At 63.5% G+C, this 57,671-nt stretch carries 50 protein-coding genes (1 of these 50 running past the window's edge); 27 read left to right on the top strand and 23 right to left on the bottom strand.

Annotation, left to right across the window (positions count from 1 at the left end):
• From NKH04_RS22540 to NKH04_RS22530, 3 genes are all read right to left on the bottom strand, one after another.
• Positions 1-775 carry the 5' portion of an ABC transporter substrate-binding protein gene (locus tag NKH04_RS22540; RefSeq protein ID WP_352473524.1) on the bottom strand. The gene continues 878 nt to the left of window position 1, outside the view, so the window shows 775 of its 1,653 coding nt (coding positions 1-775); it begins with the start codon at positions 773-775; its stop codon lies beyond the left edge, outside the window.
• A 260-nt stretch (positions 776-1,035) separates the two neighbouring features.
• Positions 1,036-7,086, bottom strand: a complete 6,051-nt coding sequence (locus NKH04_RS22535) for a translocation/assembly module TamB domain-containing protein (protein ID WP_353044995.1) — start codon at positions 7,084-7,086, stop codon at positions 1,036-1,038.
• On the bottom strand, positions 7,086-9,011 hold the full coding sequence (locus NKH04_RS22530; protein ID WP_352473521.1) for an autotransporter assembly complex protein TamA: 1,926 nt from the start codon (positions 9,009-9,011) through the stop codon (positions 7,086-7,088). Before NKH04_RS22530 ends, NKH04_RS22535 begins: the two co-directional genes overlap by 1 nt.
• 273 nt (positions 9,012-9,284) lie before the next feature.
• On the opposite strand from NKH04_RS22530, the gene NKH04_RS22525 reads away from it, so the two are divergent.
• From NKH04_RS22525 to NKH04_RS22490, 8 genes are all read left to right on the top strand, one after another.
• Positions 9,285-14,765, top strand: coding sequence for an alpha-2-macroglobulin family protein (locus tag NKH04_RS22525; RefSeq protein ID WP_353044994.1), 5,481 nt, complete (start codon positions 9,285-9,287; stop codon positions 14,763-14,765).
• A gap of 10 nt (positions 14,766-14,775) precedes the next feature.
• Complete coding sequence (locus tag NKH04_RS22520) at positions 14,776-14,955, top strand: hypothetical protein (protein ID WP_352542439.1); 180 nt, start codon at positions 14,776-14,778, stop codon at positions 14,953-14,955.
• Positions 14,956-14,966: 11 nt separating this feature from the next.
• Positions 14,967-17,057, top strand: coding sequence for a penicillin-binding protein 1C (pbpC, locus tag NKH04_RS22515; RefSeq protein WP_352542440.1), 2,091 nt, complete (start codon positions 14,967-14,969; stop codon positions 17,055-17,057).
• A 27-nt stretch (positions 17,058-17,084) separates the two neighbouring features.
• Positions 17,085-17,798: a M15 family metallopeptidase gene (locus tag NKH04_RS22510; protein ID WP_353044993.1), complete on the top strand. Its 714-nt coding sequence runs from the start codon at positions 17,085-17,087 to the stop codon at positions 17,796-17,798.
• A gap of 218 nt (positions 17,799-18,016) precedes the next feature.
• The gene (locus NKH04_RS22505; protein WP_353044992.1) at positions 18,017-19,045 is read left to right on the top strand and encodes a sulfate ABC transporter substrate-binding protein; all 1,029 of its coding nucleotides are present in this window, start codon (positions 18,017-18,019) and stop codon (positions 19,043-19,045) included.
• A gap of 18 nt (positions 19,046-19,063) precedes the next feature.
• A complete protein-coding gene (cysT, locus tag NKH04_RS22500; protein WP_352771332.1) occupies positions 19,064-19,915 on the top strand; it encodes a sulfate ABC transporter permease subunit CysT in 852 nt (283 codons plus the stop codon).
• Entirely contained in the window at positions 19,908-20,792 is an 885-nt protein-coding gene (gene cysW, locus NKH04_RS22495) for a sulfate ABC transporter permease subunit CysW (RefSeq protein WP_352473513.1), read from the top strand. Before cysT ends, cysW begins: the two co-directional genes overlap by 8 nt.
• 131 nt (positions 20,793-20,923) lie before the next feature.
• Positions 20,924-21,964, top strand: a complete 1,041-nt coding sequence (locus NKH04_RS22490; protein ID WP_352465240.1) for a sulfate/molybdate ABC transporter ATP-binding protein — start codon at positions 20,924-20,926, stop codon at positions 21,962-21,964.
• A gap of 14 nt (positions 21,965-21,978) precedes the next feature.
• On the opposite strand, the gene NKH04_RS22485 is transcribed toward NKH04_RS22490, so the two are convergent.
• Both NKH04_RS22485 and NKH04_RS22480 read right to left on the bottom strand, forming a co-directional pair.
• Positions 21,979-22,377 carry a type II toxin-antitoxin system VapC family toxin gene (locus NKH04_RS22485; protein WP_502913445.1) on the bottom strand — a complete coding sequence of 133 codons (399 nt, stop codon included), beginning with the start codon at positions 22,375-22,377 and terminating at the stop codon, positions 21,979-21,981.
• On the bottom strand, positions 22,377-22,649 hold the full coding sequence (locus NKH04_RS22480; protein ID WP_352997196.1) for an antitoxin: 273 nt from the start codon (positions 22,647-22,649) through the stop codon (positions 22,377-22,379). The genes NKH04_RS22485 and NKH04_RS22480 overlap by 1 nt, the downstream gene beginning before the upstream one ends.
• 284 nt (positions 22,650-22,933) lie before the next feature.
• On the opposite strand from NKH04_RS22480, the gene NKH04_RS22475 reads away from it, so the two are divergent.
• Positions 22,934-23,920, top strand: a complete 987-nt coding sequence (locus NKH04_RS22475; protein ID WP_353044990.1) for a sulfate ABC transporter substrate-binding protein — start codon at positions 22,934-22,936, stop codon at positions 23,918-23,920.
• Between the two features lie 247 nt (positions 23,921-24,167).
• Positions 24,168-24,617, top strand: a complete 450-nt coding sequence (locus tag NKH04_RS22470) for an RrF2 family transcriptional regulator (protein WP_006202816.1) — start codon at positions 24,168-24,170, stop codon at positions 24,615-24,617.
• On the opposite strand, the gene NKH04_RS22465 is transcribed toward NKH04_RS22470, so the two are convergent.
• From NKH04_RS22465 to NKH04_RS22435, 7 genes are all read right to left on the bottom strand, one after another.
• Positions 24,614-25,093, bottom strand: coding sequence for a gluconokinase (locus tag NKH04_RS22465; RefSeq protein WP_353045000.1), 480 nt, complete (start codon positions 25,091-25,093; stop codon positions 24,614-24,616). The genes NKH04_RS22470 and NKH04_RS22465 overlap by 4 nt on opposite strands.
• A gap of 71 nt (positions 25,094-25,164) precedes the next feature.
• A complete protein-coding gene (locus NKH04_RS22460; protein WP_352465244.1) occupies positions 25,165-26,151 on the bottom strand; it encodes an ABC transporter permease in 987 nt (328 codons plus the stop codon).
• Positions 26,148-27,128: an ABC transporter permease gene (locus NKH04_RS22455; RefSeq protein ID WP_352465245.1), complete on the bottom strand. Its 981-nt coding sequence runs from the start codon at positions 27,126-27,128 to the stop codon at positions 26,148-26,150. The genes NKH04_RS22460 and NKH04_RS22455 overlap by 4 nt, the downstream gene beginning before the upstream one ends.
• Positions 27,125-28,666, bottom strand: coding sequence for a sugar ABC transporter ATP-binding protein (locus tag NKH04_RS22450; RefSeq protein ID WP_353044989.1), 1,542 nt, complete (start codon positions 28,664-28,666; stop codon positions 27,125-27,127). The genes NKH04_RS22455 and NKH04_RS22450 overlap by 4 nt, the downstream gene beginning before the upstream one ends.
• An 80-nt stretch (positions 28,667-28,746) precedes the next feature.
• Positions 28,747-29,871 carry a sugar ABC transporter substrate-binding protein gene (locus tag NKH04_RS22445; RefSeq protein WP_352473506.1) on the bottom strand — a complete coding sequence of 375 codons (1,125 nt, stop codon included), beginning with the start codon at positions 29,869-29,871 and terminating at the stop codon, positions 28,747-28,749.
• A gap of 295 nt (positions 29,872-30,166) precedes the next feature.
• Complete coding sequence (gene gntR / locus NKH04_RS22440; protein ID WP_352683578.1) at positions 30,167-31,195, bottom strand: HTH-type transcriptional regulator GntR; 1,029 nt, start codon at positions 31,193-31,195, stop codon at positions 30,167-30,169.
• A 173-nt stretch (positions 31,196-31,368) separates the two neighbouring features.
• Positions 31,369-32,601: an MFS transporter gene (locus NKH04_RS22435; RefSeq protein WP_352997162.1), complete on the bottom strand. Its 1,233-nt coding sequence runs from the start codon at positions 32,599-32,601 to the stop codon at positions 31,369-31,371.
• 174 nt (positions 32,602-32,775) lie between these two features.
• Here NKH04_RS22435 and NKH04_RS22430 point away from each other — a divergent pair, with 174 nt between their 5' ends.
• From NKH04_RS22430 to NKH04_RS22405, 6 genes are all read left to right on the top strand, one after another.
• Complete coding sequence (locus NKH04_RS22430; RefSeq protein WP_023675825.1) at positions 32,776-33,063, top strand: DUF3175 domain-containing protein; 288 nt, start codon at positions 32,776-32,778, stop codon at positions 33,061-33,063.
• A 119-nt stretch (positions 33,064-33,182) separates the two neighbouring features.
• Positions 33,183-34,094, top strand: coding sequence for a myo-inosose-2 dehydratase (gene iolE, locus NKH04_RS22425; RefSeq protein WP_353044988.1), 912 nt, complete (start codon positions 33,183-33,185; stop codon positions 34,092-34,094).
• A 30-nt stretch (positions 34,095-34,124) separates the two neighbouring features.
• Positions 34,125-34,250 (top strand): hypothetical protein, encoded by a 126-nt coding sequence (locus NKH04_RS22420; protein WP_353044987.1) that lies wholly within the window; start codon positions 34,125-34,127, stop codon positions 34,248-34,250.
• A 44-nt stretch (positions 34,251-34,294) separates the two neighbouring features.
• On the top strand, positions 34,295-34,501 hold the full coding sequence (locus NKH04_RS22415; protein ID WP_353044986.1) for a LacI family DNA-binding transcriptional regulator: 207 nt from the start codon (positions 34,295-34,297) through the stop codon (positions 34,499-34,501).
• A gap of 4 nt (positions 34,502-34,505) precedes the next feature.
• Positions 34,506-35,972, top strand: coding sequence for a rhizopine catabolism transcriptional regulator MocR (mocR, locus tag NKH04_RS22410; RefSeq protein WP_352980725.1), 1,467 nt, complete (start codon positions 34,506-34,508; stop codon positions 35,970-35,972).
• A gap of 193 nt (positions 35,973-36,165) precedes the next feature.
• Positions 36,166-36,531 (top strand): GFA family protein, encoded by a 366-nt coding sequence (locus NKH04_RS22405; RefSeq protein WP_352850449.1) that lies wholly within the window; start codon positions 36,166-36,168, stop codon positions 36,529-36,531.
• A gap of 31 nt (positions 36,532-36,562) precedes the next feature.
• Here NKH04_RS22405 and NKH04_RS22400 read toward each other — a convergent pair whose 3' ends face one another.
• Together NKH04_RS22400 and NKH04_RS22395 are read right to left on the bottom strand one after the other, a co-directional pair.
• On the bottom strand, positions 36,563-37,006 hold the full coding sequence (locus NKH04_RS22400; protein WP_352542451.1) for an SRPBCC family protein: 444 nt from the start codon (positions 37,004-37,006) through the stop codon (positions 36,563-36,565).
• A 169-nt stretch (positions 37,007-37,175) separates the two neighbouring features.
• Positions 37,176-38,420, bottom strand: a complete 1,245-nt coding sequence (locus NKH04_RS22395; protein ID WP_353044985.1) for a DegT/DnrJ/EryC1/StrS family aminotransferase — start codon at positions 38,418-38,420, stop codon at positions 37,176-37,178.
• 362 nt (positions 38,421-38,782) lie between these two features.
• On the opposite strand from NKH04_RS22395, the gene NKH04_RS22390 reads away from it, so the two are divergent.
• From NKH04_RS22390 to NKH04_RS22370, 5 genes are all read left to right on the top strand, one after another.
• Complete coding sequence (locus tag NKH04_RS22390; protein WP_353044984.1) at positions 38,783-39,757, top strand: polysaccharide deacetylase family protein; 975 nt, start codon at positions 38,783-38,785, stop codon at positions 39,755-39,757.
• Between the two features lie 67 nt (positions 39,758-39,824).
• On the top strand, positions 39,825-40,793 hold the full coding sequence (locus tag NKH04_RS22385) for a rhizopine catabolism ABC transporter substrate-binding protein (protein WP_352684769.1): 969 nt from the start codon (positions 39,825-39,827) through the stop codon (positions 40,791-40,793).
• 148 nt (positions 40,794-40,941) lie between these two features.
• Complete coding sequence (locus NKH04_RS22380; RefSeq protein ID WP_352456268.1) at positions 40,942-42,057, top strand: ABC transporter permease; 1,116 nt, start codon at positions 40,942-40,944, stop codon at positions 42,055-42,057.
• 32 nt (positions 42,058-42,089) lie between these two features.
• A complete protein-coding gene (locus NKH04_RS22375) occupies positions 42,090-42,902 on the top strand; it encodes an ATP-binding cassette domain-containing protein (RefSeq protein ID WP_023675815.1) in 813 nt (270 codons plus the stop codon).
• 32 nt (positions 42,903-42,934) lie between these two features.
• Complete coding sequence (locus NKH04_RS22370) at positions 42,935-44,029, top strand: Gfo/Idh/MocA family protein (protein WP_353044983.1); 1,095 nt, start codon at positions 42,935-42,937, stop codon at positions 44,027-44,029.
• Between the two features lie 12 nt (positions 44,030-44,041).
• Here the strand turns inward: NKH04_RS22370 and NKH04_RS22365 are convergent, their stop codons facing one another.
• The 6 genes from NKH04_RS22365 to NKH04_RS22340 all read right to left on the bottom strand — a co-directional run bounded on the left by NKH04_RS22365 (position 44,042) and on the right by NKH04_RS22340 (position 50,054).
• Positions 44,042-44,911, bottom strand: a complete 870-nt coding sequence (locus NKH04_RS22365; protein WP_353044982.1) for a polysaccharide deacetylase family protein — start codon at positions 44,909-44,911, stop codon at positions 44,042-44,044.
• Between the two features lie 30 nt (positions 44,912-44,941).
• The gene (locus NKH04_RS22360) at positions 44,942-45,793 is read right to left on the bottom strand and encodes an ATP-binding cassette domain-containing protein (RefSeq protein WP_352542457.1); all 852 of its coding nucleotides are present in this window, start codon (positions 45,791-45,793) and stop codon (positions 44,942-44,944) included.
• Positions 45,790-46,923, bottom strand: coding sequence for an ABC transporter permease (locus tag NKH04_RS22355; protein WP_353044981.1), 1,134 nt, complete (start codon positions 46,921-46,923; stop codon positions 45,790-45,792). The genes NKH04_RS22360 and NKH04_RS22355 overlap by 4 nt, the downstream gene beginning before the upstream one ends.
• Positions 46,924-47,048: 125 nt before the next feature.
• Positions 47,049-48,041 (bottom strand): substrate-binding domain-containing protein, encoded by a 993-nt coding sequence (locus NKH04_RS22350; RefSeq protein WP_353044980.1) that lies wholly within the window; start codon positions 48,039-48,041, stop codon positions 47,049-47,051.
• 207 nt (positions 48,042-48,248) lie between these two features.
• The gene (locus tag NKH04_RS22345; protein ID WP_352475451.1) at positions 48,249-49,022 is read right to left on the bottom strand and encodes a FadR/GntR family transcriptional regulator; all 774 of its coding nucleotides are present in this window, start codon (positions 49,020-49,022) and stop codon (positions 48,249-48,251) included.
• Between the two features lie 30 nt (positions 49,023-49,052).
• The gene (locus NKH04_RS22340) at positions 49,053-50,054 is read right to left on the bottom strand and encodes a LysR family transcriptional regulator (RefSeq protein ID WP_353044979.1); all 1,002 of its coding nucleotides are present in this window, start codon (positions 50,052-50,054) and stop codon (positions 49,053-49,055) included.
• A 110-nt stretch (positions 50,055-50,164) separates the two neighbouring features.
• On the opposite strand from NKH04_RS22340, the gene NKH04_RS22335 reads away from it, so the two are divergent.
• Both NKH04_RS22335 and NKH04_RS22330 read left to right on the top strand, forming a co-directional pair.
• Complete coding sequence (locus NKH04_RS22335) at positions 50,165-50,779, top strand: nitroreductase family protein (protein WP_353044978.1); 615 nt, start codon at positions 50,165-50,167, stop codon at positions 50,777-50,779.
• Positions 50,776-51,633, top strand: a complete 858-nt coding sequence (locus tag NKH04_RS22330; RefSeq protein WP_353044977.1) for an EamA family transporter — start codon at positions 50,776-50,778, stop codon at positions 51,631-51,633. The genes NKH04_RS22335 and NKH04_RS22330 overlap by 4 nt, the downstream gene beginning before the upstream one ends.
• A gap of 34 nt (positions 51,634-51,667) precedes the next feature.
• Here the strand turns inward: NKH04_RS22330 and NKH04_RS22325 are convergent, their stop codons facing one another.
• A complete protein-coding gene (locus NKH04_RS22325) occupies positions 51,668-51,985 on the bottom strand; it encodes a hypothetical protein (protein WP_353044976.1) in 318 nt (105 codons plus the stop codon).
• Between the two features lie 536 nt (positions 51,986-52,521).
• On the opposite strand from NKH04_RS22325, the gene NKH04_RS22320 reads away from it, so the two are divergent.
• The gene (locus tag NKH04_RS22320; protein ID WP_353044975.1) at positions 52,522-53,010 is read left to right on the top strand and encodes a nucleoside deaminase; all 489 of its coding nucleotides are present in this window, start codon (positions 52,522-52,524) and stop codon (positions 53,008-53,010) included.
• 94 nt (positions 53,011-53,104) lie between these two features.
• Here the strand turns inward: NKH04_RS22320 and NKH04_RS22315 are convergent, their stop codons facing one another.
• Positions 53,105-54,001 (bottom strand): NAD-dependent epimerase/dehydratase family protein, encoded by an 897-nt coding sequence (locus NKH04_RS22315; RefSeq protein WP_353044974.1) that lies wholly within the window; start codon positions 53,999-54,001, stop codon positions 53,105-53,107.
• 144 nt (positions 54,002-54,145) lie between these two features.
• Between NKH04_RS22315 and NKH04_RS22310 the strand changes: the two genes are divergently transcribed.
• The gene (locus tag NKH04_RS22310) at positions 54,146-55,084 is read left to right on the top strand and encodes an NAD(P)-dependent oxidoreductase (RefSeq protein WP_353044973.1); all 939 of its coding nucleotides are present in this window, start codon (positions 54,146-54,148) and stop codon (positions 55,082-55,084) included.
• Between the two features lie 249 nt (positions 55,085-55,333).
• On the opposite strand, the gene NKH04_RS22305 is transcribed toward NKH04_RS22310, so the two are convergent.
• Positions 55,334-55,570, bottom strand: a complete 237-nt coding sequence (locus tag NKH04_RS22305) for a hypothetical protein (protein WP_353044972.1) — start codon at positions 55,568-55,570, stop codon at positions 55,334-55,336.
• 237 nt (positions 55,571-55,807) lie between these two features.
• Between NKH04_RS22305 and NKH04_RS22300 the strand changes: the two genes are divergently transcribed.
• A complete protein-coding gene (locus NKH04_RS22300; RefSeq protein WP_352500826.1) occupies positions 55,808-56,830 on the top strand; it encodes an IS110 family RNA-guided transposase in 1,023 nt (340 codons plus the stop codon).
• A gap of 383 nt (positions 56,831-57,213) precedes the next feature.
• Positions 57,214-57,671: transposase (locus NKH04_RS22295; protein WP_352717981.1), on the top strand; the 458-nt coding region annotated here is incomplete at its 3' end.

The raw sequence follows: 57,671 nt of genomic DNA, 5'->3' as shown, positions 1-57,671 counted from the left end.
CCCACCATTTGTTGTCTTCGCGGCGCTTGTAGACCACTTTCTGGCCGACATCGTAGGAGACCAACTCGAACGGGCCGGTTCCGATCGGGCAGGACTTGAAGTCGCCGCCCTTCTCGTCGAAGGTCTTGTGGACGATAAGGCCGGGATAGTCGCACACGTTGGGAATGAGGGCGATATCCGGCTTGCTGAGCGTCAGCTTGACCGTGTGATCGTCGACCTTGGTAACCGCGCTCTCATCCAGCTTGTCATCCTTGACCAGCGAACCGAGGCGACCGGGCATGGAATTGCCTTCGGCTTTCTTGTCGGCCCAACGCTTGAGGTTGAAGATGACGTCGTCTGCGGAGAACGGATCGCCGTTGTTCCAGGTGACGCCCTTGCGCACATGCAGCGTGTATTCGGTAGCGTCGTCATTCACGTCCCAGCTCTCCAGCAGATAGGGGCGGAACGTGTATTCGGTGGTGTATTTGACCAGCGGCTCGAGCGCCTGGCGCTCGGCATTGGCGATTTCCGACCAGTCGGCCTTGCGCGGATCCTTCGGATCCTTGATCCATTGCGCGACCTTCAATACGCCGCCTTTCTTGCCCTGGACCTCTTCCGCCTTGGCCGGCGTCGGGTCTGCAAGGCCAAGCATGCCATAGGCCATCGCCGTCGACGCGCCGAAGACGCTGGCGAGAGCTAGAAATTCGCGACGATCCATCTTGCCTGCCTTGGCGTCTTCGGCCATGGCCAGGATGTGATCGGGAACGCGGTCGCCGTTACTCTTGTAGATCGTCATGACTTACTCCCATTGTTGGCTTTCTGCCTTTTAACATTCCGCATCCTCGCCATGATGTCAAAGACGGCAGGGATTGGGAACATGCCAAGGAATGTGCAACTTTGAAAGCAGGGCGGTTCGCGCGATAACGACAGTCTTGGCGCAAATTTGCTACTGCGCCAGGGATTTCGTCCGAAATCCCCACAGGCAATTAAACTGGGACATTCGCCGCTGCGCCACTCGTTCTCAGGCAACCAGCTGTTCTGCGCGAACGGCCGGTTTCAATATTCCCGTTCGTAGAAAACACCGCCTTTTGCTTCGCCGGCGTCGGTTGCCTCGCCACGCAGCTTGACGCCGCGCCCAACGTCGAGATCGACGGTTGCCTTGCCCGAGCCCGGCCTGTCGCCCTTCTGGATCGTCACATAGGTACGGTCGTTGAGATACTTGCCCGCCGAGACGGCGGTGCCACCCTGTTCATCGGTGATTACGTCGAGATCGTCGACGCCGATTGCGCTGCGCAGGTTCTGCAGTAGTGAGGTCGAGCCGCCGACGCCGGCCAGTTGTCCGGCAGCCTCGGCAAGCTGCGCGATCTGCAGCGGCGACAGGTTCGACATCGAACGGCCGAAGATCAGCTGCGCCAGCACCTCATCCTCCGGCAACGCGGGTACCGAGGAGAAGGTGAATTTCGGGTTGTTCGCCTCGCCTGATACCACGATAGTCACGGTGGCGCTGGTCGTCTTCGATTGCGCCGTGAGATTGAGGTAGGGCACCAGAGAGCCGGAAAAGCCGACGGTGCCTTCCGTGAAGGTCAGCCGCTTGGCAAGGATCGTCAACCGTCCGCGCCGCAAGGTGAAGGTGCCGACCGCCTGGGGTGACGATGCCGGGCCGGTCAGCCGCAGCGAACCGCCGAGCTCGGCGTCGACACCCCTGCCCTGGATGAAGATCTGGCTCGGCGCGTTGACCGTGACGTCGAGATTGAGGCCGCTGCCGCCGCCACCACTGCTTGCAGCGGCCGGGCGCAACGCCTTGTCCTGCGCACGCACGGCGGCCGGCGCATTCTTGTGCTTGACGTTGAGCTCGGCCAGCGAGCCGGGCAGCTTTTCGGGTACGGTGATGACGGTCTTGGCCAGGTTGACGGTACCGGAAATCACCGGCGCGGAGGTGAGCGGTCCCTTGACGGTCAGGTCGCCGCCAAGATTGGCAGTGACCACCTTGCCGTCGGTATAGCGGCCGTCGACGAGCGTGATCGACAGATCGGCCGGAAAACCCTTAGCCGGATCGATGCCGACGGTGCCGCTAGCCGAAAGGCTACCGCGCGTCGACAGCGTGCCGGTCAGGCGATTGATCCTTGCCACGCCGCCACCGACGGCGACATCGGCAGTGATGTCGTTGATCGCAAGCCCCGAGCGCGCGTCGAGCAGGCGGGCGCCTGACGTGCGGACCGTGCCTGAGATCACCGGCGACGTCGCCGGGCCGCGCACCTGCACATCGACGTCGGCCGTGCCGCTCAGGGACAGGCCTTGCGCGGCGAGTGTCCTGGTGAGGAAGGCGAACGGCACCTTGCCGGAAAAGTTGAGATCAAGGGTGGGCGCGCCTGATGTCGTCATCGTGCCGCCGCCCTTGAGGCCGAGGCCGGCGGCATCGCTCATGTTGGCGTCGAAGGTCAGTCTGTTGCCCGAATACGTACCTGAGGATGAAACGCCCATGCCGCCGAAACCTGCACCACGGGTCTGCGACGTCTGAACGCCTGCGGCGTCGATCTTGAAGGCAACGGCCGGATTGGCCGGCGCGCCCGTCACCTTCACCGTGCCCGAGATGGAACCGGCGGCATCGAGGCCCGGCGAAAAACTGTTGGCTATCGAGATCGGGACGCGGGCCAGCGTCGCGTTGAGGTCGAACGCCTGCCCAGCCTTGCCCGTGACCGTCGCCGTGCCGCCGCCGAGGTTGAGCACCAGCCTGTCGAGGCTGGTCACTCCATTGGCGATGTTGATGGTCGAGGCCTGGGCGATGGCCGCCTTGATGCCGCGGATGGTCGCCTCGCCGGAGGCAAGTTCGACCGTCGTCGTGCCCTTGACCGCCTTGACCCGGCCGGCCGCCCTCAGCGGAATATCCTTGACGGTGGCGCCACCGGAAAAGCCGGTCCATTCGCCGTCGCGCTTGAGATCGACGTTGACGCCCCGAATAGCCGTGCCGCCGGAAGTTACGCTGTCGGCACGGATTTTGCCCGAGATCACCGGTGCCGCCAGATAGTTGGCGATCAGCGCATCGATGCTCACGGCCTTGGCCGAGACATCGCCGCGCGAGATCGAGGCCGTCGTCGCCTTGACGGCGACTTGCGGCACGGTACCCGCCTTGGAGAAGGCGATCGTGCCGCGCACATCGCCATCGGCCTTTTCCAGTGCCAGGGCCGCAAGCGGACCGATATCGGGCAGGTCGAGCGCCACGGTGCCGGCCGGAACGAAGGCATCGTCGAGCGCCAGGTCGCCGGAGATACGGTTCTTGCCGAGCGACAGCAAAAGCCCGTTGATGGCGCGTTTGCCGTCCGATGTCGCCAGCACGGCGCTGCCCTGCAGCGGTTGGCCGCCGACATTTCCGGTGAGTCGCACATTCGCAGCCGGGTTGGCGGCATCAGCCTTGCCGGTGGCAGTAAGCTTCAGACCGGTGATCTCGCGCGCCGCGACCGAAAGCCTGTCGCTGTTGACAGTCAGCGACAGATCCGGCGCGATGCTGGCGCCTTGCGCATTCAGCGCGAAAGAGATGGCGCCTTTGGCGTCCTTGGATAGCAGCGAGACGTCGCCTAGCGCGCCTTTGACGTCGGCGCTGAGCTTGTTGTCGGCAAGGCTCGCCTGGCCGCCTGCCGTCAGCGAACCGGACGACAGCCTGACGGTATTGGCGGTGACACTGCCATTGGCGTCCCGCTTCAGCGCGGCACTGAATTGCGTTCGCTCGGCGAGCACGCCACGCACCGCCGCCGGCAGCGCCGCCGAGGCGGCGTCCGCCTTGACATTGAGGTCGATGGCGCCGTCGGCCAGCGAGACCCGCCCGTTGAAGCCGCTGTTCAATGCGTCGCTGGTCACCGTGCCGCTATCGATGACGATGGCATCGGCGGCAAGGCTGCCGGCGAGTTTGGCGGTGACCTTGCCGGCGATCAGCGGCGCGATAGTCGGATTGTCGATGCCGATTTTTTCGGCAGTCACGGTGCCGGAGATCGGCCCGCTCCGGGCTTTCACGTCAAAGCGATCGGAGTGCAGCGCAAGCGTGATGCCCTCGATCATAGCTAGATTGGTGGCGGCCGATGGCAGCGTCGCGGAAATGTCGAGCTTCGGCTGGGCGCCCTGCCCGGCCGCCGTTAGCGATATCGCCTGTAGCTCGAGCTTGATCGGGCTCTCCTTGCTGCCAAGCGACAACGGCAGGCTCGGACCGGTAGAGGCCAGGTGGAGCGAAAAATCGCTGGCACCGTTCGGATTGATGGTGCCGGCTGCCTTGCCGGAGATCTTCTCGCCGGCAAGCGTCGCCTGCTCGATGGCCAGGCCGCTGGCCGACGAGAAACGGCCTGCTGCGTCGAGATCCAGCGGCCCGAGCCCAGCCTGCCGGGTCTGGCTGGTTTCGGCGCCGTTGAGCCGGGCGGTGAAGCGAATATCTGGGGCAGCCGACGATCCGGTGACCTGCGCGGTGCCGCTGAGCACGCCCACGGCATCGAGACCCGGTGAAAAATCATTGGCAAGCGCTGCCGGCACCGCCGACAAGGTGGCAGCGAGATCAAGCGTCTGGCCGGCCGTACCCGACACGGCAACCGAACCACCGCCGACACCGAGCGCCAATTTCTCTATGCTCACCCTGCCATTGGCGATTGTCAGCGCTGATGGCTGCGCGACAGCTGCCTTGATGCCGCGGATGGTCGCCTCGCCCGAGGCAAGCTCGATGCTGGTGGTGCCGTTCGCAACCCTGACCCGCCCGGACGCGCTGGCCGGAATGCCGGCGACCGTGGCGCCGCCGCTAAAGCCGGTCCAGTCGCCATCGCGCTTCAGGTCGACATCGATGCCGCTGATCACCGTGGGTCCAGAGGTGATCGTGTCGGCCTTGATCTTGCCGGCGATTGCCGGTGCTTTGAGATAATTGGCGACCAGCGCGTTGACGGCGATTGTCTTCGCCGCCAGTTCGCCGCGCGAAATCACGGTGCTCGTCGCATCGATCGCGACCGTCGGCGCTCCGTTGTCGTTCGCAAAGCGGATGGTGCCGCGCACGTCGCCGGCTACCGACTGGCCTGTGAGTGCGGCCAGCGGAGCAATATCGGCGGCATCGAGGGTCAACGTGCCGAGCGGCAGCAGGTTGTCGTCGAGCCCGAGGTCGCCGGAGACCTTGTTGTCGGCTAACGAGACGGCAAGTCCATTGATGGAGCGCTTGCCGTCGGTTGTGACCAGCGATGCCTTGAGGTCGAGCGGCTGGTCGTCGACCGAGCCGGTCAGCGAGACATCGGCGGCGGGACTGGCGATATCGGCCTTGCCGCTCGCGCTCAGCCTGATCTGCTTCACCGTATGGCCGGACGCCGTCAGGCTGTCGCTGTTGGCCGAAACCGAGAAATCCGGTGCGCTGCGCGCGCCGCTTGCGGTAAGCCCGAAACCGACGGCGCCGCCGACGTTGGCGCCGACCAGCGGCGACAGCACCGACACGTCGCCCAGCGTACCCTTGATATCGGCTCGGATATCGGTGCCTTGCACACTGGCGGTGCCGCTGGCGCTAAGCGTACCGGAGGTGAGTTGCAATGCGTTGGCGGCGAACGCACCGTCCGGGTCGCGTGTCGCGGTTGCGGAAAACTGCACGCGCTCGCCGAGAACCGAGCTGATTTGCGGCGGCAGCGCCGTCGAAGCCGCGTCGGCATTCATCTTGAGCGTCATCGACAGATCGGCAAGCGCCACTGTGGCTGTTACGGACGCATTGAGCGCGTCGCTGCGTAGCGTCCCTTCGTCGACGACAATCTGTTCCTTGCTGACGGAGCCGGCGAGACCGGCGCTGACCCTGCCCGTTATCAGCGGCGCCAAAGTCGCGACGTCGGTGTTCAGGTCGGCCGCCGTCAGCTTGATGGTGACCGGCCCGCTACGGCTCTGGATGTCGAAACCATCGGAATGCACTTGCCCGATCAGGTCGTCCACCCGCGTGCCGCCCGCCACCACCGAGACCAGCGACGCGCCGATATCCATCATCGGCGCCTTGCCATCGCCGAAAGCGCGGGCCGTGGCATCCTTGATTGCCACGGTTATCGGTTGCGCCTCGCTGCCGAGGCTGAGCACGATCGGCGGCCCCTTTGCGGCGAGCTTCACCGAAAGGTCGCTGGCGCCGTTCGGATCGACAATGCCGGCGGCGGTCGCGTGCAAGGCGCCGCTGTCGATATTGGCGCGCTCGACATCGACGCCGCCGGCCGCGGTCGCCGTGCCGGCGAGGTCGAAGGTGGTCTTGCCGGCAAACAGCGGTTTCAGGGTTTCGGGCAGGAAGCGCTCGAATTCGCCATCGCCGTTGGCCTCGACATAATGACCGTTGTCGGTGAGCTGATGGCGACCGGTAAGCTGGGTGACGATCCGGCCGTCGACAACGAAGGTCCCGATGCCATTCCAGTTGGCGAGCGGTCCGGTGCCGGAAACGACAATGTTGACCGGCGGCGCGCCCGGCAGGTTGAGCAGGTTGGCGATGATGCCGCCGGCCGGCTCGGATGCCTTAAGGTCGAGGTCGAGCTTGTTGTCGGCCGGCGCGAAATGGGCTTTGGCGTCGACCGTGCCTTGCTTGCCGTCGTGGCGAACGATGTTGAGGTTGGTCTCGATCGCCAATGGAGAGGCGTCCGCCTTGAGCGCTCCCTTGGCTGCAAGTTCGGCGACACCGCTGCCGGCCAGAGCCTGCCCGAGCGCGATTTCGGGAAGGTCGAGTTGCCTGACGTCGATGGAAACCGGCAGCGTCGTCGCTCCGCTTTGGCTCGGCTGTGTATTGGCCACCGGCAGCCTTGCCAACTCGATACGCTCGGCCCCAATGCGATCGGCGCTGAAGCTCTTCGACAGGAGTGCCAGCGGCGACCAGTCGACGGCCACGTTGCGCGCCACCATCCAGGCGCCTTCGCGATCCTCCAGAACGACATGATCGACCCTCAGCGCGCCCGACCAGATGCCGTCGATGCCGACGACAGTCACCTTGCGGTCGCCGGTCGAGGCCATGGTCGAGATGATGCCGGCAAGGTTTTCGCGGCCGCGCTCGGTTTTGGTCAGCACGACGAGCGCCCCCACCGCCGCTGCCACGACGATGAGCAGCGTGTAGAAAAGAATACGGAGGATGCGCCTGAATATTGCCATCAGAATGCCTGGCCGATGCCGGCATAAATGCCGAAATGAGGATCGTCAGGACCGCGGTTGAGAGGCACCGCCGCGTCGACGCGCAGCGGCCCGAACGCCGTCAGATAGCGCAAGCCTACACCCGCGCCGACCTTCATGTCCGAAAAATCGGGGACCTGCCTGGTCGACACCGTGCCGGCATCGACGAACGGCACGACGCCGATCTTGTCGGTGACGGCGATGCGCATCTCGACCGAGGTCTCAAAGAAGGAAAGCCCGCCGATCGGTTCTCCATTGCTGTCCTTCGGGCCGATGCCTTGATAGGCATAGCCGCGCACCGAACCGCCGCCGCCTGAGTAGAAGCGTCGATCTGCCGGAACATCTTGAAGACTGGCGCCGATGATGGAGCCGATGGCGACACGTTCGGCGAAAACGAATTTCGAGGCCGAATCGAGTGACTGGTAGGCCGACCCCTCGCCCTTCAGCTTGACAAACGCAGCCCCGCTCAAAATGTCGTAGCTCGGCTCACCATAGGCCAGCACCCTGAAGCCCCGGGTCGGATTGAGCTTGCTGTCGCGATTGTCGTAGACATATTGCAGTGGAATGCTGGCGATCAGATAGGTGTGCTTGCCGAAAGCGTCGTGGATCCTCGAATAATCCAGCGCGACTTGCGCGGAAACCGTCTGCTTCTTGTCCAATTCGTAGGATAGGCCGGTGCTGCCCTTGACCGAGAAATGGTCGTAGGCGTCGGGGTGTTCCAGCACGGTATTGACGCTGGCAATGAATTTCGACGCCGGCCCGACCACGCCCGGCTTTTCGAACATGACGCCGGCATTGTAATTGAGCTGGGTCAAGTCGTTGCTGCCGATGCCGCTGATCTTGCCGTCGATGCGCAGCTTTTCGGCGCGGCCAAACAGATTGCGATGCCCCCAATAGCCTTCGAGGCCCAGCCCTTCGGTGTTTGAGAAGCTGCCGCCAATGCCGAAATAGCGCGGCTTGCGTTCGCTTACCTGGACACCGATCGGGATGTTGCCCTCGGCGTCGAGTGCGTCGGCTTCCTTCACCGTCACGCTGTTGAAGACCTCGAGCCCGAGCAGCCGGTCGCGCGCATCGTCGATCTCATCGGGCGAATATTGGCGGCCGCGCTTAAGGCCGGTCATATATTCGGTGAAGTCGCGGTCGACCTTTTCCGTGCCCTCGACAGTGGTGTCGCCATAGCCGGCGACCGGGCCAGCCGCGACGGCAAGCGTCACGTCGAGCGTCGAACCGGCGTGCTCGGCGACGATCTCGCGGCCCGTCACCTTGGCCAGCGGCCTGCCTTCTTGCTTGAGTGCCCGCACGATCGCCGCCTCGGCCTTGAGCACGGCGCCCGAACTGGCGTCACCGCCGGCGATCAGACCGAAATCGGCACTTGCCAGCCCCGCCGCATCGCCTTCCAGCCTGATGTTGCCAAGCGTGAATTTCGGCCCGGCTGCTATGCTTATCACCACCGGTATCGGCTGCGGACCCGAAAACTCGGCATCGGGCGGCAGATCGTCGAGCGGCTTGCCCTGAATAGTGATGGTGACGACACCCTCGTAGCGGGCGTCAGTGTAGAGTGCGGCAACAAGTTGTTCACGGTCGCTGCGCGCCTTGGCCAGCAGGCCGAGAGAACCGGATACCGGGTGTTCCTCGTCGGCCTTCAACGCCGAGGCGTTTTCGAGCTTCTCGGCGAGATCCTTGTCGGCGTCCGGCGCCTCGATCGTCACCGCATAGCGCAGCGGGTCGACGATATCGGCATCTTCGTCTTTGGATCCCCACAGCTTGATGCCGAAAATCTCGAAGGCTGCCGCACTTCCGGTTTCGGCAACAAGTGCCGTAGAGCACAACAATGCGAAAAGCAGGGCGCGCGAAAGCGCGCGCCGTGGCGCGGTTCCTCCCGACATCTGCCTTTCATACGCCGGCATTACGCTCCTAGCCTAGCTCGCAAACCTAAAATTGGAATGAAGTTCTGAAGCACTCGTAAAGGGGCCACAATCCAATTGCTGAAATAGACAGGGCTTGGAACTCACACCTTCTGCGTCGCCGCAAGAAAGCGTGATCCCCTGTCCTATGGAGCTACTACCGGTCACCGGCCGGAAAGCAAACCGTTGGCAGGCGGATCCTGCCGCGTCCCGATGTTGACAAGCGCGACTGAAGCTTGAAGATTTCTGGACGTAAGCACTTGTCTGGAGGGGTTTATGGCAATGCGCGCGGCTCGTGGTCTATCGATTCTTTTCCTTCTCTTTTTTGCCTGGAGCGGTGTCGCGCAAGCGGCCGAAGCCCGGCGGGTGGTGACATCGGACAATTCCGACTATTTCGGTTTCGATCTCAGATCCGACCAGAATGTCAGCCTCGACCAGTGCAAGACCACCTGCCTCGGCGACCCGGCCTGCCGCGCCTTCACCTACAACCTCAAGGCCAAATGGTGCTTCCTTAAATCCGATTACAATTCGTTGAAACCCTTCGGCGGCGCCGTCGCCGGCAAGATCGTCAACATCGATGGCGATCCCGACATCGGCGCGCCACCCGAACTCGCCTTCTTCCCCAACTGGATGGCCGACCAGGCCCAGCAATACCGCAACAAGCTCACTGGCCCGACCTACACCAAGCCGACAGAGGGGCTGACGGCGCTGAGGGCCGCCGCCGAACAGTCGGCGCTGACGGGCGACCATCGCTCGGCCATGCACAAATACGAAGCGGCGGTTTCGGTGTTGCCTTATGATGGCCAGCTCTGGCTCGAGCTGGCGCGCGAAACGCTTGCCGTCCATCCGACCGCCAACAGCTCGGAGCCGTCGACCCTACCGGCGAACGCCACTTCCGCCGCCTTCAACGCCTACAAATTGCTGCGCACCACCAAGACGCGCGCCGACGTGCTGGCGCTGCTCGGGGACGGCCTTGATCGCCGCGATCTCTACAGGCCGGCCCTGCAGGCCTACGAGGCGAGCCTCGCTCTCGTCAATTCGCCGGCAGTCAGGGCCGCCTATCAGGATCTCAAGGCCCGCAAGGGCTTCCGCGTCATCGATCATACCGTCGATGCCGACACCAGCGCGCCACGCATCTGCGCGCAGTTCTCCGAGGAACTGGTCAAGACCGGCGTCGACTACTCGCAGTTCGTTACTGTCGACAACGCCGCTCCCAAGGGCGTCGAAGCCAAGGACAAGCAGATCTGCGTCGAAGGACTCGAGCACGGCCAACATTATGACGTGACCTTCCGCGCCGGCTTGCCGGCCGCCATTGGCGAGGTCACCGCGGCACCGGTGGTTCTGTCGATCTACGTGCAGGACCGCGCGCCTTCGGCCCGCTTCACCGGCGATAGCTTCGTGCTGCCCGCCGGCGCACGCCGCGGTATACCGGTCGTCACCGTCAACATGAATGCCGCCCAAATGAAGCTCTTCCGCATCGGCGACCGCTCGCTGGCCCAGCTTCTGTCGGGATATCAGTTCCTGCGCCAGCTTGACGGCTACGACATTTCGAACATCTCCGAACAGATGGGCGAGCCGGTCTGGCAAGGCCAGCTCGACATCGCCAACGACCTCAACAAGGAAGTCACCACCTCCTTCCCAATCGACGAGGCTTTGCCGAAGCGCAAGCCCGGCGTCTATGTGCTGACCGCACAAGCCGTCAACGATCGCAGCGACGACTATGATTCGCACGCCACGCAATGGTTCGTCGTCTCCGATATCGGCCTGTCGACCTATACCGGACAGGATGGGCTGAACGTCTTTGCCCGTTCGCTCGCAACCGCCAAGCCGATCGCCGGCGCCGAGCTGACGCTGCTGGCCAGGAACAATGAAATCCTCGGCACCGCGACCACCGACGCGGAAGGGCGGGCGGTGTTCAATCCCGGCCTGACGCGCGGCGACAGCGGCATGGCCCCGGCCGTGCTGATGGCCAAACAGGGCGACGACGATTTCGTCTTCCTCGATATGGGCCGCGCCGGCTTCGACCTGTCCGACCGTGGCGTCGCCGGACGGCCGGCACCTGGCGCGCTCGACGTCTATGCCTGGACCGAGCGCGGCATCTACCGCGCCGGCGAAGATGTCCATGTCGCGGCCCTTGCCCGCGACAGTGCCGCCAAGGCGGTCGAGAACCTGCCGCTGACCTTCATCTTCTCGCGGCCCGACGGCGTCGAGGACCGCCGCATCGTCAGCGACGGCGCATCGGCCGGCGGTCACGCTGTCGACCTGCCGCTGGAACCCAACGCCATGCGCGGCACCTGGACGGTGGCGATCCATACCGATCCCAAGCAGGCGGCGGTCGCCAGCCAGATGTTCCTGGTCGAGGACTTCGTGCCGGACCGCATCGAGTTCGACCTGTCCTCCGACAAGCAGGAGATCGCCCAGGGCGAGACCGCCAACATTACCGTCGACGGCCGCTTTCTCTACGGCGCGCCGGCCGCGGGCCTCGCGCTCGAAGGCGAATTGACGCTGTCGACCGCCCGCGATTGGGACCGCTTCAAAGGCTATTCTTTCGGTCTGGCCGACGAACAGTCGGCTGAACCGACGGTGACGCCCTTCACCGGCCTGCCGGTGGTCGGCGAGGACGGCAAGGCGACTTTCCCGGTCTCCGTCGATCAATTGCCATCCACCACCAAGCTGGTCGATGCAAAGGTCACTGTCAGGATGCGTGAAACCGGCGGCCGTGCCGTCGAGCGCTCGCTGAATATCGGCATCCGCCCGCAGGGCCACATGATCGGCATCCGCCCGGATTTCGACGACGACGAGGTGCCGCAAGGCGGCACGGCCAAGTTCAGCCTGATCGCTGTCGACCCAGACGGCAAGCGTGAGGCGCTGAAGGGCGCGCAGTGGTCGCTGGTCAAGGTCGAGCGCAGCTACCAGTGGTACCGCTCGAGCAACTCCTGGAACTATGAGCCGGTCACCTTCACCAAGGCGGTGGCCAACGGCCAGGTCGACCTGAGCGCCGATGGCGAGGCGACGGTGTCGCTGCCGGTCGACTGGGGCCGCTACCGGCTCGAGATCGAGACAGCGGATCCGGAAGGCCCGGCCACCAGCTACGAGTTCGACGCCGGCTGGTATGTCAGTTCCACCACCACCGAAACGCCCGACGGCCTAGAGATCGCCCTCGACAAGGATACCTATGCGGCGGGTGAAGTGGCCAAGCTCAAAGTGTCGCCGCACTTTGCCGGCGAGCTGCTCGTCACCATCGGCGCCGACAAGCTCCTGAAGACCGTCACCGCCAGCGTGCCGGCCGGCGGCAGCACCGTCGACATCCCGGTCGGCGACGACTGGGGTGCCGGCGCCTACGTCACGGCAACGCTGTTCAGGCCGGGCGATGCGCAAGAGACGCGTATGCCGGCGCGCGCCATCGGCGTCAAATGGCTGAAGCTCGATCCCGGCTCGCGGAAGCTTGCCGTCAGCTTGGCGCCGCCGGACAAGACCATGCCGCGCCAGCAGCTGTCGATCCCGGTGGCCGTAGCCGGCGTGCAGCCCGGCACCAACGCCTATGTCATGGTCGCGGCCGTCGACGTCGGCATCCTCAACCTGACCAACTACAAGGTACCGGATCCGGAGAACTGGTTCTTTGGCCAGCGCATGCTCGGTCTCGAGGTTCGCGACATCTATGGCCGGCTGATCGACGGCTCGCTGGGCACAACCGGTAAGCTGCGCACCGGCGGCGACGGCGCCAACATGCAATCGCAAGGCAGTCCGCCGACCGAAAAGCTGGTCGCCTTCTTCTCCGGCCCGGTCCAGCTCGACTCCGACGGCAAGGCGCGGATCGACTTCGACATACCGCAGTTCAACGGCACCGTGCGCGTCATGGCCGTCGCCTGGACAAAGGAAGCAGTCGGCCATGCCCAGTCCGACGTCATCGTTCGCGATCCGGTGGTGATCACCGCCGGCCTGCCGCGATTCCTGGCGCCCGGCGATTCCGCCGTCATGCGGCTCGATGTCGCCGACACCGACGGCCCTGCTGGCGACTACAAGCTGACCATCGACACGACGGGCGACCTGTCTACCGGCAGTGCCGCCTTGCCTGAAAAGCTGACGCTGGCCAAAGGCAAGCGGCAGACGCTGACCGTGCCGTTGATTGCGCGGACCGCGGGCAACGCCTCGATCACCATCAAGCTTGCGCATGCCGACGGCACCGCTGTCGAGCAGACGCTCTATGTGCCGGTGCGCCCAGCGCAACTGCCGGTGACCACCCGCATGGTCGTCGACCTCAAGGGCAATGGCGGCGCGCTGCGCGTCAACAAGGAACTGCTGGCGGCAAGCCTGCTCGATGGCGCTTCGATCAGCGTCGGCGTTTCGCAGGCGGCTGCCTTCGATGTACCGTCGCTGCTGATGACGCTCGACCGCTATCCCTATGGTTGCGCCGAACAGACCACCAGCCGCGCCATGCCGCTTCTCTACGTCAACGAGATGGCTTCCGGCATCGGCATGGCCAGCGACCCCGATCTGCATGGCCGCGTCCAGGACGCTATCTACAAGGTGCTGAGCTACCAGGCATCGGCCGGCAGCTTCGGCCTGTGGGGTCCGGGTTCCGGCGATCTGTGGCTCGACGCCTATGTCACCGATTTCCTGACCCGGGCGCGCGAGCAGAAATACGACGTGCCGGCTTTGGCGATGAACCAGGCGCTGAGCAATCTGCAGAACGCGATCGGCTACGATCAGGACGTCCAGGATCGCGGCAGCGAGATCGCCTATGCGCTCTATGTGCTTGCCCGCAACAAGAAGGCCTCGGTCGGCGATCTGCGTTATTATGCCGACACCCAGCTCGAAGCCTTTACCAGCCCGATGGCCGTCGCCCAGTTGGCGGCGTCTCTCGCGCTCTACGGTGACACCCAGCGCTCGGAGGCAACCTTCCAGGCCGCGCTGCAACTGGCCAAGTCGACGCCCGAATATGACTATTACCGGTCCGACTATGGCTCGCCGCTTCGCGACGGCGCGGCGATCCTGGCGCTTGCCGCGGAAAGCAAGCCGGTGCCGACCATCGTGCCGGCGCTGATCCAGCTGGTGACCAGGGAACGCGCCGACGCCAGATGGACCAGCACACAGGACGAGTCCTGGATGCTGCTGGCCGCCCGCGCGCTGAAGGCCGGCAATGATTCGATCGCGCTGACCGTCAATGGCGCACCGCATGCCGGCGGCTATTCGGACCAGATCGCCGGTGGCGACCTGGCCGACAGTCCGCTGACCATCGTCAACACCGGCAGAAATCCGCTGCAGGCGGTCGTCACCACCGTGGCCTCGCCGATCCAGCCTCTGCCGGCCGGCGGCAACGGCTTTACCATCAGCCGTACCTACTACAAGCTAGACGGCACAGAGGCCAACGTGACGGAGGTCAAGCAGAACGAACGCTATGTCGTCGTGCTCAAGGTTTACGAGCAGAACACCTGGCCTTCGCGACTGCTGATCACCGACCTGTTGCCGGCCGGCTTCGAGATCGACAATCCGGGCCTGGTCTCCAGCGCCCAATTGACGAACTTCTCCTGGCTGGCGCAGACCGATGCCGCTCATCTCGAATTCCGCGACGACCGTTTCGTCGCGGCTTTCAATCCCAACGACGGCGACGGCGACCGCAACATCACGCTCGCCTACGTCGTGCGCGCGGTGACGCCGGGCACCTACGCCCACCCGGCGGCAACGATCGAGGACATGTACCGGCCGCAATATTCGGCCCGCACCGCCACCGGCATGATGGAGGTCAAGGCGCCGTAAGGATAGGAATATGGCGATGGCGCTGCCCCTCATTGCCCTGCCGGGCATTTCTCCCCGTATAGAGACGGGGAGAAAGAGCCATGCGCCGAAGTTTTCGCCGAACTTTAACGTCGCAGAAAAGGCGCCAAGGGTCGCGACAGCCCCCTTCTCCCCGTCACTAAACGGGGAGAAGGTGCCGGCAGGCGGATGAGGGGCGGCGCCATGCTCTCCAGAAAATTCCTGCGCCGAGCGGCCATCACGGGCATTTCCTTGGCCGGTCTCGCGGCAATCACCGCCTTCGGCCTCTGGCAGCTCGACCGCGCATTTCCGCCGCCGCTGCCGGCTGCTTTGACGGTCTCGACCGAGGTGCAGGACCGAGACGGCCAGCTGCTGCGCGCCTTCGCTACGCCGGATGGCTACTGGCGGCTCGCCACCAGCCTGGACCAGGTCGACAAGCAGTTCGTCGACATGCTGGTCACCTATGAGGACAAGCGTTTCTGGGATCATCAAGGCGTCGACGTGCTGGCACTGGCGCGTGCCGCCGGCCAGTTCGCGACCAGCGGCCATATCGTCTCCGGTGGTTCGACGCTGCCGATGCAACTCGCCCGGCTGATCGAACCGCGCGACAGCCGCAGCCTCGGCTCGAAGATCAAGCAGATGCTGCGCGCCCTCCAGATCGAACGGCGGCTTTCCAAGCGCGAGATCCTCGAACGCTATCTGACGCTGGCGCCCTATGGCGGCAATCTCGAAGGTGTGCGCGCCGCTTCGCTTGCCTATTTCGGCAAGGAGCCGAAACGGCTGACGGTCTCGGAGGCGGCCCTGCTCGTCGCTTTGCCGCAATTGCCGGAAAAGCGGCGCCCTGACCGCAACCTCGACGTCGCCCATGCTGCCCGCGACCGCGTGCTGACCCGCATGGTCTCGGCAGGCCTGCTCGGCGAACGTGAGGCCGCGCGTGCCGCGCTCGACGATGTGTCGGGGCTGCGGCGGACCTTGCCGGCGCTCGCTGCCCATGCGGCCTATACGATGCTGTCCAAGGCCATTCCCGGCCAGAAGCTGCAACTGACGATCCGCAAGAGTGTCCAGGAAGGGCTGGAGCAGGTGGCCAAGGATGCGGCCGCCAGGCTCGGCCCTCGCCTCTCGGTGGCCATGGTACTGGCCGATGCCCGTACCGGCGATATTCTTGGTGAGGTCGGCTCTGCCGATTTCTTCGATGCCAGCCGTTCGGGCTGGATCGACATGACCAAGGTCGTTCGCTCGCCTGGCTCGACGCTGAAGCCGTTCATCTACGGCCTCGCCTTCGAACAAGGCCTGGTGGCGCAGGAGATGCTGATCGAGGACAGCCCAGCCGATTTCTCCGGGTATCGGCCGAAGAACTTCGACATGGGCTATCAGGGCGATGTCAGCATCAGGCAGGCGCTGCAATTGTCGCTCAACGTGCCGGCGATCCGCGTGCTCGACGCGGTCGGCCCGGCCCGGCTGATGGCACGCTTTCGCCAGGCCGATGTGACCCCTATCCTGCCCGTCAACGAAGCGCCCGGCCTGGCGATCGGCCTCGGCGGCGTCGGGGTGACCCTGCGCGACCTGGTCCAACTCTATGCCGGCCTTGCCAATGGCGGCAAGGCACACACGCTGCATGACGGCACCGAGCCGGCGAATGCCGAACGCTCGACCACCACCATCCTCGACGGGCAGGCGGCCTGGCAGATCACCGACATCCTGTCAGGCGTCAAGCCTCCCCAGGGTGCCGCCCAACGCGGCATCGCCTACAAGACCGGCACCTCCTACGGCTATCGCGACGCCTGGTCGGTCGGCTTCGACGGCCGCTACGTGCTCGGCGTCTGGGTCGGCCGCCCCGACGCCGGTGCGGTGCCCGGCCTGTCCGGCTATGTCTCGGCTGCGCCCATCCTGTTCGAAGGCTTTGTCCGTTCCGGCCTGGCCGCCGTACCACTGCCGAGCCAGCCGTCCGGCGTCCGGCGTCCGAAACGCGAGGAACTGCCGGTGACGCTGACGCGCTTCGGCGCCGGCACCGATGGGCTGGTGCAGGCGACGCCGACCGAACCTGCGCCAACCATCATCTTTCCGCCCGACGGCGCTCGCGTCGATCTCGGCACTTCCTCGGCCGACGCCTCGCCGCTGGTGCTCAAGCTGCAAGGCGGCCGCGCACCATTCCGCTGGCTGGCCAACGGCAAGCCGCTGGTCGGCATCGACCGGCGGCGCACCGCGACCTGGCAGCCGGACGGCGCCGGCTATTCGACCCTGACCGTGATCGACGCGGCGGGACGCGCGGCCAGTGTGAAGGTTTTCGTCGAGTGAAAGTTTCCCTTGAATAATTTCCGGCAGGTGATTCAGGGGATTGGGTTTTACGTCTTGCTTTCGGCCGCCGGTATTTCCTCGGCCTTTGCTGACACCCTCCCCGCCACCTTTGTTCGGCTAGCCGACATCGATCCCAAAATCCGGCAGGATATCCGCTATGCCGGCCTCGAAAATTTCCTGCATCGCAAGGTAAGCGGCTACGATGCGCCGGTGTGCGTCCTCACCAGGCAAGCGGCGCAAGCGCTTTCGGCAGTGCAGAAAGCGATTGCCGCCGAAGGACTGACGCTGGTCGTGTTCGACTGCTATCGCCCTGCGCGGGCTGTCTCCGACATGCGTGACTGGACAAAAAAGAGTGGACCACCGGACCCGCAATGGTACCCAAAGGTCAAGCGCAAGGATCTCATCGCCAAGGGCTATATCGGCGAACTGTCCACCCATTCGCGCGGATCGACGGTCGATGCCGCGATCGCGCGAGCCGACCGCAAGAGCGCTCCGAAACCGGCCTGCGGCGCGACCGACGCCGACACGCTCGATTTCGGCACGGGTTTCGACTGCTTCGATCCAGCGAGCGAAACGGCTCACGGACCGATAGCCAGTGAAGCGGCGGCTAACCGCAAAAGACTTGTCGAGGCGATGCGTGCCCGCGGCTTCAAGAATTACGCCCGCGAATGGTGGCACTTCACGCTGGAGAACGAGCCGTTTCCAAAAGAGCGCTTCAACTTTCCCGTTACCGCCGAATAGCCGGCCGCAACCTTCGGGCGCGACGCAGCCATTGCCGAAGAGCTAGCCGTCTCTAGATAATCGCGTCGGGAGCGCAATCATGGTCCATGCGGGGAAAATAGTTTCTCGCATCGCCGAAACTAGGCGAAAAATTGCTTCAATAGGCCAAAAAAGGCAACATTGAATGCATCTAAATTCTATCAATTCGGTAGATTGGCGCGAGTTCAACGGAGGCGGAAATGACCAAACCTCATTTCAGGAAACTGCTCGGCGCACTGGTCGCCACATCTGTCCAGTTCGGCACGCTCGGTTTCGCGTTTGCCGACACCACCATTCTCAACGTGTCCTATGATCCGACGCGTGAGCTCTACAAGCAATTCGATGAGGCCTTTGTCGCCCACTGGAAGGCCGAGACAGGCGAGACCGTCACCGTCCAGCAGTCGCATGGCGGATCCGGCGCCCAGGCGCGCGCCGTGATCGACGGGCTCGACGCCGACGTGGTGACGCTGGCGCTCGAAGGCGACATCAACGCCATTGTCTCGAAAACGAAGAAGATCAATCCCGACTGGCGAACGAAATTCGAAAACAATTCGGCGCCCTACACCTCGACGATCATCTTCCTCGTCCGCAAGGGAAACCCCAAGGGCATTCATGATTGGGGCGATCTGGTCAAGGACGATGTCCAGGTGATCACGCCCAATCCGAAAACCTCCGGCGGCGCGCGCTGGAACTATCTTGCCGCCTGGGCCTATGCCAGCGCCAAGGATGGCGGCGACGAGGCCAAGACCAAGGAATTCGTCGGCAATCTCTATGCGCATGTCCCGGTTCTCGACACCGGTGCGCGCGGCGCCACCGTGACCTTCGCGCAAAAGGGGCTGGGCGACGTGCTGCTCGCCTGGGAAAACGAGGCCTATCTGGCGCTCGACGAGTTCGGCGCCGACAATTTCGATATCGTCTACCCGCCGACCTCGATCCTGGCCGAGCCGCCGGTCGCCGTGGTCGACGCCAATGTCGACACCAAAGGCACGCGCAAAGTTGCCGAAGCCTATCTGAGCTACCTCTATTCCAAGGAAGGCCAGACGCTCATCGCCAAAAACCATTATCGCCCTTCGAAGCCCGAACTGGTGCCGGCGGAGGACTTGGCCAAGCTGCCTGAGATCAAGCTGGTCACCATCGACGACCCGCTTTTTGGCGGCTGGAAGAAAGCACAGCCTTATCATTTCGGCGATGGTGGTATATTCGACCAGATCTACAAGCCGGCCCAGTAGCATTTAGATCAGGACGACATGACCACAGCACCCGCCAAGGCGGGGTGGCGATTCAGGCAGCCGAGCGTCATTCCGGGTTTCGGATTGACGCTCGGCTTCTCGCTTGCCTACCTCACCCTCATCATCCTCATTCCCCTGTCCGGGCTGATCTGGCGCTCGGCGGCGCTCGGCTGGACCGACTTCTGGGCGATCGTCACCGACCGCCGCACCATCAACGCGCTTGAAATCAGCTTCGGCACCGCCTTCATTGCCGCCGCCGTCAACGTCGTCTTCGGCACGATCGTCGCGTGGGTGCTGGTGCGCTACAGCTTTCCAGGCCGCCGCATCGCCGATGCCATGGTCGACCTGCCCTTCGCGCTGCCGACGGCGGTTGCCGGCATCGCTTTGACCACGCTTTACGCACCGAATGGCTGGATCGGAAGCCTGCTGACGCCGCTCGGCATCAAGGTCGCGTATACGCCGCTCGGCATCGTCATCGCGCTGATCTTCATCGGGCTGCCCTTCGTCGTGCGCACTGTGCAGCCGATCATGGAGGAAATCGACAAAGAGGTAGAGGAAGTGGCCGCCACGCTCGGCGCCAATCGCTTCCAGATCATCAGCCGTGTTCTGCTTCCCGGACTGGCACCGGCCATCGTCACCGGTTTCGCGCTGGCCTTCGCGCGCGGCGTCGGCGAGTACGGCTCGGTTATCTTCATCGCCGGCAACCTGCCCTATAAATCCGAGATCGCACCGCTTCTGATCGTCATCCGGCTCGAGGAATATAATTATGCCGCGGCGACCGCGATCGCGGCGATCATGCTGGCGCTGTCCTTCGTGATGCTGCTGGTCATCAACCTGGTGCAGACCTGGAGCCGCAAGCGCTATGGCTGACCCGGAGATCAAATCCTACGCGCCGCACCACGAAAGCCGCTCGGCGGCGGTAACCGAAAGCCGCCCTGCGCAAGCCGTGCTGATGGCGGTAACGTTTGCGTTCCTCGCCATCTTCCTGCTCTTGCCGCTGATCATCGTCTTCAAGGAAGCTTTCGCCAAGGGCATCGAGGCCTACACACAGGCGCTAGGCGAACCGGATACGCGCTCAGCGATCCGCCTGACGCTTCTGGTCGCGGCGATCTCGGTGCCGCTCAACATCGTCTTCGGCATTTCCGCCGCCTGGGCGATCGCCAAGTTCGAGTTCAAGGGCAAGGCGTTCCTGACCACACTCATCGACCTGCCCTTTTCCGTCTCGCCGGTCATTTCGGGGCTTGTCTACGTGCTCTTGTTCGGCGCGCAAGGCCTGCTCGGCGCCTGGCTGAAAGCACATGGCATCGTCATCCTGTTTGCCGTGCCGGGCATCGTGCTGGCCACCGTCTTCGTCACCTTCCCCTTCGTCGCCCGCGAATTGATCCCGCTGATGCAGGAACAGGGCAATGGCGACGAGGAGGCTGCCCTGTCGCTTGGAGCCAATGGCTGGCAGGCGTTCTGGTACGTGACGTTGCCCAACGTCAAATGGGGATTGCTCTACGGCGTGCTGTTGTGCAATGCCCGCGCGATGGGTGAGTTCGGCGCCGTCTCGGTCGTGTCGGGCCACATACGCGGGCTGACCAACACCATGCCGCTGCATGTCGAAATCCTTTATAACGAGTACAATGCCGCCGCCGCCTTTGCCGTCGCTTCGCTGCTTGCCGGCCTGGCGCTCGTCACGCTGGTCTTGAAAACACTTCTCGAGATGCGCTACGGCGCCGAGATCGCCGCGACGCGCGGACACTGACAAATGCATGTCGCCCAAAAGTGTGTAGCGGTTTTTGGACAACGACATGCATAAAACAAAGATTTGATGTCGCCCAAAAGTGGGAACCGGTTTTGGGATAACGGCATGCATCAACTACAAAAGGGATTTGCATGGAAGTTCGCGTTGCCAACGTGCGCAAGGAGTTTGAGCGGTTTCCGGCCCTCCACGACGTTTCGCTCGACATCAAGTCGGGAGAACTGATCGCCCTGCTGGGACCGTCCGGTTCCGGCAAGACGACGCTGCTCAGGCTGATTGCCGGATTGGAGCGGCCGACCCGCGGAAAGATCTTCTTCGGCGAAGAGGATGCCTCCCAAAAGTCGATTCAGGAGCGCAATGTCGGCTTCGTCTTCCAGCACTACGCGCTGTTTCGCCATATGACGGTCGCCGACAATATCGGCTTCGGACTCAAGGTCCGGCACGGGCCGTCACGCCCGTCGGCGAAGGAAATCCGACGCCGCGCCTCGGAACTCCTCAACCTCGTTCAGCTTTCCGGTCTGGAAAAACGCTATCCGGCACAGCTTTCGGGCGGCCAGCGCCAGCGCGTGGCGCTGGCCCGCGCCATGGCGATCGAACCGGCCGTGCTTTTGCTCGACGAGCCGTTCGGCGCGCTCGATGCGCAGGTGCGCCGCGAACTGCGCCGCTGGCTGCGCGACATCCACGACGCCACCGGTCACACCACGGTCTTCGTCACCCATGACCAGGAAGAGGCGCTGGAGCTTGCCGACCGTGTCGTGGTGATGAGCCAGGGCCGCATCGAGCAGGTCGGCACCGCCGACGAGATCTACGACACGCCGAACTCTCCCTTCGTCTACGGCTTCATCGGCGAATCGAGTTCGCTTCCGGTCAAGGTCGAGGACGGCCAGGTCTGGATCGCCGACCGGCCGATCGGGCTTTCCGCGCCGCACGCACCGCAAGGCGAAGCGACGCTGTTCTTTCGCCCGCACGACGTCGATCTGGTGGAAGAATGCAACGGCTGCATCGCCGGCACGGTCGCCGCCAGCCGCCGCGTCGCCGGCACCAGGCGGGTCGAGCTCGAAATCGGCGGCGAACGTCAGCGGGTCGAGATCGAATTGCCCGTCGATCATCCGGCGGCGCAGAAAAGTCGCGTGGCTTTCAGGCCGCGGCGCTGGAAGCTTTTTCCGGCTGCTTGATCCTCTATCAGGCGCTACACCAGCCAGTTCTCGATCTTCAGGCCTTTGATCCGGTTGAACTCCCCGGTGTTGGCGGTCACCAGGGTAGTTCCAAGCGCACGGGCGTGGGTAGCAATAAAAAGGTCATTCTGGCCGATGGTCTGGCCCCTGCCTTCCAGTTCTGCGCGAATCGCGCCGTACTCGGCATCCACCGGCACATCGAGCGGCAAGACGGGAATCTCAGCCAGCAATTCCTCGACCTTCTTGTGCAACTTGGCTGATCTTTTCTTGACGCAGCCATATCGCAGTTCCGACGCGACCACGATGCTGGTACACACGGCGGCGTCTCCCACGCGCAGGACAGCGCTTGCGGCTTTCCCGGCCGGATTTCGGATCATGTCGCTGACAATGTTCGTGTCCAGCATGAACCGCATCAAAAAAATTCCTCGGATTTGACAGGTATATCCTCGACTTCGGGAAAGTCTTCCTCGGCACCGGGCGGCGGCTCTTTCGCCCATTGCGCGAGCAGTGCGGTGAGGCCAGGTTTGCGGACCGGCTCGATGATCAGGCGGTCGCCTTCACGGCTGATCAAGACCTTTTCGCCGGGAAGTTCGAACTCGACGGGAATGCGCACCGCCTGGCTGCGATTGTTACGAAACAGCTTCGCCTCCTTCGGCGGGGTTGTTGAATGGCGGTGTTGAGACATGACAACAGCTCCCTTGTATATACTATTTGTATATGCCAGACAGGGCGGCGATGCAATCGCCTTGCACCGCGTTGGCCGGCCGGGAACCATCGTGCACGCCGACGGCATCGGCGCCGCTGCCAAGCTGTCCTGAGACTCTGCCTGAAAGAAAAAACCAGAAATCGCCCACAGCGGGAATATTTCTTCTATCGACAACGTGGAGCGGCCGCTCTGCGTGCCTCGTCGCGCACGATGCCTTGCCGCTATGGTCCGGCATTAAGCTCATGGCATTGGAGCCTGTTTTCATGAAGCGATTTTTGCTTGGCGTCGCCACGTTGGCCGGCCTCTTCCTCGCATCCTCCCAAGCCTGGTCGGCCGACAAATTGCTCAATGCTTCCTATGATGTCGGGCGCGAACTGTTTGCGCAGGTCAACAAGGCGTTCGTCGCCGGCCACCCCGGCGTCACCATCGATCAGTCGCATGCCGGAACCTCGGCACAAGCACGCGCCATCGCCGAAGGCCTCGGCGCCGACGTGGTCACGTTCAACCAGGTCATCGACATCGACTTCCTGGTCAAGAAGGGCCTCATCTCCGCCGACTGGCAGAAGGACTTTCCGGACAACGCCTCGCCTTTCTATTCGCTGCCCTCCTTCCTGGTGCGCGCCGGCAATCCGAAGCACATCAAGGATTGGAACGATCTCGTGCGCGACGACGTCCAGGTGATCTTCCCTAATCCGAAAACATCGGGCAATGCGCGCTACACCTATCTCGCGGCCACCGCCTACGCCAAGGAAGCCTTCAAGGGCGACGATGCCAAGGTGAAGGAGTTCGTGACAAAGCTGTTCAACAACGTGCCGGTGTTCGACAGCGGCGGGCGCGCCGCGACCACCACTTTCGTGCAGCGCGAAATCGGCGACGTACTCATCACCTTCGAGTCGGAAACGCGCGGCGTCCGCAAGGAGTATGGCGAGGACAAGTTCGAGCAGGTAACGCCTTCGGTCAGCCTGTTGGCGGAATTTCCGGTGGCGATCGTCGACACCGTTGCAGACGAGCATGGCACGCGCGATCTCGCCAAGACCTATCTCGACTTCCTCTATACACCGGAGGGCCAGGACATCGCCGCCCGCAACGGCCTGCGGGCCCGGGACGCGGCGGTCGCTGCCAAATATAAGGCTGAGTTTCCCGATGTCCGCCTGCTGACGGTGGAGGAGGTCTTCGGCGGCTGGGCCAAGGTCCAGGCCGAGCACTTTGCAGCGGGCGGCCTGCTCGACCAGACTTATGGCAGCCGCTGAGGCGAAATTCCAACTTTGACAGAAGCCGGCTTTGCCGGCTTCTTTGCTTTCGCGCTGCGAAAGGTGATTTCTGGCACTTTCCAGGCGCATTCCGTCCAAAACGTTACAAAGAATCAACGCGTTTGTGCCTACCGTGAGAACGGACGGCTTGTTTTCGCGAACGGCTTCGCGTGATCAAACCGTCATGATTTGCACACAAACAGCCGCCAGACGCAGGTGGTTGGGGCTTCATGGGTTGACTCGGGGCATGCTTACCAAAAAAGGCAAATACGGCCTCAAGGCCCTCGTGCATCTGTCGGGCCTGCCGGTCGGCCAGCTCGCATTCGTCAACGACATTGCGGTCGCCAATAACATCCCCAAGAAATTCCTGGATGCCATCCTGGGCGAGTTGCGTAACGCCGGCTTCGTCCAGAGCCGCAAGGGCAAGGAAGGCGGTTACCGCCTTGCCCGGCCGGCTTCCGAGATCAAGATCGGCCATGTCGTGCGTGTCCTCGACGGGCCGCTGGCGCCGATCCCCTGCGCCAGCCGCACGCAATACCAGCGCTGCGAGGATTGCGACGAGGCGACCTGCCAGGTCCGGCACATGATGCTGGAGGTCCGGCAGGCGATCGCCGAGGTGCTGGACAACCGCAGCCTCGCGGCCATGCGCGACGCCGACAATGACGATTTCCCGGTCGAACTGACGTCGCAAATCTAGCGCGCGAGCAGGCTCAAGGCGGTCGCGACGGTGTCGGCGACCGGACGCGTGCCATCCAGGGTCATTGCCGCCTCGTCCGCCGCTGGCGCCTCAAGCGTGGCGAACTGGCTGTCGACCAGGCTTGCCGGCATGAAATGACCCTTGCGATTGCCGACGCGCTGTTTTGCTGTTGCCGGGTCGATCTCCAGGTGAACGAAAACGATATCCGCGCAAAAGCCGCGCAGGCGATCACGATAGCTGCGTTTCAGCGCTGAGCAGGCGGCGACCACACGTTGTCCGCTTGCGACCGACGCGGCCATCCGCTGGCCGATCGCGTCGAGCCAGCCTTCGCGCAACGCGTCGGTGAGCGGCTGGCCGCTCGCCATGCGCGCGACGTTTTCGGGCGGATGCAGCCTGTCGCCTTCGATAAAGACGGCGCCCAATGCCGCTGCAAGCGCTTCGCCGACAACCGACTTGCCGCAGCCGGCAACCCCCATCACCACGATGGCGGGTATCGTTCGAACAGTGCTCGGCGGCTTATATGCCACGTCTTTGCCGGTCATGCAGGTCAGCGGCTTGCCGGCGCGCGGCCATAGAGCAGCAGCATGGCGACGATGACGACGCCGTAGATAATCTGCCGTCCCGCCTCCGGCATCTGCATGACAGAGAGAATGGACTGCAGAAGCGTGATCAGGATTACCCCGGCGACTGTGCCGAGATAGGAGCCGCGCCCACCGAGGATCGACGTGCCGCCGAGCACAACCGCGGCGATCGACGGCAGCAGATAGGCGTCGCCCATCGACTGTGCCGCCTTGGAGGCATAGCCGGCCAACAGCACGCCGCCGAAGGCGGAGAGCCCGCCCGAAACCGCAAAGGCGATCATCACCACGCGCCTTGTATCGATGCCGGAAAGATAGGCTGCGCGCTCGCGATTGCCGATGCCATAGACGGTGCGGCCGAAGCCGGTGCGGGTCAGCACGAACACCATTGCGGCGCCGATCAGCGCCCAGATGAGGACGGCGTTGGGCACGGCAGGAACGGCAAAGCCGGTCGCCAGATAGCGCATCGCACCGGTCGCCGAATCCTGCGGCGAGAAACCGCCCGTGTAGACCACCATCAGCCCCTGCGCGACGGCGTTGGTGGCAAGCGTGATGATCATCGAGGGAATGCGCAGATAGGCGACGCCGATGCCGTTGACGATGCCGATCAGAACACCGCAGAAGATGCCGAACGGAATGGCAAGCGCCACGCCGACCGGGCCGTATGCGGCCGCGGCACAGGCCATCATCGCGCCGGCCGCCACCGACCAGGGCACCGACAGGTCGATCTGGCCGAGCAGGATGACCAGCATCATGCCGGTCGCGATGACGCCGAGAAACGACGCCACCTTGAGCTGCTGCAAAAGGTATTCAGGCGACAGGAAGCTGCGCGAATAGAGGCTGCCGAGGAACAGCAGCAGCACGATACAGGCGAATGCCGTCAGCACCGCCGGGTCGGCGCGGCGGAGGAATTTCGGCATGCGGCCGGCGAGACCACTCACAGTCGTTTCGCTCACAGGAACCACTCCAGCCGGTTGCGGACCCGAAACAGGGCGAAGGCGCCGAGGCTGACCGCGATCAGCAGAATGACGCCCTGGAACAGGGGCTGCCAGAGCGGATCGAAATCGAAGACGAACAGCAGGTCGCCGATGGTGCGGAAGGCAAGCGCGCCGAAGATCGCGCCGATGGCGCTGCCCTTGCCGCCGAACAGCGACACGCCGCCAAGCACGACCGCGGCAATCGAAAACAGCGTATAGGCGTTGCCGCTGGCATAGGCCGCATCACCGGTATAGGTGAAGAACGTCAGGAACAGCCCGCCGATCGCGGCAAGCAGACCGGCAAGCGCATAGGCGGCGAACTTTCCACGCCGGATCGGCACGCCGGACATGTAGGCCGCCATCTCCGAGGAGCCGGCCGCATAGGCGGCGCGGCCGAGCACCGACCGGCTGAACGGCACCCAGACGACAAGCACGACCGCCAGCAGCGCCACCAGGCTCGCCGGCACAATACCAAACAGGCGCCCGGTCAGCGCATCGGCGAGCCCTTCATTGACCGAGCCGCCCGGAAACGGCCGAAGCAGCAGCGCAATGCCGAAATAGACCGCACCGGTGGCGATAGTGGCGACGATCGGCTGCAGGCGTCCATAGATGACGATGGCGCCGTTGATTGCCCCGCACAGCAGCCCGGTGCCGAGCACGGCGATGACGCCGACGGCGGTCTCGATGCCGGTGCCGACGACCAGCCACGACGCCAGGCAGTTGGTCAGGGTGAAGATCATCCCGACCGAAAGATCGATGCCGGCGGTGATCACCACCAGCGTCTGCGCCATGGCGACGAAGGCGAGCAGCACGCCCTTGTTCGAGGCCGTCTGCACGACATTGGCGGTGAAGCCCGCCGGATGGTTCGAGGTGTAGATGACGAACATGACGACGAAGATGCCGAACGCCAGCAGCGTTCCGCGCTGTTCGGCAAGCCAGTAGCGCCAATCCTTCACGCGTCCGCTCCTTGCTTTGGCATCTCTTCGTGAATGTTGAGCGCGCTGGCGATCAGCGCCCGCTCGGTGATTTCGGCGCCGACCAGTTCACGCTTGACCGCGCCGTCATAGAGCACCAGCACCCGGTCGCAGCAGCCGATCAGCTCGTCATAGTCGGTCGAATAGAAGAGGATCGCCGCACCCTGGTCGGCAAGCTTGCGCATCAACTGGTAAAGCTCCTGCTTGGTGCCGACGTCGATGCCGCGCGTCGGATCGTTGAGCAGGATGATGCGCGGCTGCCGCATCAGCCATTTGGCGATGACGACCTTCTGCTGGTTGCCACCGGATAGCGCGCCGACCGGAATGTCGAGGCCGGCGGTCTTGATCGCCAGGAGACCCACCATATCGTCGATCAGCCGCTGCTCGGCGGCGCGATCGATGATGCCGGCCCTGGACAGCCGGTCGAGGGCAGCGAATGAGAGGTTTTCGCGCACCGTCATCGGCAGCATCAGCCCCTCGGTCTTGCGGTCCTCCGGGATCAGCGCCATGCCGATCCGGTCATCGCGCGCCGCGGCCGGGCTGGCGATCGCCACCGGCCTGCCGTCGATCAGGATCTGGCCCGACAGGCCACGCAGCACACCGAAGAAGGCGAGCAGCAATTCGCGCTGGCCTTGGCCGTCGAGGCCGCCAAGCCCGACCACCTCGCCCGCCCCGACCGATAGCGAGACATCGTGCAGCCGATCCGTCCAGGACAGGCTGCGCGCCTCCAGAACCGGCGTGGCTGCGGCAGCCGCCCGCGCGGGCTTGGGCGGAAAGATGTGGCTGTATTCGCGCCCGATCATCAGTTCGACGACCTCGTTGTCGCTTTTTGTACCGGCCTCGTAGCTGGCGACATTGCGGCCATTGCGGAACACCGTGCATTGGTCGGCCAGCTCGGCGATCTCGTTCATGCGGTGCGATATATAGAGCAGCGCCAGCCCTTCCGAACGCAGCCGCTTCAACACGGCGAAAACTCTGGCGACGTCGGCCGCGGTCAGCGCCGAGGTCGCCTCGTCGAGGATCAGGATGCGTGGCTTGCGCGCCAGTGCCTTGGCGATCTCGACCATCTGCCTTCTTGAAAGAGGAAGATCCTTGACCAGCGCCAGCGGATGGATATCGGAAGCGCCGGCGCGAGCGAGGGCTTCTTCGGCGATGCGGCGCTGCGCCTTGCGATCGATCATGCCGAAACGCTTCGGCGGATCGGAAATGACGATGTTGTCGGCAACGCTGAGTTCGGGGACGAGCGACAGTTCCTGGAAGATGCAGACGATGCCGGCCTGGTTGGCAGCGGCCGGCGAAGCGAAGGTAACTTCGTTTCCGTCCAGCATCATGCGGCCCTCGTCGGGCGCGACGACCCCCGCCATGACCTTGATCAGCGTCGATTTGCCGGCGCCGTTCTCGCCGAGAATGGCGTGGATGCTGCCTGGAGTGACCGACAGTTCGGCCTTCTCCAGCGCGCGCACGCCGCCATAGCGCTTGGATATGCCTTCCATGCGGAAGAGCGGAACCGCACCGTCCATCGGCCCTCCCCAGGCGCTTGGCAATCAGGATGTCGAGCGCCGACGCCGCGGGATCTCCCGCGGCGTCGGGCTGTCGGAGTTTACTGGTTTTCCTTGCTCTGGCCCATGATTTCCTGCGCCGTGAAATTGATGCCGCAGGTCGGGAAGGAATTGCCGACGAAGAAATTGTCGGATTGGTCGGGGAAGTAGTCCTGGCCTGCCTTGAAGTTCGGATCCTCGACGATCGCCAGCGGCAGCTTGACCGCTTGCGGCACGACCTGGCCTTCAAGTGCTGCAATCGCCGTCTTGATGGCAACCGCGACCTGCGCCGGGCCGGTGCCGGCCGACGAGCATTTCAGCCCGTCAGCGGCGAACTTGGCGCAGAATTTGCGGAAGCCGTTCTCCGTCTCGCCACCGAACGGCACGAACGGATGCTTGGCATCGATCATCGCCTGCACGATGCCGGTATCGCCGCCCTGTCCGGTAATGCCGTCGAAGGGGCCGTTGGTGGCAATGGCATCGGCCGTAGCCTTTTGCGCAACGCCGTCATCCCACTTGCCGACGACCTCGGTGACATCCCATTTCTTGCCGGAAGCGTCGAGAACCTCGTGGATGCCGTTATGGCGGTCGGTATCGACGGATGTGCCGGCGACGCCGCGCACTTCCAGCACCTTGCCGCCGTTCGGCACGTGCTTGACCAGCCAGTTGCCCCACAATTCGCCAAGGCCTTTCTGGTCGACATTGACGTTGATGGCATCCTTGGTGTCGAGGATGTTGTCGAAGGCGACCAGCACCACGCCGGCTTCCTTGGCCCGTTTGATGACAGGACCGAATGCGGTCGGGTTCTGGGCGTTGACGACAATCGCGTCATAGCCGGAATCGATGAAATTGTTGATCGCCGAAATCTGCGCCGGCACGTCTTCGCCGGTCGAGACCACCTTGAATTCCTTGAGCTTGGCCGCGACGTCCGGCTGCGCTGCATAGGCCTTTGCCGTCTGCACCATCTGGATGCGCCATGTGTTGGCGATATAGCCGTTGGCCAGAGCGATGCGGTACGGGCCGTCTTTCTTGGGGAACTTGAAGAACTGCGTATCGGCCGACCAGGGCGCGAAGCAGTCAGGCTCGGCCGATGGCCCCTTGACGATTTCAGGATCGGCGATCGCCGACGAGCTCAGCATGACGAAAGCAGTGGCGGCAACGATACCGCCAACGAGTGACTTGATCATCGATATTCCTCCCAGTTGCAGTTTTGTTTGTTGTTACGCCGATGAATTTGCGCTTTTCCGGCCCGGCACCTCCCGCCGTACCCGTCGCGCGTTCAGGTGGCCGAATGCCGACCCGATCCCCTCCTTTGCTGCCCGGCTAGTCCCGCAAAAACTATCATATTATACATAATAAACAAGCATGAGCTGTCGCTTATGTATAATAAACAGCCCCCATCTTCTGAGCGAAGTACCGCCCGGCGATAACTGGTAGCGCTACCATGACGTAGTGTAAAGCGCCATTGCGTTGAAGCGCGCTTCAGCGTGCCGTGCTTTCACGCCGCTTGAGTTCGAAGCCGAGGTCGACGACCCGCTGCTCCGGCCTGTTGCCTTCGATCGCCGCAAGCGCCATGGCGACCGCCCGCCGGCCGATCTCGTAGCGATACGTCCGAACGCTGGTGACCGACGGAAACGCCACCTCCATCATGTCAAGATCGTTGAAGCCGACGATGCCGATCGTCTTCGGTACGGCGATCGAAGCGCGGTGGCATTCGAACAGCACCCCGAGTGCTATATCGTCATTGTTGCAGAACACGCCGTCGAGGCTCGGCACCTTGGCCAGCGCGTCGCGGAACAATTCGCGGCCGAGGGTGACGCTGGAGGGCACCGGCGTGGTCGTGGTAAGCCGCGCATCGAACAGGCCGGCCGCCTCCATCGCCGCGCGATAGCCGGCCAAGCGCCGCTGCGAACGCGGATCCATGCGCGCGCCGATGAAGCCTATCCGGCGATAGCCTGCCTCGATCAGATGTTCCGCAGCCGCCTTGCCGCCCTCGAAATGCGAGAAACCAACCATCATGTCGACCGGATCGGGCCCGGTCTCCATCACCTGCACCACCGGACAGCCCGCCGTTTCCAGCAGTTTTCGCGAGGCCGGCGTCTGGTCGATGCCGGCCACGATCAGCGCCGCCGGGCGTTGCGGGCCAAACACCTGCAGCAGCCGCTCTTCCTCGAGGCCGGAATAGTGGGTGTTGCCGAGCTGAATCCGGAAAGGGCCGTCCGACAGGCTGTCGTAGATGCCGCGCACCACTTCGGCAAAGACGTTGTTGGTAAGCGACGGCACCAGAACGCCAAAGACCTCGGCGCGCGCCGAAGCCAGCGCCCGCGCATTCGGGTCGGGCACATAGCCGAGCTCGTTCACGGCCGACTCGATCTGGCGGCGCAGATCTTCCGAGACACGCCCCGGCTCACGCAGGGCGCGCGATACGGTAATGGCGCCGACGCCGGCCTTGCGGGCGACGTCGGCGATGGTCGGGCGGCCGCCGCCGCGGCGTGAGCGCGGCTTGATCACCGTACTCGTCCGGACGCCGGGCAACCGCCCACACGCGACCGTGAAACGATGTTCAGCGTTTTTGAAACTGCTGCCATGCCAAACTGGCCCGTTGCCACACCTTGTCTGGCGTCGCGCAGCCTTCGGCTGTTGTCAAGCGACGGCCGGAGAGACTGTATCCGTACCGCTGTGCTTCAGGCCGCCACAGCAGCGCTGCGCCGGGCCTTCCACAGCAGCAGCACCATGGCCAAAATATTCAGCAGGTTCCAGGCAATGCCGTTGAGGAACGCGGCGGCATAGGAGCCGGTCAGATCGTAGATCCAGCCCGACATCCAGCCGCCGATCGCCATGCCGAAGATGGTCGCCATCATGACGATGCCGACGCGCTGGCCAGCTTCCTTGGCTGGCATATATTCGCGCACGATGATCGCATAACAGGGCACGATGCCGCCTTGCGACAGGCCGAAAACCAGCGAGACGACATAAAGCGAGGCAAGCCCGTCGAACGGGATATAGAACAACAGCGACAGGCATTGCAGCACCGAGCCGATCAGCAGGGTTTTCACGCCGCCGATGCGATCGGCAAGGAAGCCCGAGCCTAGCCGGCTGACGACGCCCGCCGCCAGCATGATCGACAGCATATCGGCGCCATGTGCCACGCCGTAGCCGAGATCCATGCAATAGGCGACGATATGGACTTGCGGCATCGACATCGCCACGCAGCAGCCGAGCCCGGCGACGATGAGCAGCGCCTGCAAGGCCGCCGGCGACAGGGAGATCGGCTGGACCACGCGGCTGCCCGGCGATCCCGGAGCCGCCTGGGGCGGTGCGCCGCGCCGGAGCAGCAGGATCAAGGGCACCATGGTGACCAGGCAGACGGCGCCGATCGCGGCATAGGTGAAGCGCCAGCCTTGCGCCTGCATGACATAGGGCATCGCCGTCGGCCAGATCGCTCCGGCGAGATAGTTGCCGGATGCGGCAGCAGTCACCGCGACGCCGCGGCGCCGGTTGAACCAGTGCGAGATGTCGGCGATCAGCGGCCCGAAGATCGCCGACGAGCCAACGCCGATCAACAGGCCCTGGACGAGGGTGAACTGCAGGATCGAACTGGTCAGCGACGCCAGCAGGAAGCCGGCGCCAAGTGTAATCGCGGCAATCAGCGCCGGGATCCAATACCCCATGCGGTCGATGGCGCGGCCGAACAGCACATTGCCGGCGGCAAAGCCGACCATGGTCGCGGTGTAGGGCATCGAGGCAGCGGCGCGATCGACGCCGAATTCTGCCTGCACGGCAGGCAGCACCACGACCACCGCCCACATGCCGACCCCGCCGATCGTTGCCAGCAGCATCGAGATGCCCAGCCGTATCCAGGCATAGGCACTGTCGATGCCGGAACTTCCTGCCTGGCTTGAGACGATTGGGATCAAGAGCGTTTCCTGTCCGCAGTTCTTGAATCGGCGGTTCTGACCACTATCGGCGCATTCGCATCGCCGAGCAGCGCCACGACAGGCAAATCCGTGGCTCCAGGGATTCGGGCCGAAGTGGAACAGGGGTGCGCCATAAGGCGTTTTCCGGCAACGACCTAGTGGAAGGAGTTTGCCATGACCGCGCAACGGAAATGGTCCGCCGACGTCACCGAGCACAGCGACGCGCTGGACCTCGAGGAACACATCTTCGAATCCCACGATCCCAAGAAGATCGCCGCCTCTTTGAAGCGATCGGCCGAGCACAGCGACCGACGCAAGGCAGGGCCGTTTCAATCCGCCATGTCGATGCTGAATTTCTACATCAACCGCGCCGGCAAGAACCTGCCGGCGGCGCAGAAGAAAGTGCTGGAGGACGCCAAAGACGAGCTGCGCGCCCTTTTTGGCCGCCCAAAGGAAGATTAGGGTCGGTCTCCATTAATTGGTTCTGCCAAATTCGGCTGAACTGGACCTAGTGACAGGGCCTCTTTGTCGCCAGTCTGCAGGCTCGGCTTGTATTCCCAAGCCCGCAAAAGCCTGGCGTCATGACGGTCAAGATCGGCATCAATCCCATCACCTGGAGCAATGACGACGTTCCGGCGCTTGGCGGGGATACGTCCTTGGAGACCTGCCTGTCGGAAACGGCGCTGGCCGGCTACCGCGGCACCGAACTCGGCGGCAAATTTCCGCGCCAGGCTGAAGTGCTTGGGCCGCTCCTGTCTTCCTATGGCCTGGAACTCGTCTCCGGCTGGTATGATGGCCGCATTCTCGACCGCACGGTCGACGAGGAATTCGCGGCGATCACCCCACATCTTCAGCTGTTGCGCGACCTTGGCGCCAGGATCGTCGTCTACGCCGACACCTCGCGCGGTCGCCATGACGGCATTTTCGCACCGATCTCCGAGCGTCCGCGCCTCGCCGACAGGGACTGGCCGTCCTATGGCGAGAAACTGACCGCCCTCGCCGACCGCATGGCCGCATTCGGGGTCGGCATGGCCTTCCACCACCACATGGGCACCATCGTCGAGACGGACGATGAAGTCGACAGGCTGATGGCGGCGACGGGCCGAAGCGTCGGCCTTTTGTTCGATACCGGCCACTGCCTGTTTTCGGGCGGCGACCCGCAATCGCTGCTGCAACGGCATCTCGACCGTATCGTGCATTTCCATTGCAAGGATGTTCGCAGGGCGATGCTGAAACGGGCACGCCGCGAGGACATGAGCTTCATGGCGGCGGTAATGGACGGCATTTTTACCGTGCCCGGCGACGGCTCGGTCGATTTCCTGTCATTGCTGAAACCCCTCGCCGCGCGCGGCTATGAAGGCTGGCTCGTTGTCGAAGCCGAGCAGGATCCGGCCAAGGCGCATCCGCTGACCTATGCCAGCAAAGGCCATTTCTCGCTGCTCGCCACCGCCCGCGAGGCCGGCTTCGAAGTGGCGACGCGGCAGGTAAACTGACCGGCCCGCATTGCGAGCCGGAGGAACATAATGGGCGCGCGCCTCGATGGGGTTAGCGACGCGAAAGCGCCCGGCGATCCGCGCCGCCTTGCTCCCAACGCGGTGCGGATCGCAGAAACCCGGCTCTGGATTTCAAGCCCCGACTTTCAAGCTTGAGGCCGGCCGGAAGCCGTGCCTTGATGCAACCGAGGAGGAGCGACATGGCTTTCGAAGCTGCGCTTGGCATAGAACGGCTTTGCACCATCCGCGAGATTGCCGAGAAGGCGGAACTTGGCACCGCCACCGTGCATCGCGCGCTGAAGAACAGCCGCGAGATCCGTCCCGAAACCAGGCGGCTGGTGCTCGACACCGTCTGCCGGCTCAACGAGGGAAAGATCGCCCGCGCCGCCCGGTTCGTCGGGGGATAGTGCCTTGCCCGACCACATGCGCCTTTCCCTCGACATCATGTCGGTCGACCGCGCTTCGGAAGAACCGATGCATCGTCAGATCTACGGCGCCTTGCGACGCTTCATTCTTGACGGCCAGATCCCGCAGAACACGCTGCTGCCGTCGACGCGCTCGCTGGCCGAAGATCTGAAGGTCGGGCGCAACACCGTCATCGCCGCCTATGACCAGCTCCTTGCCGAAGGTTTTATCGAGGCGCGTGCCGGATCGGGCACCTGGGTGGCGCCGATCCAGCAGAACCGCCCGATGGCTTCCCTGCGCGCCGGACTGGCGGCGCCGCAAAAGCTGTCGCGGCGTGGCCAGACCATCGTCAACGGCCCGCAACCGCCACGCAATGCCGGTGTCATCAATTTCCATCCCGGCGTGCCTGAAACGGCATCGTTTCCGTTCACCATCTGGTCAAGCCTTCTGGTGCGCAATGCACGCAGCCGCGACGATAGTCTGCTTGGTTATCTCTCCTTTGCCGGTCACCCCGGCCTGCGCCAGGCCATTGCCTCGACCATCGGCCTGTCGCGCGGCATCAGTTGCACCGCCGACCAGGTGATCATCGTCACCGGTGCGCAGGCAGCGCTCGATCTGGTCTCGCGCGTGCTGATGGACGAAGGCGACCATGTCTGGATGGAAGAGCCCGGCTATCTCGGCGCCAAAAGCGCCTTTCTCGCCAGCGGCGCCAAGCTGGCACCGTTGAAGGTCGACCGGCGCGGCTGGCATCTTGCCGATCCGGAGCTGCCGCCGCCGCGGCTGATCTATGTGACGCCATCCTGCCAATGGCCGTTCGGCACAATCATGCGTATCGAGGAGCGATTGCAGTTGCTCGACATCGCGGAACGCAACGGCGCCTGGATCGTCGAGGATGACTATGATGGCGAATACCGGTTCCGCGGCCGGCCGGTGCCGGCCCTGCGCGGGCTCGATCATGCCGACCGCGTCGTCTATATCGGCAGCTTCGGCAAGACGCTTATCCCGGCGCTGCGCATCGGTTATCTGATCGTGCCGCGCGAATTGTCGGTTCCGTTCGACCGGGCGGTGAGCATCACCGGCCAGTTCGCGCCGCTGATCCTGCAGGCAACGGTCAACGACTTCATCATGCAGGGCTATTTCGCCACGCACCTCAAGCGCATGCGCCGGCTCTACGCGCGCCGGCAGGCGAACTTCGTCAAGCTGTGCCAGGAGCATCTGGCCGAATGGCTGACCGTGACGGAAAACGATTCCGGCATGCAGCTGCTGGCGAGCTTCGTCAGGCCCTATAAGGACAGCGACGTGGTCGCCGCCGCCCTCAAGGAGGGGCTCGACGTTCAGGGCATCTCCATCAACTACCACTCTACTGAACCCGAGCACGGCCTGCTGCTCGGCTACGCTGCAATGGACGAACGTCAGATCCTGCGCGCCGTGCTGGCGCTGCGCGCCGCATTCCTAAGATTGGATAGAAGCTAGAGCCGGCTCTCCATCTCGTTCACCGCGGGGTTGAATCGGTCGTCCGCAGTGATTAGGAATATGGGACGTCGGTCCTTGTTTTTCGGCGTTCGCGCAAAGCGCGCTTCCCAAGGCCGAACCTCCCCGAAAACCAGAAGCATGCCCACCGCCGGTATGGGCTGGCGGCGCATTCATCTGAACCATGAGGATTGCCATGAGAACCGCATCCTGTGCCTGCGGGCAACTGAGGATCTCCTGTAACGGAGAGCCACAGCTGGTCGCACAGTGCCACTGCCTCGACTGCCAGAAACGGACCGGCAGCACATACGGCGTCGCCTCCTTCTTTGCGCGCGACAAGGTAGAAGCCAGAGGCGACGCCAGGACCTACAGGCGGTCAGCTCGGAGCGGCCACCACGTCACTTTCCATTTCTGCCCGGGCTGCGGCTCGAGCGTCTTCTGGGAGCCCGAGCGAAAGCCTGAATGGATCGCCGTCGCGGTCGGCTGCTTCGCCGATCCCGCCTTTCCGGCCCCGGCGCATGTTGGGTGGGAAGAACGGCGTCATCCCTGGGTTTCCGGTTAGCGACGCCAACCCGCCAGCGCAGCGCTTTACCTTACTGGTTGATCTCGGGTTCAACGAGCTTCGCCAGATTTCGCAGCGACTCCTGCCAGCCGAGATAGCAGGCCTCAACCGGGATGGCGTCTGGGATACCTGCCTGCGTGATATTCACTTCGGTGCCGACCGACACTTTCTTCAATGTCACGGTCACCTCGATCTCGCCGGCCAGGTTGGGGTCGTCGAACCGGTCGGTGTAACGCAGTCGCTCATTGGGCACGAGCTCGACATATTCGCCGCCGAACGAGTGGCTGTCGCCGGTGGTGAAGTTGCGGAAGGACATTTTGAACGCACCGCCGACTTTCGCCTCGAAGTGATGAACCGTGCAGGTGAAGCCGTTCGGCGGAAGCCATTTCGCAAGTGCATCCGCTTCAAGGAACGCGCGGTAGACTTTCTCCGGGCTGGTTGTCAGAACGCGGTGCAGCCGTACGGTGCCGGGCATATCGTTAATCCTCCGTGTTGGTGATCGATGCCCCCTAGGACGAGCGGAGCCCGGCCTATCCGACACGGGCCCGCGGATTTTTTGGCGGCCGGTTATGCCGGCCGGAATCCTCGGCCGGCCACCGGACAAGGAACTCGACCGCAGGGTAGCAAACCGCGCCGGATCTGGTCTAGTTCACACTGTCGAACTTCTGCAGATCAACCGGTGCCGCCTTGCGCAATTCGATATCATCGAGCGAAGCATTCTCCAGCGCCACCCGCGCCGCCGCGTCGATGTTGTGGATAATGTCCTGAATGTCGGTATCGCTGTGCGCCGGGTTCATGGCGACCATCACGGTGCGGTTGAGGATGTCGAGCGAGCGCTTGCCGAGGTCGTCGGGATAATCCAGCCGCAGGCCCTGGTTCTCGGGCAGTGCGTAAGGATTGAGCGCCGGGTGATGCGCCCCTTCATGCATCAGCACCTGGTCCCACTGGGTGAAATTGTGACGGCCGGTCTTGCCGGCAACGACGCTCGGAATGGTCTTCGAAAAAGTCTGCGCCGCCTGCTCGCTCGGCAGCAGGTACATCACCTGTGCGGCACAATCGTCGTCCGCGCTGTTCATCGGCGACGGCGTCAGCCCAAGATTGCTAAGGTGGTGGGTACCGGCCAGCACCGTCTTCTTCTCGGCTCGCATCGCCTCGATGATGCCGTCCAGCCGGTCGAGTTGGACGTTGAGCATCGCCCCCATCAGTTCGGAAGCACGCGCGCCGATGCCGGCGAAGGGTTTGATGCTGTCGCTTCTGCCCTGCCAGTAGAAATGGCAAGGGTCGATTGCGCAGCGCGCCCGTTCCGCCACTTTCGGGTCGCTGGTGGCGATACCGCCGCCCTCGCCCGAGGTCATGTTCTTGAAGTAGTTGAAGGAATAGGCGCCGGCATGGCCGATCGAGCCGAGCTTGCGGCCCTCATAGCCGCCGCCGATGCCTTGGCAGACATCCTCCAGCACCAGCAAGCCGCGCTTGGCAGCAATGTCCATGATCGCATTCATGTTGCAGGCCGCGCCCCACATATGCACCGGGATGACCGCCCTGGTGCGCGGCCCGATGGCATCGCGCAGGGCGATGGGATCGATGGTCAGGCTCTCGTCGATGTCGACGATGACGGGAATGGCCCCGACCGACAGCACCGCAGTCGCGGTCGCCATATAGGTGTGCGCGGGCACCAGCACTTCGTCCCCCGGGCCGATGCCGAGGCCGATCAGGCCGGCGGCGAGCCCATAGGTGCCGCTGGCGGCCAGCGCGAAATGCTCGACGCCAAGATGCTGCGCATAGCGGGCCTCGAAACGGTCGCATTCGCTGTCCCTGCCGTAACGAAACAGCGCGCCCGAGCGGATCACCCTGGCAATGGCTTCGATTTCCTCTTCGCCGGCGATGTACATGACAGGCCTCCAGTCACTTGATAGTGTGGGTCACTTGATAATGTGGTCGCTTGATGGTGTGGACAGCTGTAGGCTTGTCGGCACGGTTTGAAAGAACCACTCCGCCGCTATTCGACCAAGCCATCTGCGCCGGGAAGACGGTTCCTGTGACTGGTTTTGAACCGTGATTGGGGGAATCGGCAGCTAAGTGTCTCAGCCGGCAGGCAAATTGTACCCATCCGAATTCGCCAAAGTGGCCCTGTCGGAAAGGCAGGTTTCGGCGTTCCATTCCGGCCAGTTGGGCAAACGGTTGGTTCCATGAAATACGGGACACACTTTGGAAGACCCTCGAAACCGGCGTGCCGGCGGAAAGGCGGCCGTTCGTGAACGCCGCCGGCTCCAGCAAACGGATCGTACTCCACGAGGACGATGTCGGCATGTGCCATGGCGCCAACAGCGCCTTCCTCGAATTGAGCGGGCTGGGTGTCTGCAGTTCCGGCGCGGTGATGGTGCCGTGCCCGTGGTTCCTCGAAATGGCCGAAAGCGCCGCCGCCAACCCTGCCCTCGACCTTGGCGTCCACCTGACGCTGAACAGCGAGAAGCAGCACTACAAATGGCGGCCGTTGACCGCGCCGTCGCGGGCGGCCGGCCTGACCGACGAGTTCGGCTTCTTCTGGCCGGATGTGGCGACCACGCGCCGCAAGGCGGTGCCGCAGGCGGTCGAGGCCGAGCTTCGCGCCCAGATCGACACCGCCTATCGCGGCGGCATCGACGTCACCCACCTCGACGCGCATATGGGAGCGGCATTGTCGCCGGAATTCTGCAACATCTACATCAAGCTCGGGCTCGAATATCAGCTGCCGGTGCTGCTGACCAAGACGCTGTCCGCCTATTCCCCCAACGACAATCTGGTCGGCGTCACCGAGGAGGCGTTCCAGCGCGGCGTGGCGCTGGCCCGTGCCGGCGGCTTTGCCATTTTCGACGCCGCCATCCAGACGACCTGGGGCCGGCCGCGCTCCAGGCCGATCGAGCCGGCTTACAAAGCGCTCATCGACGGTGTGCGCGACGGCCTGACCTTCTTTTGCCTGCATTGCAACGCGCCCGGTGAACTCGAGCTGATCGAGCCGCGCTCCGCCTATATCCGCACCGAAGAGTACGAGCTGTTCCGCGACCAGGGCTTTCGCGACTGGCTCGCCGCACAGCCGATCGACGTCATCGGCATGAAGCCGTTGCGCGAGGAGCTTCGCGCAGCGCTCTCGGCCGGGCGATCATCAACAACAGCCCGCGGCAACACCGCGGACGAACAGCGATCGCCGTCGGCAAAGGCCCGCAAAGCGGCCACCCGATCCGCAACGTGAGCCGATCGTCGCGGCCGGAAAACGGCGCCAGAGGGATTGGAACTGCAACGACAAATGGGAGAATAAGATGAAAACTCTTCTGAAAGTGGCATTGGGCGCCTTCGTTTCGGCGGGCCTGGTGACGGGTATCGCGCATGCCGCGGGCCTGAAGGATCCGAAGGACGTCCGCATCACCTTCGTAGTGCATGGGTCGGCGTCCGATCCCTATTGGTCGGTGGTCAAGCGCGGCGTCGATGACGCGGCCGCCCTTACCGGTGCCAAGGTCGAATATTACGCGCCGCAGGTCTTCGACGTGGTCGAGCAGGCCCGGCTTCTCGACGCCGCCATCGCCACCAAGCCGGACGGTATCGCCGTCTCCATCGCCGACGCCAATGCGCTCGGCAAATCGGTCAAATCCGGGCTTGCCGCCAATATTCCCATGGTGGTTCTGGATTCCGGCGAAAAGGAAGGCGCCGAGCTCGGCACGACGCTCTATGTCGGCACCGTTTCCGAATATGATTCCGGCAAGAAGGCCGGCGAGCGGCTGGCCAAGGAAGGCACGCTCAAGGTCGTCTGCATCAACCACGAGGTCGGCAATGTCAGCCTCGACCAGCGCTGCCAGGGCCTCAATGACGGGCTGAAGCCCTCCGGCGGCGGCACCGAGGTTCTGGCCGTGGCGCCCGATCCCGCAGACATCCAGCGCCGCACGGAAGCCTATCTGTCGGCGCATCCCGACACGCAGGCCGTCTTTGCGCTCGGCGCCACCGCCGCCAACCCGCTGATCCCGATGTTCCGCGACAAGGAACTGTTCGGCAAGCTCAAGCTCTACACATTCGACATCAGCCCGGAGGTCCTCGACTCTGTCGTCGCCGGCGAAATGGGCTTCGGCATGGATGCCCAGCAATATCTGATGGGCTATCTGCCGGTGATCTATCTGGTCGAGCAAGCGACGCACGGCTTTTGGCCGCAGAACAACGCCTATACCGGACCGCTGTTCATCGATTCGCCGGAAAAAGCCAAGGCGATCCTGGCGCTCGCCAAAGAGGGCATCCGCTAAGCAAGCGCTCCGACGGAACGGGAGAATGCGCCAAGCGCACTCCCGATCCGTTCGAAGATTGCGAATTGAGCGATTGGAGAGCCTAATGGCGGTCGTGGAAGACAAGGCTATATCTCCGGGCGAACTGAAGGCGACCGACCGCTTCGGCATGACGTCGAAGCGGGCCGCCGGCGCCGACGAGCGGCTGGCCAGCACCGGCAAGCTGACCCAGTGGCTGCGCCGGCCGGAAGCCGGTGCCGCCGGTGGGCTGCTTGCGACGATCATCATCTTTGCGCTGCTGCCGGGCGCGGCAAACCTCTATTCGCTGCAGGGATCGATGACCTTCCTGACGCTGTCGGCGGAGCTCGGCATCGTCGCCACCGCGGCAGCACTCCTCATCATCGCCGGCGAGTTCGATCTTTCGGTCGGCTCCATGGTCGGCTTTGCCGGTGTCGTCATCGGGCTGACGGTGAAGTACTGGGGCCTGCCGCTATGGGGCGGCATCGCCTGCGCCTTCGCCGTTGCCATCCTCACCGGCTATCTCAACGGCCTGATCGTGGTGAAGACGCGCCTGCCCTCCTTCATCGTCACGCTCGCCACCCTCTATATCCTGCGCGGACTGTCGATCGGCATCACCCGCGCCGTCACCGGCCGCACGCAGATCCCCTACATCCTCGAAGGCGCGCCGGACCCGGCGACGGCCGGCATTTTCAACGGCCATCTGCTCACCGGCCTATTCCACTGGATGGGCGCGCAAGGCTGGATCGCCACCCGCAGCGACGGCATACCGTTCGTCGCCGGCATTCCGATGTCGATCGTCTGGTGGCTCGGCCTGACGGCGCTGGCCGGCTACGTGCTCACCCAGACGAAATACGGCAACTGGATCTTCGCCACCGGCGGCGACCTGATAGCAGCCCGCAACGTCGGCGTGCCGGTCGATCGCGTCAAGATCAGCCTGTTCGTCTACACCGCCTGCGCGGCGACGCTGCTTGCCACCATCCAGGTGATGGAGGCGGGCTCCGCCGACACCACGCGCGGCCTGCTCAAGGAATTCGAGGCGATCATCGCCGCCGTCATCGGCGGCGTGCTGCTCACCGGCGGCTACGGCACCGTCTATGGCGTGCTGTTCGGCGCGCTGATCTTCGGGCTGGTGCAGATGGGCATCTTCTACACCGGCATCGACACCGACTGGTTCAAGGTCTTCCTCGGCATCGTCATCCTGATGGCCGTGCTGGTCAACAACTACATCAGGCTGAAGGCGCTCGGCCGCGGAGGTGGCAAATGACCGAGCCGGCCCAAATGACCGAACCGGCCCAAATGACCGAACCGGCAATGGAACTGCGCGGCGTCAGCGTTAATTTCGGCTCGGTGCGCGCCCTCCAGGACATCGACATCAAGGTCTATCCGGGCGAGGTCCACTGCCTGCTCGGCGACAACGGCGCCGGCAAGTCGACGCTGATCAAGGTCCTGTCCGGCGTCTATCGGCCGAGCAAGGGCGAAATCCTGGTCGACGGCAAGCCGGTCACCTTCCGCAGCCCGCGCGACGCGCAGGAGCTCGGCGTGGCAACGGTGTTCCAGGACCTCGGCATGATCTCGCTAATGTCGATCACCCGCAACTTCTTCCTCGGCCGCGAGCCGACCAAAAGCAGCCTGCCCTTCTCGCGCATCGACAAGGAGCGCGCCAACACCATCGCCAGGCAGGCGATGGCCGATATCGGCATTGACGTGCGCGATCCGACGCAGGCCGTCGGCACGCTGTCGGGCGGCGAGCGCCAGTCGGTGGCGATCGCCCGCGCCGTGCATTTTGGTGCGCGCGTGCTGATCCTCGACGAGCCGACTTCCGCACTCGGCGTCCACCAGGCGGCGATGGTGCTGAAATTCATCATCGAAGCACGCATGCGGGGTTTGGCCGTCATCTTCATCAGCCACAACATCCACCACGCCTATCCGGTCGGCGACACCTTCACCCTGCTCAACCGCGGCCGCAATCGCGGCACCTATGCCAAATCGGAAATCTCGCGCGACGAGGTCATCTCGATCATGTCGGGCGGCGAGGATCTGAAAGCGGTCGAGGCGGAGATTGCCGGCCTGCTCGCCCAGATCGGCAACCGGCCGCCTGCGGCGCCTTGAGCTGACAATCGGACATTGCGGGGAATGATCCAATGAGCAGGATACGCGTCGGGGTCGTCGGCGCCGGCATGATCTCGCAGGTCGAGCACATCCCCAATCTGCTGCGCCTCGGTGAATTGTTCGGGCTGGTCGGCGTCGCCGATCCCTCGAGGATTTCGCGGCAGTTCGTCACCGACACCCATGGCATTGCCAATTTCGAAACAATCGACCAGCTCTTCGACCAACACCTCGACGCGGTGGTGATCGGCTCGCCGGACCCGCTGCATCACGAACAAGTGCTGGCGGCGCTGGCGCGCGGCCTGCACGTCTTTTGCGAAAAACCACTCTGCTATCCGCTGGCGGAAATCGCCGGGATCATCGCCGCGCGCGATGCCGCCAGGAAAATCGTTCAGGTCGGCTATATGAAGCGCTTTGATCCGAATTACCGGCTGGCGCTCGCTTCGCTGCCTGGAACATCGAGCACGCTGCGCGCGGTCTCGGTGGAGGTAAACGATCCCGACGCCTGGCCGTTCATTGCCCATCAGCCCTACAGGCGCGGTACCGATATCCCACAAGACATGGTCGCCACTGTCGCCGCAAAGCAGAAGCGCCAGGTCGAAGAGGCCGTCGGCGTGCATCTGACCGATCTCGCTTTCCGTGGATTTACCGGCGCTTACAGCTCGGCCTTGATTCACGATGTCAACGCCGTCCATGGTCTGCTCGATGCGCTCGGCGTGCCGGACGGCGAGGTCGTCGGCGCGCAGATCTTTGCCAATGGCGACGGCGGCCACGGCGCCGTCAAGTTGCTGGACGGGCAGGCGCTGTGGACCATGACGCATCTCACCGTGCCCAAGCTCGCCGACTACAAGGAGCGGATCACGCTGTTCTTCGACGATGCCAGCCTCGAGCTCGAATTCCCCTCGCCCTGGCTCAACCATCATCCGACCCGGCTGACGGTGACGACCTCGGACGGTCACACGCTGTCGAAGAAAGATTTGCGGGCCGGTTACGCCGAAGCCTTCGTCGAGGAGATGCGTGGCTTCTGGGCGGCGATCGTCAATGGCGATGCCGTCGTCAACCCGCCCGAACACGCCGCCCGCGACCAGGCGCTGCTGATCGGGCTGACCCGGCGGCATCTGGCCTCATAAGATCGTCGGCTTTCAGATCTTGGCGGCGCGCAGTTCATCACGCATGCCGCGCATGCCGATCACTTCGATGTCGAACTCGCTGATCCACGCCTTGACGCGCGCCGTCTTGAACAACGCGTATTCCTCGGTCCGCAGATGGGCATCCGGAGGATTGATCGCCTCGAAATCGCCTACCGTGTTGAAATGCAGCGACAGGAAATTCAACCCCTCCGGGATTCTGGCAAACATCGCGTGGTAGGCCGTCTGCGCATCCGTCTTGCGCGCCCAGGGCGTTTCCAGAACGATGTCGAACACCGGTTCGCCTGCCGCTTGCGCCTTTACGATTTCGGCATCGTAGCGGGCAATGTCCAGCTCACCGGCATAGCTCGCCGGGTTGTAGCCCGACAGGTCCTTCACCAGCAGCGCCGGCAGCCGGTATTCCCGGCCGAGCTTGCGATAGATGGCGATGAATTCCGGCATCTGCGCCGTGCCCATGTGAGCGTCGAGATGGGTGATGTCGATGCCGGCAGCGATGGCGCATTCGATCTGCGCACGCAGTTCCGCTTCCACCGCATCGGGATGGGCTTTGCGCGCCTGCGGTACGGTCGGCCAGAAATAGCCGAACTCGTCAGTCATCGCAGCCGATTTGGGCGGGTTGGTCAGCGGACGCCAGCGATACGGCTTCTGCTCGCTGGTCAGCGTCAAGTGCACGCCGAGGTCGAAATCGGGGTTGGCGACGGCGATCTGAGCGGCTTCCGGGAACCACGGGCATGGCGCCATCACCGAACCGGAACTGCATGTGCCGAACTTCGACAGTTCGAAAAACGCGACATTTGCGCCATGGCTCATGCCGACGTCGTCCTCGTGGATGACGACACGCTTCCTTGCGGTCTTTACGGTCATTTCCTGCTCCTGAACTGCTGCATTGTCATCTCACCCGACACGGGCAACGAGGTCGGTCAATTCGTCGAGCTCGATCTCGTCACGCCGGAACCGGCCCGCCACGCGCCCCTGCGCCAGAACCACCAGATCGTCGGCCACCGAGAGCGCGTGACGGAAATTGTGGGTGATCAGGATGACCGCCTGGCCCTGCTCGCGTGCCCTGAGAATGTGCTCGAGCACCCGGCCTGCCTGACGCACGGCCAGAGCCGACGTAGGCTCATCCAGCACAAGCAGCGACGATCCGAAGAACATGGCTCTTGCGATTGCCAGGGACTGGCGTTCGCCGCCGGAGATGTTGACGCCGCGTTCGTCCAGGCCGCGTTCCCAGCGCACCCCGAGCTGATGCAGCGCCGAGCGCGCCATGTCGTCGGCGCGTTTCATGTCGAGCCATTTGAACGGTCCGAAACCTTTCAGCGGTTCGCGGCCGAGCACGACATTGCGTGTGACCGACAGCAATTCGCAGACGGCAAGGTCCTGGAACACCGTGGCAATGCCGCGTTCGCGCGCCTGAGCCGGGTTGGCGAAAGCCACCTTCTCGCCGTTGAAGCGCAATTCTCCCCTGTCCGGCGGGAAGACGCCGGACAGGATCTTGATCAAGGTCGATTTGCCGGCGCCGTTGTCGCCGAGCAGCGCCAGGATGCGTCCGGCATAGGCGCTTAGCGACACGTCGACCAGCGCGGTGGTGGCGCCGAACCCTTTCGACAGGTTGACAGCCTCGATCACCGGCACCGCGCCGGCAGCGACCGGCTCGACCGGAGGGCGGCGAAGGGTCAGGTCGTCGGAGCCGCTGCCGGCCGGCAGCCGGGCCCCGCGCTGGGCATCCAGGCCAGACGGCTCGCTCATCGCCCCTTCTCCTTCGCCAGGCTGCCGGCGGGCCGTATCTCCGCCGTTGCGGCGTTGCCGGCAATCGCCGCGTCGGCAGCACTGCTGTCGCGCTTGAAGCCGCCCATCGGCCTGGATTTGGCGATGCGGCGCGCCACCGAGGTATTGAGGATGACCGCGCCGACGACAATGACGCCGGTGAGCGTGCGGAAGAAATGGCCGGGAGCGCCTGCCAGCACCAGGCCGACCTGGATCATGCCGAAGGTGACGGCTCCGAGAATGGTGCCGATGACGCTGCCGTAGCCGCCGGCCAGCAGCGTTCCGCCGATAACGGTAACGGCTACCGCCTGCAGTTCGATGCCCTCGCCGCGCAATGCGTCGACGGAGGAAAAGCGGGCAACCTGGATGACGCCGGCGATGGCTGCCAGCGCGGATGTGATCATGAACAGGATGACGGTGACGCGGTCCACCGGTACGCCGAGATTGCGCGCCGCCTGTTCGTTCTGGCCACGTGCCTGGATCCAGTTGCCGAACCTGGTGCGCGCCAGCAGGAAGGTGCCTGCCAGCCCGATTGCCAGGAACCACAGCATCGACATACGAAAGCCGGCAAGCAGCGGACCCGCCATTATGGCCTTGAACCCAGGCGGAATGGCGACCGTCATCGGAAAGCCGCCGGTCAGCGCGATCAGTATGCCGCGCCAGATCAGCATGGTGCCGAGCGTCACGACGAAGGAATGGATGCGGAACCTGACCACGATCATGCCGTTGGCCCAGCCAAGCGCGGCTCCGACGGCCACCGCGACCGGCGCGGCGACGATCGGTGGCAGGCCGAAGTCGCGCATCAGCACCACGCAGACGAACGAGGTGAGTCCGAGCACCGCGCCCACCGACAAGTCGAAGTGACCGCCGATCATCAGCAGCGTGACGCCGACGCTGACGATACCGAGTTCGGCCGCGACGGCCATGATGCTGATGTAGGACAGCCTGGTGGGGAAAAGCTGCGGGCTGAGCGCGGTGAAGACCAGGAACAGGATGACGACGGCCGCGATCGACGTCGCCTCCGGCCGCAGCATCAGCCGTCTCAGCGCCTCGCCGGCGACCACACGGGAGGAAGGCTTGTTGGCCGCATTCGGCCCGGGCTGTTCGTTCATGCCGTCACCCCGATACAAGAGTGGCCACGAAGATGGCGAACGGGCGGCTTGGCCGCCCGTCCTGGACGCGTGCTAGGTTTTTGCTGTCGTCCAAAAACCACTGATGGACTTTTGGGCGGCGTGCATCAGCGATAGCCCTCCTTCACCAATGCCGAGACGCGCTCCACATTGTCCTTGTCGACGACCGTCGGACCGGTCAGGAAGTAATTACCTTCGATCAGGCCGTATTTCAGGTAGTGGGTCAGGAGCAGCACAGGCATGTAGCCGCGCCAGAACTGCTGCTGGTCGATGGTGAACGCCTGCCGGCCATCCTTTATCGCATCGAGCGATTGCGCGACGATGTCGTAGCCGGTGAGCACCAGGTCGTCCCGGCCGCTATCTGCCTTGGCGGAGAGGAAACCATCGATCACGTCGCATGTGCTCGTGGCTGCGGCCGTATCGGGGTGCACGCGCAGGTAATTTGACAGCGCTTCCGCCTGCTGGCCCGGATCCATGGTCAGTTCGAGGAAGTCGGCCTCGATGCCGGCCTTCTTGAGCTCATCGATCTGCGACGTCGCCCTGAGCTGGCAGCTCGCGTCGCCCGGCTGTTGATTGGCGACCACGACGCGGCCCTTGACGCCCATCGAGACCAGTCGCTGCGCCGTCAACTTGCCCGCCGCCGCTTCATCAGATCCGGTGCGGAACAGGAAGAAATCGTTGGGATCGCGCACTTGCGAGCCGGACGGCGGCGCGGCGGCGCTGCCGAAGGCAATGCCGGCTTCCTTGGCGCGCGCGGCGACATCGGCATAGGACGAATCCTCGGCGAAGGCGCAGATGGCGATGCCGTTGGCCTGGGCGGCGATCGCCTCCTCGATCTTCTGCACCTGGTTTGGAATGGTAAGCTGATCCGGGAAAATATAGGTGACCTTCACGCCGAGGTTTTTGCCGGCCTCCTCGGCGCCGCGTGCCAGATAGCCATGAAAGCCCGTCGGTGCGGCACAGCCGACAAAATAGATCGAGATATCCTTGTCCTGCGCCATGGCCGCCCCGCCGAAGACCGGCAGCAAGGCCACCGCCGAAATGGCGACAACCCGGCTGACGTGGAAGCCAATTTTCGATAGCCCATTTTTCATGCTCATGCCGATTTCCCCTATGCTTGTTGTTAAGGTCGACCCAAGCGACTTGCGCATCTGGAAGCTAATCGGCAGCCGGTTCGTCAAACAGACCCATTTCGTATCGATTGACGGGAACCATTCGTGCCGAAACCTCGCCGGCAAACATTGGTCAAGCGCGCACCATCGGCGGCCGCACCGACACAATCCGACTGTTTGAATGTGTGGCGGCCGTTACCTGGACTTGATGACGCTGTCGGTATTGGCCAGCAGCTTGCGCACCGCATTGCGCGCCGCGTCCGGCCGCTGCAGGCGGATGCTCTTCTCGATTGCCTCATGCAGCCTCTGCGCATGCTGCAAATCATCGAGTTCCCGCGTGGTATAAGCAAACAGATGATCGAATGCCGATTCGATCAGCACGCCGAGCGGCACCAGCAGATCGTTGCCCGAGGCGCGCAGGATGGCGAGGTGAAACCGCGTGTCGGCGCGCGTCCGCTCCTGCAGGTTGGTCGCCTCGCCCATCTCGCGGCAGGCCTGGCTGATCTCGGCCATCTGCTCATCGGTGCGCCGCATCGCGGCAAAGGCGCTGGCCTCCGGCTCGATGATGTGGCGGAATTCCTGCACGGTCCTGAGGAACACCTCGCGGTCCGGCGAGGTCGCGTACCAGGCCAGCACGTCGCGATCGAGCAGGTTCCAGCGCTCCTTCGGCTCGACCCAGCTGCCGATTTTCGGGCGTGACGCCAATAGGCTCTTCGCCATCAGCATTTTGATGGCTTCGCGCACCGCCGAGCGGCTGACGTCGAAGGTCTCCGACCATTTGGCTTCGTTGGGCAGGATGGTTCCCGGCGGATAGTCGCCGCGCACGATCCTCAGCCCGATCTCGTTGGCCAGCGACGCATGCACGCTCGATCCCGGCATGCGCGCCGCATCGGCCCGGCGAATACCGCTCGTGCGTTCGGCGAACGCCTCGGCCGCTGTCTTTCCCTTATTCGGCTTCGCGTCCTGCATAGCTCCACAAAGTCCGGATTTGGAGGCGTGTCAAGGAGATGAAATCGACGGCAATATCTCAGCTTGATTTTCCGCCTCCGTCCCCTCGCCGACACCGCGCTTTGCCAAGCGTTCACGCCGGGGAGGCACGAACGGTTTCTCTTTGTTCCGGCTGAATTCCTCGATCAGGAAATCAAGGAAGACGCGGATTTTCGGGGCAAGATGCTGGCGTGCCGGATAGACCGCGTAGAGCGTGGTTTCGACCTTGTCCCAATCATCCAGAGCCGATTGCAGCCGGCCTGCTTTAAGGTCGCTCTCGACATAGGGATAAGGGATCAGGCTGACGCCGAAGCCGGCGCGCAGCGCATCGCGCACGGCAAGGCTTGACGAGACCGTATATCGTCCGTCGATGGCGATCCGCTCGGCGCGGCCGTCCTTGCGGAATTCCCATATGTCCGCATGCCCCGAGAGGCTGAACCGGATGCAATTGGCCGCCTTCAAATCGGCAGGCGTTTTGGGCCGGCCATGCTCCTCGAAGTAGGACGGAGCTGCGCAAAGCACGTGCGGCATGACCGCAAGCTTTCTGGCGACCAGACTGGAATCCTCGAGATTGTCGCTGCCGCGAATGGCCAGGTCAAATCCCTCCCGCACGATATCGACGCGTCTGTCGTCAAGATGCAGATCGAGTTTCAAATCGGGATAACGCGATAGAAACGCGGGGATCGCAGCCGAAAGCCGCGTCAACGTGACAGTCATCGGCGCGCTGACCCGCAACGTGCCGCTCGGCGCCGTCTTGATCGGGCCGAGCACCTGGTCGGCCCTGGCCAGCGCATCGAGCCCCTGCGTGACATGCTCCAGATAGATCCTGCCCTCTTCGGTCAGCGCCATGCGCCGCGTTGTCCGGTTGATGAGCCGCACCCCCAGATGCGCCTCCAGTTCGGCGATGTTCTTGCTGACCGCGGGAGGAGAGAGACCGAGCCGCCGTCCAGCTTCGGCAAAGCTGTTCAGTTCCGCCACCTGGCGGAAAACCTGCAACGCCGTCAGGCGATCCATCGCACCATTCTCTTCCAGTAAATAATGTCTTGCAATTGTTGCATATTATCGCTCCTTGGTAAATTCTCTATCTGCTTCCCGAACGACTTTCTCAGTTTCGGAATGACATGATGACCAACCCCGCAATTTCCCTTATCGAGCGGCGCATGTCGGCCAATCGGTTCGATGCCTCGCACGAATTGACGGGCGCCGAGATCGAGGAGCTGGCACGTCTCGCAACGCGCGCGCCAAGCGCCTACAACCTTCAGAATTGGCGGTTCATCGCGGTGCGGACGCCGGAAGCAAAGGCACGATTGCGCAGCCTCGCCCATGGCCAGGCCAAGGTGCAGGACGCCGCCGTCACCTTCATCATCTGCGGCGTACTGCCCGACCACGCTGCCCTCGATGCCAGGCTCCGTCCGTTCGTCGAAGCCGGCTTCATGCCGGCGGATATGGCTTCGGGCTGGCGGGAGGGCGCCCGCGCCCAATATGCCGATCCTCTAGCGGCCCGCGACGAAGCGGTGCGCTCGGCAACGCTTGGCGCGGCAACGCTGATCTTCGCGGCCGAAGCGCTGGGGCTGGTCTCCGGTCCGATGGCAGGCTTCGATGCCGACGGCGTGGCGCGCGAGTTTGGCCTTGCGCGGAATGAAGTGCCGGTGATGCTCATCGCGGTCGGCCGCGCCGCGCCCGGAAACTGGCCGCAAAAGCCGCGCCGCCCTCTTGCCGAAGTTCTGGAAATCTTATGAAAACGCACCGTTCCGATCTGCTGCTTACAGCCATCGCACCCGCAATATGGGGCAGCACCTATATCGTCACCACGCAGTTCCTGCCGAACTTCTCGCCGATGACGGTCGCAATGCTGCGAGCCCTGCCCGCCGGATTGCTGCTGCTGGCGATCGTTCGGCAACTGCCGACGGGCGTCTGGTGGCTGCGCAGTTTCGTCCTCGGAGCCCTCAACATCTCGATCTTCCTGAGCATGTTGTTTGTCGCCGCCTACCGGCTTCCGGGCGGGGTCGCGGCGACCGTGCTGTCGGTCCAGCCATTGATTGTGATTTTCCTTGCCGCTGCCCTGCTTGCCAGCCCTGTCCGCCGGTTGGCGATCGTCGCCGCCCTTGTCGGGATCGCCGGTGTCGCGTTGCTGGTGCTGACCCCGAACGCGACGCTCGATGCGGCCGGCGTTGCCGCCGGCCTCGCCGGGGCGGCCTCAATGGCCTTCGGAAGCGTGTTGAGCCGCAAGTGGCAGCCGCCAGCATCGCTGCTCGCCTTTACGGCATGGCAACTGACTGCCGGCGGTCTCCTTCTCGTTCCGGTGGTCCTGCTTTTCGAACCGTCTATCCCAATCCCGACCGGCGCCAACCTGCTTGGACTCGTGTGGCTCGGCCTGATCGGCGCGGCGCTGACCTATGTCCTCTGGTTCCGGGGCATTGCGCGACTGGAATCCGCAGTGGTGTCATCGCTGCTTTTCCTCAGCCCGGTGACCGCCGTGCTGCTTGGATGGGTATTCCTGGATCAGACACTGACCTTGCCTCAGATCGCCGGCGTCGTTTTCGTCATCGGCAGCATCTGGCTGGCTCAACGGCCCAATCGGAACGAGGCTTGAGCCTGGGCGGGAGTGGGTCAGTTTGAAAATTCGATCAAGACGGATGGCCGAAGACAGTTAAAATAAGCTCGACCGCACCGAAGCTGCAGAAGAACACAACAGCACCATATGCAATCACCCGGCGCGGCATCAGGAAGCGCGCTGACCAAAATCCAGCACGAACCCTTGCGTCTCGCTTCCCCAGTCGTTCGCTCCATGGAAGGTTCTGCTCATCGATTGACCCATAGAAATCGGTGCGCAGAATTATGCTTAGGAGTGCGACGAACATGGCTGCGAAACTCAGGGCCAAGACAACGACACATGCTGTTATTGGAATAAACAAGTGAGGATTGTCCGCCCACTCGTACTTCAAATGTCCTCACTCCCTGCTTTTTGGCCGCGAACCATAGGCTCCTCTGCCTCTTTGGCTTGGATCAGCGCGACGATATCACTGATTTCCCAAAGCTTGCCAGTGACGCCAGCGGCCGGTATGTCTCAGTTGAAATTTGACGGAATGCAATATGCATTTTCCATATCGGGCTGAGCTCCTGTATGCTTACCGGAAAGCATGGGAGCAATCGTGAGCGATCACAATCAAGACGCATTGGAAGGTTGGACGTTTACCTCTGGCGAGGTCTCAGCTGGCGTGTACCGATTTAGCGGTCGCCATTATGACGGACGCTCGGTTGAACGGCAGGGCCCGGACTATGAGGCTATAAAGGCCGACTGCATGAATGATGCCCGGACACTTGGGAAGCCAGCCTATGCCAACCGGTCCTAGAGGCCAGAAGCGCCCCGCCGATGTGATCGGCAACGCAGTCCATGTCATGCGCATTGCGACAGGCGAGGAAGCCGACGAAGTGATTGACGACGGCAAAGACCCCGCTGCAGCTGCCGGAGGATCTGCCGATGCCACAACGCCCCTATGATGAGCGGCTGCTCCGTCAGGCGTTCGAAGTCGCGCGCAGGGCCCGCGATGCTGGCGAACATCCCTTTGGTTCGCTGCTCGCTGACAAGGACGGCAATGTGTTGCGCGAGCAGCCCAACGCTTACAAAGCCGGCGGCGGCGACCGCACCGCTCATGCCGAAAGGCTGCTGGCCTCGTGGGCGGGGATGAATGTCAGTCTCGAAAAGCTGGCTTCCTGCACCCTCTACACGTCGGCCGAACCTTGCGCGATGTGCTCCGGGACAATCTATTGGGCGGGCATCGGACGGGTCGTTTTTGGGCAGAGCGAACATGAGCTCAAGGGGTTGACGGGCGCACATGTCGAGAACCCCACACTCGACCTGCCCTGCAGGATCGTCTTCGAAGCTGGGCAGCGTCCGACTGAAGTCGTCGGCCCGCTGCTTGCCGATGAAGCGGCGCAACTCCAGGCCGAATTCTGGAAAGACAAGTAGCTCGAGTTTGCCGAGCGCGGCAAACACGTGAGCCTGGAGTCGTGACGAGCAATTCGGGGCTGGCCCAGTGCCGGCTCCGCGTCAGCTGCGTCCGTCAGCTCGTCTTGACGTATTTCCGCCAGCTGTGCTCCGGCCGGAAGCCGAGCATGTCCCGCGCCTTGCGGTTGGAGAGCAGCGTCTCGTATTCACCAAGGTCGCCCTTGACCGGCACATCGGGATAAAACCGCTTCAGCAGTTCGGCTGTCGGCAGATCGGACGAGGTGTCGTCGTTGGCCGCGTTGAACACCTGATAGCCGAGCCCGTCCTTCTCGATGGCGCGCAGCGTGATCTGGCCGAGGTCGCGCGCGTCGATATAGCTCCAGGCGATGCGCTTGCGGAAACCCGGATCGGCGAACCATTTCGGAAACAGCGGATATTCATGCGGCTCGATGACGTTGCCGATGCGCAAGGCATAGATGTCGCTGCCATCGCGTTGTGCAAACGCCCGCGCGGTCTTCTCGTTGACGACCTTGGACAGCGCATAGCTGTCCATCGGGTCGACGTCGTACGCCTCGTCGAGCGGAAAATGCGTCGGGTTGCGCGGCTCGTTGGCGAAGACCAGCCCGTAGGTCGTTTCGCTGGAGGCGATCACCACCTTGCGGATGCCGAGCTTCACCGCGGCCTCGATGACGTTGTAGGTGCCGAGCGCGTTGATGCGGAACACCTCATTGTCGGGCGTGATCATGATGCGCGGGATCGCCGCGAAATGCACCACGGCATCGACCGGCTGCGTACGCAGCGACGGGTCGAATTCATGCAGGCCGATATAGCTCGACAGCGCATTGAACACCTGCCCGCTGTCGGTGATGTCGGTGATCAGCGTGCGCACCTTGGGATTGTCGAGCGGCTTGGTGTCGATGTTGAGCACCTGGCAGCCCTGCTCGACCAGATACTGCACGACGTGGCGCCCGGCCTTGCCGCTGCCGCCGGTGAACATGATCCGCTTCGTCATTTTGCTCTCCCTAAGATTCATGTGTATTGTCAGACAATATCGAACTCTGCAATCGCCTGCCACGGCGAGCGGCAAAAACCCGCTTCAACAATTCGCCGGCAAGCTGCAGCGCCGTCATCCATCATGCAAATAGGACGAAATGACATGAACACGACCGCCGCGAGCGAAAAGATCGGCTTCATCGGGCTTGGCCTGATGGGGCACGGGATCGCGAAGAACATCGTCGACAAGGGCTATCCGCTGACGTTTCTCGGCCGCAAGAACCGCGCGCCGGCGGAAGACCTGCTCGGCCGCGGTGCCAAGGAAGCGGAGACCTCGCGCGACGTCGCGGCGGCATCGACGGTTGTCTTCATCTGCGTCACCGGCTCGCGCGAGGTCGAAGCCATCATCCGCGGCCCAGGCGGCCTCAAGGAAGGCCTGAAGCAGGGATCGGTTGTCGTCGACTGCTCGACCTCTGATCCCGTTTCGACGGTGGCGCTGGCCGCCGAACTCAAGGGGCTCGGCGTCGATTATGTCGATGCCCCGCTCAGCCGCACCCCGAAGGAGGCTTGGGAAGGCACGCTCGACGCCATGGTCGGCGCGCCCGATGCGGTCTTTGCCCGGCTGAAGCCGGTGCTCGAAACCTGGGCCGGACGCATCGTCCACATCGGCGACACCGGCGATGGCCACCGCATGAAGCTGCTCAACAATTTCATCTCGCTCGGCTACGCCGCGATCTATTCCGAGGCGCTGGCGCTGGCGCAGAAGGTCGGCATCTCGCCGCCGCGCTTCGACAGCGTCATCCGCAACGGCCGCATGGATTGCGGCTTCTACCAGACCTTCATGCGCTGGACGCTGGAAGGCGACCGCGACGCGCACAAATTCACGATCGCCAACGCCTTCAAGGATCTCACCTATCTCGAATCGATGGCGGGTGCTGCCGGCATCGCCAACCCGCTCGGCAACGCCACCAAGAACGCCTTCGCCGGCGCCTTCGCCACCGGCCCCGCCAACCAGTATGTGCCGATGCTGGCGACGCACATCGGCAAGGTCAACGGCGTCGACCTGATGCCGACCAGGGATGGCAAGAAGCAGACGATCTGAGAACGTTGGGATTAACGCCTGGGGGTGTCGCAACTGCAAACGTTCGCTGCCGACCAGCTACATCCGCCAATCTCCAACGCTGGCGATTAGCATATGACACCACACCTTCGTCATCCCAGGGCGGAGCAAGGATGACGAAGGGAGGGTTTCGGCTAATCTCCTAAATTTGCGATTTGCGACTAACGGGAATGATCGACCTTCGTTGCTGGTTGACCCGACTTACACGCAGTTGGCCGAGAAACGATCGAATCAGCGGCGAAACCGGCCGATAATGTCGGTATTGGCGAGAAGTCTGTGCACCAAAGCACGCGCACTTCCGATCGGAAGAAGCCGGAAACAAAAAACCGCCTCGGCGGGCGGATCGTTGGAGCCAATTGGCACCATATCAAAATTAGTAGCATAGCTGCCGGCACAAAGCAAGAACAAAATAGCTGCGAAGGCAAAAAAGTCCGAATTCCTGTCCCACCCGAGGTCGCCGCCCCTCATTGCTTGGCCCTAAGGTTGGTGATTGGCGAAAGCCGAAGTGGCATCCAATCTCCCCCCTCTGTTGCGCTGGGCAATCGCATTTGGATTCTTACGAAGATGGACCCCCACCCTAACCCTCCCCACAAGGGGGAGGGAACGCTGCCGCGCGGATAGTGATGGGGTGGACGCCCCCTCGACGGCATCGATGTGCCAGAATGGTGGTGTTTGACAGCCACCGTAAGAGAGGGAGCGTCCACAATGGAAGTTAACACGATCGGATTGGACCTAGCGAAGAATGTGTTTCAGGCGCATGGAGCCGATGCGGCGGGCGCCATTGTTTTCCGCAAGCAACTGCGACGCGACAAGGTGCTTGCGTTTCTCGCTGGGCAGCCGGCCTGCTTGGTCGCCATGGAGGCCTGTTCTGGGGCGCATCACTGGGCGCGCGAGATCGGCAAGCTCGGGCACACCGTTCGTCTGATCCCGCCATCCTATGTGAAGCCTTTCGTGAAGCGGCAGAAGAACGACGCCGCCGATGCCGAGGCGATCTGCGAGGCCGCGCAGCGGCCGACCATGCGCTTTGTCGCCGTGAAGAGTGAGGAGGAGCAGGCGAGTGCGGCCGTATTCCGGGCTCGTGATCTGCTGGTGCGGCAGCGCACCCAGACGATCAACGCCTTGCGCGGCCATCTTGCAGAATATGGACTGGTCGTTGCCCAGGGCCCTTCACATACTGCCAAGCTGATGGAAAAGGTAGAGGATCCTGAGGGCGATCTGCCAGAAGCAGCCCGCCTGGCCCTCACCGTGCTGGTCGATACGCTGAGATCGCTGGAGGAAAGGATCAAGCAGCTCGATGCCGAGATTGCACGGCGTGCCCGAGAGGATGAAGACGTGCGGCGGTTGGCAACAATCCCCGGCGTTGGTCCGATAACGGCAACGGCTCTGGTTGCACTGGCGCCTTGCGCCGCAATCTTCCGAAAGGGGCGCGACTTCGCCGCTTGGCTGGGCCTGACGCCGCTGCAACGCTCAACCGGCGGTAAACAGAAGCTCGGTGCAACATCGAAGATGGGCGAGCGTACATTGCGGCGCCTGCTTATCATCGGAGCGAGCGCTGTCGTGCGTCATGCTCGTCGGCGAGGCATTCGGGAAGGATCGTGGCTTGGGCGCATGCTCGCCCGCAAGCCGCCAATGCTTGTGGTCGTCGCTCTTGCCAACAAGATGGCCCGCATCGTCTGGGCGCTCATGGCAAGAGGTGGGACCTACAGGGCTCCGGCCGTGGCAGCATAGCAGCTCGGTCTGAGGTCGTCGCAGGTGTAGGAAGGTCACACGGAGAGGTATGGCGCGACAGTCGATGAGAGACGGATCGGAAAAACCAGTTCAGCACAGAGCGCTTCGAGCGCGCGGTAGTGATATGGATCCGATCGGCGAACTCCCATACGGGCCGGCGGCAAATGGAAGGCCGCATCAGAGGCCGGACAGATGTCAGCACCCGACTACGCGCCGCTATACTGCCTTTCGAAGATTCTTCTTGCGCTCACGGGGGCGTCCACAGATGTGCTGAAGGTTCTGCAAAAAGTTTTGGAGAGAGAACGGGGCTTGCTCTGAGGGGCGAGCGGCCATGGCACGGTGGTGACGTTGCGATCACCGATTCCCGTGGAAGGGGAAGTGCCATGACCAATCGAGACGTTAGACTGAGCAGAGGCGAGTTGAAAGCGTTGCTGTTGTCGGATGAGGACGGCTTTCGCCAGGCATTGCAGAGTGTCGTGCAGGAGGTTCTTGAAGCCGAGATGACGGAGGCGATCGGGGCCGAGAAAGGCGAGCGGACGGCGGAGCGGACGAGTTACCGGTCCGGCTATTACGAGCGCAAGCTGGTGACGCGGGTCGGGGTGCTGGAGCTTCGCGTTCCGCAGGATCGGGCTGGCCGGTTCTCGACGGAGTTGTTTGAGCGCTACCAGCGTTCGGAGAAGGCATTGGTGTCGGCGCTGGTCGAGATGTACGTGCAGGGCGTTTCGACCCGCAAGGTGAAGGCGGTGACGGAGGAACTGTGCGGCCACTCTTTCTCGGCCTCGACGGTGAGCGAGGCGACGATGCGGCTGGATGAGGCGCTCAAGGCGTTCTTCACGCAGCG

This window comes from Mesorhizobium sp. M1365, from assembly GCF_040317865.1.
Classification (GTDB): domain Bacteria; phylum Pseudomonadota; class Alphaproteobacteria; order Rhizobiales; family Rhizobiaceae; genus Mesorhizobium.
The sequence above is the reverse complement of the archived record's forward strand: the minus strand, read 5'-3'. Positions and strand labels throughout refer to the sequence as shown.

Coding starts and splice junctions, on each gene's coding strand:
- NKH04_RS22360 (WP_352542457.1), bottom strand. CDS start 45,793: ATGAGCGAGCCGTCTGGCCTGGATGCCCAGCGCGGGGCCCGGCTGCCG.
- NKH04_RS22365 (WP_353044982.1), bottom strand. CDS start 44,911: ATGACCGTAAAGACCGCAAGGAAGCGTGTCGTCATCCACGAGGACGAC.
- NKH04_RS22430 (WP_023675825.1), top strand. CDS start 32,776: ATGACCGCGCAACGGAAATGGTCCGCCGACGTCACCGAGCACAGCGAC.
- NKH04_RS22405 (WP_352850449.1), top strand. CDS start 36,166: ATGAGAACCGCATCCTGTGCCTGCGGGCAACTGAGGATCTCCTGTAAC.
- NKH04_RS22300 (WP_352500826.1), top strand. CDS start 55,808: ATGGAAGTTAACACGATCGGATTGGACCTAGCGAAGAATGTGTTTCAG.
- NKH04_RS22395 (WP_353044985.1), bottom strand. CDS start 38,420: ATGTACATCGCCGGCGAAGAGGAAATCGAAGCCATTGCCAGGGTGATC.
- NKH04_RS22445 (WP_352473506.1), bottom strand. CDS start 29,871: ATGATCAAGTCACTCGTTGGCGGTATCGTTGCCGCCACTGCTTTCGTC.
- NKH04_RS22355 (WP_353044981.1), bottom strand. CDS start 46,923: ATGAACGAACAGCCCGGGCCGAATGCGGCCAACAAGCCTTCCTCCCGT.
- NKH04_RS22420 (WP_353044987.1), top strand. CDS start 34,125: ATGGGCGCGCGCCTCGATGGGGTTAGCGACGCGAAAGCGCCCGGCGAT.
- cysW (WP_352473513.1), top strand. CDS start 19,908: ATGGCTGACCCGGAGATCAAATCCTACGCGCCGCACCACGAAAGCCGC.
- cysT (WP_352771332.1), top strand. CDS start 19,064: ATGACCACAGCACCCGCCAAGGCGGGGTGGCGATTCAGGCAGCCGAGC.
- NKH04_RS22340 (WP_353044979.1), bottom strand. CDS start 50,054: ATGGATCGCCTGACGGCGTTGCAGGTTTTCCGCCAGGTGGCGGAACTG.
- NKH04_RS22330 (WP_353044977.1), top strand. CDS start 50,776: ATGAAAACGCACCGTTCCGATCTGCTGCTTACAGCCATCGCACCCGCA.
- NKH04_RS22525 (WP_353044994.1), top strand. CDS start 9,285: ATGGCAATGCGCGCGGCTCGTGGTCTATCGATTCTTTTCCTTCTCTTT.
- NKH04_RS22535 (WP_353044995.1), bottom strand. CDS start 7,086: ATGGCAATATTCAGGCGCATCCTCCGTATTCTTTTCTACACGCTGCTC.
- NKH04_RS22320 (WP_353044975.1), top strand. CDS start 52,522: ATGCCACAACGCCCCTATGATGAGCGGCTGCTCCGTCAGGCGTTCGAA.
- NKH04_RS22530 (WP_352473521.1), bottom strand. CDS start 9,011: ATGCCGGCGTATGAAAGGCAGATGTCGGGAGGAACCGCGCCACGGCGC.
- NKH04_RS22400 (WP_352542451.1), bottom strand. CDS start 37,006: ATGCCCGGCACCGTACGGCTGCACCGCGTTCTGACAACCAGCCCGGAG.
- NKH04_RS22505 (WP_353044992.1), top strand. CDS start 18,017: ATGACCAAACCTCATTTCAGGAAACTGCTCGGCGCACTGGTCGCCACA.
- NKH04_RS22480 (WP_352997196.1), bottom strand. CDS start 22,649: ATGTCTCAACACCGCCATTCAACAACCCCGCCGAAGGAGGCGAAGCTG.
- NKH04_RS22380 (WP_352456268.1), top strand. CDS start 40,942: ATGACGTCGAAGCGGGCCGCCGGCGCCGACGAGCGGCTGGCCAGCACC.
- NKH04_RS22490 (WP_352465240.1), top strand. CDS start 20,924: ATGGAAGTTCGCGTTGCCAACGTGCGCAAGGAGTTTGAGCGGTTTCCG.
- NKH04_RS22310 (WP_353044973.1), top strand. CDS start 54,146: ATGAACACGACCGCCGCGAGCGAAAAGATCGGCTTCATCGGGCTTGGC.
- NKH04_RS22370 (WP_353044983.1), top strand. CDS start 42,935: ATGAGCAGGATACGCGTCGGGGTCGTCGGCGCCGGCATGATCTCGCAG.
- NKH04_RS22485 (WP_502913445.1), bottom strand. CDS start 22,377: ATGCGGTTCATGCTGGACACGAACATTGTCAGCGACATGATCCGAAAT.
- iolE (WP_353044988.1), top strand. CDS start 33,183: ATGACGGTCAAGATCGGCATCAATCCCATCACCTGGAGCAATGACGAC.
- NKH04_RS22385 (WP_352684769.1), top strand. CDS start 39,825: ATGAAAACTCTTCTGAAAGTGGCATTGGGCGCCTTCGTTTCGGCGGGC.
- NKH04_RS22350 (WP_353044980.1), bottom strand. CDS start 48,041: ATGAGCATGAAAAATGGGCTATCGAAAATTGGCTTCCACGTCAGCCGG.
- NKH04_RS22520 (WP_352542439.1), top strand. CDS start 14,776: ATGGCGATGGCGCTGCCCCTCATTGCCCTGCCGGGCATTTCTCCCCGT.
- NKH04_RS22335 (WP_353044978.1), top strand. CDS start 50,165: ATGACCAACCCCGCAATTTCCCTTATCGAGCGGCGCATGTCGGCCAAT.
- pbpC (WP_352542440.1), top strand. CDS start 14,967: ATGCTCTCCAGAAAATTCCTGCGCCGAGCGGCCATCACGGGCATTTCC.
- NKH04_RS22475 (WP_353044990.1), top strand. CDS start 22,934: ATGAAGCGATTTTTGCTTGGCGTCGCCACGTTGGCCGGCCTCTTCCTC.
- NKH04_RS22305 (WP_353044972.1), bottom strand. CDS start 55,570: ATGAGGGGCGGCGACCTCGGGTGGGACAGGAATTCGGACTTTTTTGCC.
- NKH04_RS22470 (WP_006202816.1), top strand. CDS start 24,168: ATGCTTACCAAAAAAGGCAAATACGGCCTCAAGGCCCTCGTGCATCTG.
- NKH04_RS22450 (WP_353044989.1), bottom strand. CDS start 28,666: ATGGACGGTGCGGTTCCGCTCTTCCGCATGGAAGGCATATCCAAGCGC.
- NKH04_RS22315 (WP_353044974.1), bottom strand. CDS start 54,001: ATGACGAAGCGGATCATGTTCACCGGCGGCAGCGGCAAGGCCGGGCGC.
- NKH04_RS22465 (WP_353045000.1), bottom strand. CDS start 25,093: ATGGGGGTTGCCGGCTGCGGCAAGTCGGTTGTCGGCGAAGCGCTTGCA.
- NKH04_RS22375 (WP_023675815.1), top strand. CDS start 42,090: ATGACCGAACCGGCAATGGAACTGCGCGGCGTCAGCGTTAATTTCGGC.
- NKH04_RS22415 (WP_353044986.1), top strand. CDS start 34,295: ATGGCTTTCGAAGCTGCGCTTGGCATAGAACGGCTTTGCACCATCCGC.
- NKH04_RS22345 (WP_352475451.1), bottom strand. CDS start 49,022: ATGCAGGACGCGAAGCCGAATAAGGGAAAGACAGCGGCCGAGGCGTTC.